A 44419-nucleotide genomic window follows, 5' to 3' on the forward strand; every position below is an offset into this window, starting at 1 on the left:
TCTCCACGAGACAGCCGACGAGAGCTACGGTTCGACACGACATCCTCCTGGTTGGGGTTGGGACACCAAGCCCGTTCACCCCACCAGGGGGATGTCCTGGGTCTTCAACCGCTCAGGGAGTTACTACCGGCGCGCGTCGAGCGCGCAGGGGGATGGACACCGGCGCGGCCGCCGACTCGAGCCGGGTCCGCGGCCGCGCCGGTGTCGCGTGCCGGGTCAGCGGCGCTGGTAGTCGCCGTCCCGCTTCTCGAAGAAGGCCCGCAGCGCCTCCTGGTGGTCCTCGGTGCGGAACATCTCCAGGAAGCGCTGGGTCTGCAACGCCTGTCCTTCGGCGAAGTCCAGCTCGAAGGCCTGCGTCACCGCGGACTTGGCGACCTCGACCGACAGCGGGGCCCGGGTGGCGATCCGCTGGGCCTTGGCCAGGGCGGCCGGCATCAGGTCGGTCGGCTCGTGCACCTCGGTGACCAGGCCCCAGTTCAGCGCCTGGTGCGCGGTGTAGCGCGCACCGGTCAGCAGGATCTCCTTGGCCGCACCGAGGCCCACCACCCGCGGCAGCCGCCAGAAGCTGACGATGAGCCCGACGTTGACGCCCGCAGCCACGAAGAACGCGTCGGTCGAGGCGATCCGGATGTCGCAGCACAGCGCGAACTCCAGCCCTCCGCCCACCGTGGCGCCGTTGATCGCGGCGATCACCGGCGCCCGGAAGTTCTGCACGCCGTTGAGCACCCGGCTGAACTCGGCCAGGTAGTCGGTGAGCTGCTCGTCGCTCATCGACTGGTCCTCGCGCAGCTGGGCGCCCGCCGTGAACGCGCGGCCCTCCCCAGTGATGACCAGGCAGCGGACCTGCTCGTCGGCGTCGAGGATGTCCAGCGCCCGCATGAACGACCGCCGGCTCTCCCAGCTGAACGTGTTGGCCGGCTCGCTGTCGAGCGTGAGCACGGCGATGTGCGGGGTCTCGTACCGCAGGTGCACTCCGGCGCCGAGATCAGGGATGGTGGCGGTCATGCGGCTTCCTCCGGGGGTGTGTTGAGGGCGACGGACGGGGAACGACGGCGGCGTCGGGACGGCGACTCGCCGGGCCTGCGGTCCAGCAGCCGTATCGCGATCACGGTCACCACGATGTTGATCAGGAGGATCACCACCGAGAGCGCACCGACGCGCTGGTAGAGCGACTCGCTGGCCAGGTTGTAGAGGACGGTGGCGACCGTCGGGTTGGCGCCGGTGTAGAGGAACACCGACATCTCCAGCTCGCGGAACAGCAGGACGAAGTTGAGCAGCCCCGCCGCCAGCAGGGAGGGTCGCAGCAGCGGCACCGTGATCCGGCGCCAGGTCCGCGCCCACGACGCACCGAGGCTCCGCGACGCCTCCTCGACCTCCGCGCCGATCTGCCCCATGCCGGCGTGCACGTAGGCGTAGGACAGGGGCAGGGCGCTGCCGGCGTAGGCGATGAGCAGGATGGTGAGCGTGCCGCCGAGGCCGAACGGCGTGCCGGCGTAGGCGATGATCAGCCCGATGCCGAGCACCGCACCGGGGAAGGCCAGCGGAGCCGCCATCACGGGCGCGATCAGGGCATTGCTGCGTGCCCGCGTGCGGTGCGCCAGCCACGCGGCGAGCAGCGCGACGGCGAGCGCGAGCACCGTGCCGGCCACGGCCAGCGCGAAGCTGTTGCGCATCGCCGCTGTGATGAGCGGGCGGCCGAACACCTGCTCGTAGTTCCCGGTGAGCGTGAAGTTGTCCCAGCCGAGCGGCCGGCCGAGGGCCTCCCGGAAGGACGTCACCAGGAGCACGCCGAACGGCAGGACGATGCTCAGCAGCACGACGGCCGAGCAGAAGGTCATCCCGAGCACCCGGCCGCCGGCGCGCAGGTGGGTGGCGTCCTGCCGGCCGGGCTTGCCGCCGATGACGGTGAACCGCTTGCCGCCGGTCAGCCAGCGCTGCACCACGAGCAGGACGGCGATGATCACCAGGATCGGCACCGAGATGACCGCCGCCGCCTCGATCCGGGGCGGGAACTGCATCAGGCTCAGCAACACCGTGGGGATGGTCTGGAACCCCACCGGCGCACCCAGGATGGCCACCGGGCCGAAGATGATCGCCGCGCTGACGAACACCAGGATCGAGCCGGCGATGAGCGCCGGCGCGATCACCGGGAAGGTGACCGTGCGCAGCACGCGCCAGCGGGAGGCGCCCAGGCTGGACGCCGCCTGCTCCAGAGCCGGGTCGATGCCCTCCAGCGCAGCCGACACCGGCAGGAAGACCAGCGGGTACAGGAACAGCGACAGGACGAAGATGATCCCCCACGGCGTGAAGATGTCGAAGGGGGCCTCCTCCAGACCGAAGAGGTTCACGAGTGCCGTGTTGAGCAGGCCGCTACGCGGCCCCAGCAGCAGGATCCAGCCCAGGGCCGCGATGAAGCTCGGCGCGGCGAAGGTGAGGACGGCGCTGCCGCGGAAGAAGCGCCGCAGCGGCATGTCCGTGCGCACGGTCAGCCAGGCCACCGGCAGGCCCAGCAGGAGGCTGCCCACGACCGTGCCGACGGCGATCCACAGCGAGTTGAGGATCGCCTCGACCAGATCGGGCTCCTGGCCGAGCAGGGCGTAGTTCGCGAGCGTGAACCCGCCGACTCCGGCGACGAAGCTCTGGCCGAAGACCTGGGCGATCGGGTAGCCGATCAGCGCGAGAACGGCCAGCGCCCAGACCACTCGCATGCTGCGGTCGAACCACGTCGCGCGCCGGCGGCCGCCGGCCGGACCGGCCGGCCGCTGCGCGGGCGCCCTCCCCGCGGCGTCGGTGTCCGACGCCGCGGGGACGGCGGGGCTGCTCACCGCCATGGCCGGCCCCCTGGCGCGGCGACCGGGCACCCGGCGACGGGGCGCGCGGCGACCGTCCGTGGCGGGGATCCCGGTGGGACGTCCGGGTGCACCGGAGTGGGCTGCCTCATCGGTCGAAGAGCTCCGCGAACCGGGCGGTGACGTCCTCCCCGCGGGTCGAGATCTCCTCGAGGCTGGTGGTCAGCAGGGTGGCGTCGGAGAGGTCGGCGGCCTCCGGAGGCTGCGGGCCGTCGACGAGGACGCTGCGCCCGCCCTGCTCGGCCAGCGCGGCCTGGAAGTCCTCGCAGAGGTGGTACTGGACGACCAGCTGGGCCGCGTTGGGATGTGGCGCGTCGGCGAGCATGGCCAGTTCGGAGGTGAACGTCGGGACGCCGTCCTCCATGTAGGCGATCTCCAGCGGCTCCCCCTCCTGAGCCGCACCGATGACGGCCGACTCGATCGCGGGGATGCCGATGTCGGCCTCGCCGGTCAGCACCAGCTGCGCCAGCGCCAGACTGCTGTCGGTGACCGCGACCTGGCGCTCGGCCAGCTGCTCGAGCCACTCCTCCCCGTACAGGTCGGTGAGCATGGTGTAGAAGGCGAGGGCGGTACCCGACGCGCCGGGGTCCGAGGTGACGATCGCGCCGGGGTACTCGGCGGCCAGCTGCTCCCAGGTGGTGGGCAGGTCGGCCGCGTCGGTGGTCGCCGAGTTGTACATGATCCCCAGCGGGACGAGGCTGTAGGGCACCTGCGGAGTGGCCGGGTCGTCCAGCCCCTCGATGATGTCGTCGGCGTTGGGCACCTCGGCGTCGACGATGACACCCTCCTCCGCCCACTGCTGCATCGTGGCCGGGTCGGTCAGGCTGACCACGTCGGCGTTCAGCGAACCGCTGGCGAGCTCGGCCGAGATCGAGTTCGCGATCGCGCCCGAGTCCTCGCGGGTGAAGGTGATGTCCAGGCCGAACTCCTCCTGCATCTTCTGCTGCAGCAGCTCCAGGCCCGCCCGCGTGTGGCCGCCGCCGTAGACGACGGCGCCGCCCTCCTCCTGGGCGGCCGCGACGAGCTCGTCGGAGATGCCCTCGCAGGTGGTGGACGCGTCCCCCTCCCCACCGGCGGCCGCGACGTCGGAGGAGCCGTTGCCACAGGCGCTGACGAGCACAGCGGCCGTCGGGGCGGCGAGACAGGTGAGCAGGCGGCGGGACGGACGCATGGTGAACACGGAGCCTCTTTCCGGGTGGTGGACGGGAGGGGGAACGGGGATGCGGCTGCGCCGGCCGGTCACGCGGCGGACCGGCCGGCGGGTGGTGGTGCGGACTGGGCGGCGCCGGTGACGGCGGCCGATGGGGCGGTGCTGTCCGGACGGTCGGCGACGATGGCCACCGCGGCCTCGGCGACGTCGAGCGCGACGGCGTCCCCCACGTCGAACCGGCCGACGCTCGGCCCGGTCGCCTTGACCGGCGCGGCCACCCCCGGCAGTGCGATGGCGTACTGGACGTGGTCGCCGAAGAACAGGGCCTCGAGGATGCGTCCGCCGTCCGACGCACCCGGGGCCGCCGGGCGCAGCCGCAGGTCCATCGGGCGGACGGACACCGCGACCTCCGCGCCCGGCTGCACGGACAGGTCGGCCGGGAGCGGCGCGGTCGCCGAGATCCCGGCAGGCAGCAGGAGGGGTACCGCGTCCCCCGTCGGGCCGCCGGACACCGTCGCGGGCAGCAGGTTGGTGGCCCCGAGTGCCCGCGCGACGAAGCCCGTCCGCGGCCGCCGGTAGACCTCCTCGGGCGTGCCCACCTGGACGATGCGACCGGCGTGCATGACCACCAGCCGGTCGGCCAGCGAGAGCGCCTCGGCCTGGTCGTGGGTGACGTAGACCATCGTCACGCCCAGGGAGCGGTGGATCCGCTTGATCTCCGAGCGCATCTCCTCGCGGAGCCGGGTGTCGAGGTTGGACAGCGGCTCGTCGAGCAGCAGCAGGGCCGGCTCGTTGACCAGCGCCCGGGCCAGCGCGACCCGCTGCTGCTGCCCGCCCGACAACTGGTGGGCGTAGCGGTCGGCCATGCCCTCGAGTTGCACCATGGTCAGCGCCTCGTCCACCCGGCGGCGCACCTCCGCGCGGCCCACCTTGGCCGTCGCCGGGCCGTACCCGACGTTCTCCCGCACGCTGAGGTGCGGCCACAGCGCATAGCTCTGGAAGACCACCGACATGCGCCGGCGCTCCGGGGGGACGAAGACGCGGGGGCCGACGAGGACCCGGTCCCCGAGCCGGATCTCCCCGCTGTCGGGCCGCTCGAAGCCCGCGATCATCCGCAGGCAGGTGGTCTTGCCGCAGCCGCTGGGGCCCAGCAGGACCACGGCCTCCCCGTCCTCGATGGAGAGGTCGACCCCGTCCACGACCGGTGCGGCGCCGAAGCTCTTGGTCAGTCCGGACAGCACGAGATGGGTCACGCCGAGACCTCCGTCGGCTCGAGGGGGGTGCGATCGGTCCCGGCCCGGCCGGGGACGTCCTCGGCCGGGGTGCCGACCAGCACTCCCGCGGCCATCAGCTCGTCGATCTCGGCGTGGGGCACACCGGTCTCGGCGAGCACCTCCCGGCTGTGCTGGCCCAGGAGGGGAGCCGGACGGCGGACGGCGGCCGGCGTGGCCGAGAGCTTCACGGGTGGGCCGATGTGGCGGACCCGGCCCATGCGGGGATGGTCGGTCTCCACGAGCATCTCGCGGGCCTGCACCTGCGGGTCGGCGTAGACCTGCTCGATGTCGTAGAGGGGGCCGCTGGGGACGCCGGCCGCGTGCAGGAGCTCGAGCCACTGGGCCGTGGGCCGGCGGCGCAGCCGGGTGGCCAGCTCCCCGGCGAGCTCGATCCGGTGGGTCATCCGGGCGCCGTTGTCGGCGAAGCGGGGGTCGGCCGCCAGACCGTCGTCCCCGAGCGCGGCGCACAGCCGCTCCCAGTTGCGCTGGTTGGCCGCTCCGATGGCGATCCACCCGTCGGCGGTCGGCAGGGCCTCGTACGGCGCCGACAGCCGGTGGGCCGACCCCATCGGCCGGGCGACCTCGCCGGTGGCGAAGAACATCGCCGTCTCCCAGACGGTGTAGGCGACGCCGGCCTCCAGCAGCGAGGTGTCGACGAACTGCCCCTCGCCGGTGCGCAGCCGGTGCACGTACGCCGACAGGACCCCGTAGGCGGCGAAGAGCCCGGCGTTGAGGTCGCAGACGGGCACACCCACCTTGGCCGGAGGCCGTCCCGGTTCCCCGGTCATGCTCATCAGGCCGCTCATCGCCTGGGCGACCAGGTCGTAGCCACCGCGCCCGGCATAGGGCCCGGTGGCCCCGAAGCCGGAGATCGAGCAGTAGACGAGTTCGGGGTTGAGCTTGCGGAGAGCCTGGTGGCCCAGCCCGAGGCGGTCGAGCATCCCCGGCCGGAAATTCTCCACCAGGACGTCGGCGTCCCGGGCCAGCCGCCGCACGACGTCGACGCCGCGAGGGTCCTTGAGGTCCACCGCGAGACCGCGCTTGTTCCGGTTCATGGCGTTGAAGGCCGGCGAGAGCTCCACGTCCGGGCCGCGGGACATCCGTCGGGTGTCGTCCCCGCCGTCCGGTCGCTCGACCTTGACGACGTCGGCCCCCATGTCGGCCAGGAGCATGGAGCAGTAGGCCCCCGCCATGACCTGGGTGAGGTCGAGGACCCGGACGCCCGTGAGGGCTCCCGGCGGACCTGGGATCGGCAACTGGCCTCCAACTGCTTGACGACCGTGTCACTGTGTGGCACGGTTTGCCATTGTGCGGCACGGCTGTGGCGAACGCCACAGTAGGAGCGACTGGAGGGTGGCGTCAACCACATGAGGAGCGTTTCCGTCGCCCTGGCGGTCCTGGAGGCGGTGGCCGAGCAGCAACCGGTCGGCGTCAGCGAGCTGTCGCGCGCCATGCAGCTGCCCAAGTCGACGACCCAGCGCATGCTGCTCACCCTCGGCCAGCTCGGCTGGATCCGGGCCGGGGCCGAGGAGCCGACCCGCTGGTCGCTGACCTCCAAGGCGCTGTCCATCGGCTCCCGCCACCGCGGCGACGAGGAGATCCGCCGGGTGGCCCTGCCCGCCATGCACACGCTGTCCGCGGCGACCGGGGAGACCGTGCACCTGTCGGTCCCGGAGGAGCGCCGGGTCGTCCTGATCGAGAAGATCGAGGGTGTCCACCCGGTGCGGACGCACACCACGATCGGCAACGGTGCGCCGCTGCACACCACCGCCTCGGGCAAGGCCATCCTGGCGGCGATGCCGGAGGCGCAGGCCCGCGCGCTGCTCGTGGCGGTGCCGCTCGAGGCGCTCACCGAGCACACCCAGACCGACGTCGCCGCGCTGCAGGAGGAGCTCGTCCGGGTGCGGCGGGACGGCTATGCGGTGACCGTGGGCACCAGGCACCCCGAGATCGCGGCCGTGGGCGCGGCCGTCCTGGGGACCTCCGGCCTCCCCGTCGCGTCGCTGAGCCTCTCCCTCCCGGCCCACCGGTTCCCGCAACCGCTGTGGTCGGAGTTCGGCGAGCAGGTCGCTCGGGCCGCCACCGAGTGCAGCCGCCAGCTCGGCTGGCGGCCGGCCTGAAGCTCAGCCGCTGCGGCCGCGCAGCCTGCTGCCGAGCCACACGAGCACGGCGGCCGCGGCCGCGGCGGCCACCGCGGCCGGGATGGGCGAGGGGCCGCCATCGGTGCCGAGCAGGTCGGTCAGCGCCCCGTCCGGGGGCTCGGACGGGGCGGCCGGGCTCGGAGCGGCCGGCACCGGGACGACGGTGACGTCGCCGGGCAGCCCCTCGCCCGCGACGACGAGCGCCGAGGAGTCCCCGGTGAAGCTCACCGCCTCCCCCTGCGGCGCGGTGGGCAGGGCGACGCGGCGCGGCTCGGCCGCGAGCGCCCCGACGACGTCGGAGCCCGACAGCGGCCAGACGTAGGCGTCGGTGTAGGTGCGCAGCGCGATCCACCGGCCGTCGGGCGAGACCGCGCCGCCGGTGACCATGAGCTGCCCGGCCCGGCCCACCGGGCCGCCCGGCGTCCCGGTCAGGGTGAAGTCCACGCCGGCGACCTCGGCGAGCCCCACCGTGCCGTTCTCGGCCAGCGCCGACACCGGCCGGTACACCGCGCTGGCCCCGAGGACCTCCTTGCTGACCAGGTACGGCGTGCCGTCCGGAGCCAGCAGCAGCGCCTCGACGTCCCGCGGCCCGTCGGGGAAGGTGAGCCGGTACACCGAGCTGCTGCCGTCGGGGCGCAGCGCGAGCAGGGCCACGGTCTCGCGGGTGCCCGTGTTGTCGCCGGTGTCGGCCAGCCAGACCGTCCCGTCGACGGCGAGCGCCATGTCCTCCGGGTCGTAGGGGTCGAGCGCCGCCGACTGCACGGTGACGACCGCGCAGGCCTGGTCCAGCACGTAGACGTCCAGGCGGTCGCCGCCGTCGTTGTGCACCAGCATCCGGTCGCCGACCTCCACCAGGCCGGAGACCTCCGGCAGCCGGGGGTCGGTGAGCTGGCAGCGCGCCACCGGCCCGGCAGGGTCGGCCGGTGCAGCGGAGGCGGCCGGCTGTGCGGACGCCGGCAGGGCGACGCCCAGGACGAGGGACAGCGCGAGGCCCGTCCCCGCCGCCAGGCGTCGCCCCCCGACGCCGCTATGCGGACGACCGGCCTGCTCGGACACCGGCCCAGCGTGACAGCACGACTGCGTCCAGTGCATGAACCACGCCCAGCAGCAGGATGCCGACGGCGGCCCCGACGACGGCGTCGGTGACCCAGTGGAAGTCCAGGGAGACCATCGCGACGCCGGTGACGACCGGCCCCGCCACGCTCAGCCACCAGAAGACCCGCTGCACCGGAGCGGGCAGGCCGTACTCGACCGCCTGCCAGCGGGCCACCCCCCACATGAGCACGGCGTTGGCGACGTGACCGGAGGGGAAGGACGCGCCGTCCGGGTGGAAGAAGAACGACCCCGGGAAGTTGGGCGCCGTGCGCCCCGTGCCGAACTTGATCGCGTAGACCGTCACCGTCAGGAGGGCCAGCGCGGTCAGCACCCGGACCAGGGGCAGCCAGGTACGTCGTCGCCAGGCCAGGTACCCCACCAGCGCGGCGAGGACGACGAGGATCGTCCCCCGCCCGCCGACCTGGGTCAGCACCCAGAAGAGCGGGTAGGCCGCCGACTCCTCCAGGCCCCAGTCGGTCGCGACCTCGGAGACCTGCAGGTCCAGGCGCTCGAGCCAGCCGCTGCCGAACAGGTCGGCCGTGACGAGCGACCCGATGACGAGGGCGGCGACGAGCAGCCACCACTGCGGGCGGCCGGTCGTGGACACCGGGGCAGGATGCGCGGCTGCGGCGCCCGGGGGCACGGACACCCCGGAACGCCGCCGCACCGCACCGCTGGTCACGCCGGCCACGGTACCGGGCCGTGACCGGATCGTGACCTCGCCCGCTCGGGCGGGGCGTGTCAGCCGACCGGCGCGGTGAACTCCTGCAGGACGGCGGCGAGCGCGCCGTCCACCCGGGCGCTCAGCCGGGTGCCGGTGGCCTCGTGGGTCTCGCCGAGCACCTCGCCGTCCCGGTGCACGCGGGCGACCAGGTCGCCGCGGTCGTAGGGCACCAGCACGTCGACCTCGACGTCGGGGTGCGGCAGCCGGGCCGCGACGATCTCGCGGAGCCGCTCGATGCCCTCCCCCGTGCGCGCCGAGACCCACACCGCCCCCGGCAGCGCCCGGCGCAGCGTGAGGACGTCGTCCTCGGTCATCGCGTCGACCTTGTTGACCACGATGAGCTCCGGTACCGCCCCCGCGTCGATCTCGCGGAGGACGACGTGGACGGCGTCGATCTGGCCCAGCGGGTCGGAGTCGGAGCCGTCGACGACGTGCAGCAGCAGGTCGGCGGCGGCCACCTCCTCCAGCGTCGAGCGGAAGGCGTCGACCAACTGGTGCGGGAGGTGCCGCACGAACCCGACGGTGTCGGTGAGCGTGTACTCGCGGCCGTCCGGGGACTGCGCCCGTCGCACGGTCGGATCCAGGGTGGCGAACAGTGCGTTCTCCACCAGCACGCCGGCACCGGTGAGCCGGTTGAGCAGGCTGGACTTCCCGGCGTTGGTGTATCCGGCGATCGCCACGCCGGGAACGGCGTTGCGGCCCCGGCTCGAGCGCTGGGTGGCCCGCGCGGTGGCCATGCCGGCGATCTCCCGCCGCAGCTTGCTCACCCGCGCCCGGATCCGCCGCCGGTCGGTCTCGATCTTCGTCTCGCCGGGCCCGCGCGTTCCGATCCCGCCACCCCCGGCCACCCGGCCACCGGCCTGCCGGGACAGCGACTCACCCCAGCCGCGCAGCCGCGGCAGCATGTACTGCATCTGGGCCAGCTCGACCTGCGCCTTGCCCTCCCGGCTGGAGGCGTGCTGGGCGAAGATGTCGAGGATCAGCGCGGTCCGGTCGACCACCTTGACCTTGAGGATCTTCTCCAACGCGTTCAGCTGGCCCGGGGTCAGCTCACCGTCGCAGATCACCGTGTCGGCGCCGGCCGCCGCGACGAGATCGCGGACCTCGGCGGCCTTGCCCGACCCGACGTAGGTGCCGGCGTCGGGCTTGTCGCGCCGCTGGCTGACCGCCTCCAGGACCTGCGAGCCCGCGGTCTCGGCCAGCGCGGCGAGCTCGGCGAGCGACCGGTCGGCGTCGGCCTGCGTCCCCTCGGTCCAGACGCCGACCAGCACCACGCGCTCCAGGCGCAGCCGTCGGTACTCGACCTCGGTGACGTCGGCGAGCTCGGTGGACAGGCCGGCCACCCGGCGCAGCGCGCCGCGGGCCTCGAGCTCGTAGGAGCCGGTCGTGTCGTCGGGCTCCGCCCATCCCTCGTCGGGGCGGGGCGCCCCCTCGGCGGGCGCCGGAGCGGCCCGGAGGGCTCGCTCCTCGGCGTCGGCCAGGACGGCGCGGTTCTGTGCTGTCGTCATCGTCTCCAGCGTGGCAGACCCCAGCAGCTGGGGCATCCGAGTTGTCATCGCCGGTTGCAACACCGCGCCGGCCGGGGACCATCCCGCCACGCGTGGCCGGGGCACAGCCGGGTAGGGCCCGGACGACGACCGACTCCGAGGAGGCTCCAGATGACCGAGTCCGGCAGCAGCAGCGCGCGCGCCGACGACGAGCTCGACGACCCGGGCCGCGACCCCGTGGGTCTGCACCCCCCGCGGGACATCCTCGACGCCCCGGGCGGGATGACGGAGAACCCGGGATACACGCCGCACCGCCCCTCCGAGGCCGAGCGGCAGGCCGGCAGCAAGCCGGACGAGCCGCCGACCGGGACCGGCGAGGGTGGGCCGTGATCAGTCGGCGGCCCTCCTGCAGTAGAAGGACCCCGTCCTCCCCACCCTTCGCAAGCTCAGGGCGGGACCCGGGACGGGGCCAACGGCAGGGGGCAGGAGGGTCCTTTTTCAGCCGGCGAGCGGATCCTCGAGGCTCCCGATCCACTCCCGGGTGAGTTCGCCGGCGGCCACCACCACTGCGGGACCGCTGAGCACCGTCGTCCGCTCGTCGACCGTCACGGTCAGCCGGCCGCCGGGAACGTCGACGGTGACCGTGCCGGCGGTCGTGGCGGCGGCCTCCAGGGCCGCCCAGGCCGCGGCGCACGCACCGGTGCCGCACGAGCGGGTCTCCCCCACCCCCCGTTCGAACACCCGCAGCCGGATGTGCGCGCCAGGTTCCACGACGTTGACGAACTCCACGTTGACGCCGTCCGGGAAGAGGCCGGGGTCGACCGCCGGCACGTGACCGAGGTCGAGGGTGTCGACGTCGACGTCGGTGAGCACGGCCAGGTGCGGGTTGCCCATCGACACCGCGCGGCCGGGGAACGAGGTGCCGCCCAGCTCGGCGGCGCCGGTGCCGAACGGCCGCGCCGGGCCCATGTGGACCCAGTAGCCGCCGTCGGCCGCGGCACCGACCCGTCGGGGTCCGCCGCGGGTGCCGACCCAGATGCCGTCCGCGCAGGCCGACCGCTCCACCAGACCCTCGGTGACCAGGACGTGCAGGAACAGCCGGATGCCGTTGCCGCACATCTCGGCGGTCGAACCGTCGGCGTTGCGGTGGTCCATGAACCACTCGCACTGCGCCAGCGCCTCGCCGAGCACCGCGGAGGCGTCGGGCACGTGCGCACTGCGGACGACGCGCAGCACGCCGTCCCCACCGAGACCGGCGCGCCGCTCGCACAGCCGCCGCACCATGGCTGCGTCCAGCCGCTCCTCCGGCCAGCCGGTGCCGTCGGGGTCGGGCAGGACGACGAAGTCGTTCTCCGTGCCGTGCCCGACCAGGACCCGCTGCGCGCTCACCGGTCCAGGGTACGAGCGGTGATCACCCCGAGCGCCGCGTCCACCAGGTCCGGCCGGGCGGCGTCGAGCCAGCCGGTCGCCGCGTCGCGGCGGAACCAGGAGCGCTGTCGGCGCACGAACCGCCGGGTGGCGCTGATCGTGCGCTCGCGTGCCTCGGCCGGGGTGAGCGCACCGTCGAGCTGGGCCAGGATCTGCGCGTAGCCCAGCGCCCGCGAGGCGGTGGGGCCCTCCCGCAGACCGTCGGCGGCCAGCGCCTCCACCTCGGCGACGAAGCCGGCCGCCCACATCCGGTCCACCCGGGCGGCGACCCGCTCGTCGAGTTCGGCCGGCTCCCGGTCCAGGCCGACCACCACGGCCGGGTAGTGCGGCCGCGGCTCGGGCAGCGTCGCCCGGAACGGCCCGCCGGTGAGTTCGACGACCTCGAGCGCGCGCACGATCCGCCGCCCGTTCGACGGCAGGACGGCGGCCGCCGCAGCGGGATCGAGAGCCGCCAGCCGGGCGTGCAGTTCCGCTGGGCCGGAGTCGGCGAGCTCGGCCTCCAGCCGGGCCCGCACCGCGGGGTCGGTGCCGGGGAAGTCCAGCTCGTCGAGGACGGCGCGCACGTAGAGCCCGGAGCCGCCGACCAGCAGCGGCACCACGCCCGCCGCGCGCAGCCGGTCCACCTCGGCGCGGGCCAGCCGTCGGTACTCGGCCACCGACGCCGCCTCGCGCACGTGCCAGACGCCGAGCAGGTGGTGCGGCACGCCGTCCCGCTCCGCGGCGTCGGGCTTGGCGGTGCCGATGTCCATGCCGCGGTAGAGCTGCATCGAGTCGGCGCTGACCACCTCGCCGCCGAGCCGCTGCGCGAGGGCGACCCCGAGCGCGGTCTTGCCGGTGGCGGTGGGGCCCACCAGCGCGACCACCGGCGGGAGGTCGCTCACCGGGCGCGCCAGTCGGCGACCAGGTAGCCGACGCCGAAGGGCGCCTCGTGCGCGTGCAGCCGGCCCTCCACCTCCCGGCCGGCCAGGGCGGCGCCGACGGCCCGCCAGGTGGGCACGCCGGCGGCGAGCAGCCGCACCCCCTCGGCCGGGTCGAGGGCCGCCAGGGCCGCCGCGTCGCCGGCGGCCAAGGCGGCCGCGACCGCGTCGTCGAAGGGGGCGGCGGCCTCGTCGAGGGAGCCCGGCGCCTTGAGCGAGCGCCGCGCCGAGCCGTCCCCCATCGCCAGGACCCCCACCGGCCCGGGCATGCCCGTCAGGGCGGCGGCGAGGTCGTCCGGACCGACCCCGAGGCGGACGCCGGCGTACCCGGCCTCGTCCAGCAGCCAGGCGCCGAGCGTGTGGGCCAGCGGGGTACGGCGCCCGCCCGGCCGGACCCTCTCCGCGAACGGGACCTCCAGGTCGACGCCGAAGCCGCCCAGGTCCCCGCCGTCGCCGTTCCCGAACCGCCCGCAGGCCCCGTCGCCGCCGACGACCACCACGACCTCCGCACCGGCGGCGAGCATCGCATCCACCGCGCTCGCGCAGTCGACCCGCAGCGCGGCGGTGTCGGCCGCCGCCCGGCCGGCCACCGCCGGTAGGAGCAGCGGCGGGCACGGGCAGAAGGCGACGGCCAGGGGAGCCTCCGGTCCGCCCGCGCGATGTGAGCTCACCGCAGCAGTGTCCCGGATGCGTCGTGGGACACTCCGGAGCGTGTCGAGCACGGAGAACGCCGGAAACCCCTCGCAGCAGCTGCCCCAGCCGGAGACGGCCGGATCCGAGGCGGTCGCCCCCGAGGCGGGGACGGCGGCGGCGCCCACGCCCGGCGACGCCGCTCTCGCCGACCCGACCGCGGGGGCCGCCGGCCCGACCGCGGAGACCGCCGAGCACACCCCGGAGGCCGCCGAGCACACTCCGGAGGGGACCGCACCCGAGGGCACCACGCCTGAGGTCACCGCACCGCAGTCGCCCACCGCCCCGGCGGCCGACCCCACGCACTGGGGCCGGGTGGACGAGGACGGCACCGTCTACGTCCGCACCGCCGACGGCGAGCGCGCCGTCGGCTCCTGGCAGGCCGGCGACCCGGCCGCAGGGCTGGCCCACTACGCCCGCCGCTACGACGACCTGGCCACGGAGGTGTCGCTGCTCGAGGCGCGGCTGAAGGCACACACCGGAAACCCCGGTGAGATCAAGGCCAAGGCGCAGTCACTGGCCGAGTCGATCCCCACCGCGACCGCCGTCGGCGACCTCGACGGGCTGGCCGCCCGCGCCCGCGCCATGGTCGGGACCGCCGACTCCGCGGCCGCCGAGTCGCGGGCGGAGAAGGCCGCCGCGCGGGCCGCGCAGGTCGCCCGCAAGGAGGCGCTGGCCGCCGAGGCCGAGCAGATCGCCGCCGAGTCCACCTCGTGGAAGGCCGCCGGCGACCGGCTCAAGGCCATCGTCGAGGAGTGGAAGACCATCCGCGGCATCGACCGCAAGACCGACGAGGCGCTGTGGACGCGCTTCGCTGCCGCCCGCGACGCCTTCGGCCGCCGGCGGGGCGCGCACTTCGCCGCGCTCGACGCCCAGCGCAGCGAGGCCCGCGCGGCCAAGCAGGAGCTCATCGCCGAGGCGCAGCAGCTCTCGACGTCCACCGACTGGGGCCCCACCAGCGCCGCGATGCGCGCGCTGATGGACCGCTGGAAGGCCGTCCCCCGCACCGGCCGCGACGGGGACGACGACCTGTGGAAGCAGTTCCGCGCCGCCCAGGACGTCTTCTTCACCGCCCGCGGTGAGTCGGACAAGGCCCGCAACGCCGAGCAGCTGGCCAACCAGCAGGCCAAGGAGGAGATCCTCACCGAGGCCGAGAAGCTCGACCCCTCCACCGACCTGCGCGGGGCGCAGAACGCGCTGCGCAAGCTGCAGGAGCGCTACGACGCGATCGGCCACGTGCCGCGTGGCGCGATGCGGCAACTGGAGGACCGGATGCAGGCCGTCGAGCAGCGTATCCGCGGCGCCGCCGACACCACCCGCGCGCGGGTGGCTCCGGAGAATCCGATGGTCACCTCGATGCGGCAGGCGGTCACCAAGGCCGAGGAGCAGCTGGTCAAGGCCGAGGCGGCCGGCGACGCCCGGCGGACCGACGAGGCCCGGGCCAACCTGGCCACCCGGCGGGAATGGCTGGCCGAGGCGGAGAAGTCGGCCTCCCGCCGCTGAGAAAGGACCCCCTCCTCCCCGCCCCTCGTAGAGGACCCCCTGCCCCCGCCGTAAAGGACCCCGTCCTCCCCATCCTTCGCAAGCTCAGGGCGGTACCCGGGACGGGTCGCGTCGGGACGCTGCAGGGGGCCGGGGGGCCTCAGGCCGGGGCGCCGATCCGCGGCATCCCGAGCAGCACGCCGGGCGTGGTCGGGCGGCTACCTGCCTCGGCGGCGTCTCCCGCGCGGGTCCGCCGGTGCGACAGCAGCGGCCCGTCGGCGACCAGGTGGTGCGGCGCCGCCTGGGTCACCACGGTCTCGACGACATCGCCCGGACGGACGCCGTCCGCGGCCGTGAAGTGCACGAGCCGGCCGTCGCGGGCGCGGCCGGAGAGTCGGCCGGTGCGGGCGTCCTTGCTGCCCTCCCCCGCGGCCACCAGCAGCTCGACGGTCCGCCCCACCTGGGCGCGGTTCTCCGCCCAGCTGATCTCCTCCTGCAGGGCGACCAACCGCTCGTAGCGCTCCTGGACGACGGCCTTGGGCAGCTGGCCGTCCATCTCGGCGGCCGGCGTCCCGGGCCGCTTGGAGTACTGGAAGGTGAAGGCGCCGGCGAACCGGGCGGCGCGCACCACGTCGAGGGTCTGCTCGAAGTCGGCCTCGGTCTCGCCGGGGAACCCCACGATGATGTCGGTGGTGATCGCCGCGTCGGGCATCGCCGCCCGCACCCGGTCGAGGATGCCGAGGAAGCGCTCCCGGCGGTAGGCACGGCGCATGCGGCGCAGGACGTCGTCCGATCCCGACTGCAGCGGCATGTGCAGCGAGTGGCAGACCGCCGGCGTCTCGGCCATCGCGGCGATGACGTCGTCGGTGAACTCCCGCGGGTGCGGGCTGGTGAATCGGATCCGCTCCAGGCCCCCGATGCGGCCGACTGCGCGCAGCAGGTCGGCGAAGGCGCCCCGGTCGCCGAACTCGGCGCCGTAGCTGTTCACGTTCTGGCCGAGCAGGGTCACCTCGAGCACGCCCTGGTCGACCAGCGCCTGCACCTCGGCGAGGATCTCGCCCGGACGACGGTCCTTCTCCGTGCCGCGCAGCGACGGGACGATGCAGAACGTGCAGGTGTTGTTGCACCCGACGCTGATCGACACCCAGCCGGAGTATGCGGAGTCCCGCTTGGCCGGCAGCGTCGACGGGAAGACCTCGAGAGCCTCCTTGATCTCCACCTGCGCCTCGGCGTTGTGCCGCGCCCGCTCCAGCAGCGCCGGCAGGGAACCGACGTTGTGCGTGCCGAAGACGACGTCGACCCACGGAGCGCGGCGGACGATCTCGCCGCGGTCCTTCTGCGCCAGGCATCCGCCGACGGCGATCTGCATTCCCGGGTGCGCGTCCTTGACCGGGCGCAGGTGGCCGAGGTTGCCGTAGAGCCGGTTGTCGGCGTTCTCCCGCACCGCGCAGGTGTTGAGGACGACGACGTCGGCGTCGTCCCCCTCCGCCGCGGCGGTGTAGCCGGCCGCCTCCAGGAGCCCGGAGAGGCGCTCGGAGTCGTGCACGTTCATCTGGCAGCCGAAGGTGCGGACCCGGTAGGTCCGGGGCGGGGTGGCGGCGCTGAGGTCGGTCGTCATGACGGATCGAGAGTACGGCGAAACCAGCGGGTGTCCCCGCCGCGGCTTCGTTACGCCTTCGTGATCGCCAGGGGCGGATACCGTCGCCCACCGCCTCTAGGGTTCCCCGGGTGACCAGCCGTTCCGCCGGAGAGCCTCTCGTCCGTCTGTCCGGTGTCAACAAGTGGTTCGGTGAGCTGCACGTGCTGCAGGACATCGACCTGTCCATCGACCGCGGCGAGGTGGTCGTGGTCATCGGGCCGTCCGGCTCCGGGAAGTCGACGCTGTGCCGCACGATCAACCGCCTGGAGCCGATCCAGCAGGGTGAGATCGCCATCGACGGCGAGCGGCTGCCCGAGGAGGGCAAGCAGCTGGCCCGGCTGCGCGCCGACGTCGGCATGGTGTTCCAGAGCTTCAACCTCTTCGCGCACAAGACCGTTCTGGAGAACGTGACCCTGGGCCCGGTCAAGGTCCGCCGGCAGTCGAAGGGTGAGGCCGAGCGGCGCGCCCGCGAGCTGCTCGACCGGGTCGGCGTGGGCGCGCAGGCCGAGAAGGTGCCCGCGCAGCTGTCCGGCGGTCAGCAGCAGCGGGTGGCGATCGCCCGCGCGCTGGCGATGGACCCGAAGGTGATGCTCTTCGACGAGCCGACCTCGGCGCTGGACCCCGAGATGATCAACGAGGTCCTCGACGTGATGACCACGCTCGCCCGCGACGGCATGACGATGGTCGTCGTCACCCACGAGATGGGCTTCGCCCGCCGGGCTGCCAACCGGGTCGTGTTCATGGACGCCGGCCGGATCGTCGAATCCGCCGACCCGGAAACCTTCTTCACCCGCCCGGCGTCCGATCGGGCCAAGGACTTCCTGTCCAAGATCCTCACCCACTGACCGCGTTCCCCGATCGAGAGGACCCACACATGAGGACCCGCCGCACCACCCTGGCCGCCACGGTCGCCATCGCCTCCCTCGCCCTCGCTGCCTGTGGCGGTGACGAGGCCGACGAAACGGCCGCCGGGCCGCCGGTCGCCGAGGCCCCCGAGTTTGAGCCCGGGACGACGATGGCCGAGCTGGCCGAGGCCGGCACCATCACCGTCGGCACCAAGTTCGACCAGCCGGGCTTCGGACTGGAGAACCTCGAGGGCGAGGTCGAGGGCTTCGACGTCGAAGTCGCGAAGATTATCGCCGCCGAGCTCGGCATCGCGCCCGAGGACATCGACTTCGTCGAGACGCCCTCGGCCGTGCGCGAGGAGGTCATCGAGGGCGGCGAGGTCGACATGGTCGTCGCCACGTACACGATCAACGACGAGCGCCGCGAGCGGGTCTCTTTCGCCGGGCCGTACTACGTGGCCGGCCAACAGATCATGGTCAGGTCGGACAACACGACGATCACCGGACCGGAGTCGTTCATGGAGAACCCCGACGCCACCGTCTGCACGGTGACCGGCTCGACTCCGTCGGAGAACATCCGCCCGTACCTGGCCAGCGAGCAGGAGCAGCTGGTGCTCTTCGACGAGTATTCGCAGTGCGTCGACGCCCTGAGCAATGGCACGGTCGACGCGGTGACCACCGACAACGTCATCCTGCTGGGCTACGTCGCCGAGTCCGATGGCGCGTTCAAGTTGGTCGGCGAGCAGTTCACCGAGGAGCCCTACGGCATCGGCATCGAGCGCGGCGACGTCGCGTTCTGCGAATTCATCAACGAAACCCTCGCGGAGAACGAGGAGGCCTACGTCGAGGCCTGGGAGTCCACCGCCGGCCAGGTCGAGGGCGCCGAGACCCCCGAGCTGCCCGAGCCCGCTCCCTGCTCCTGATCGATCAAGGGACTGCGGCCGGCCGCGCATCCGCCGGCCGCAGTCCCTCGTCCTGTCCCACCCACGGACCGTGAGGGAGCGCGCGTGGATGCGGTCACCGAGAACCTCGACGACTACGTCAGCGGCTTCCTGACGTCGCTGAGCATCATCCTGTGGTCGCTGGTCGGCTCCCTCGTGCTCGGCATGCTGATCGCCGCGTGCCGCGTCTCCCCCGTCCCGCCGCTGCAGCGCTTTGGCGCCTTCTGGGTGACTACCTTCCGCAACACGCCGCTGTCGGTCGTCCTGTTCTTCTGCGCGTTCGGGCTACCCGAGCTCGGCGTTATCCGCAGCTTCTTCTTCTTCGGCGTGCTGGGCCTGGTCCTCTACACCTCGGCGTTCGTCTGCGAGGCCGTCCGCTCGGGCATCAACTCGGTCTCCGCCGGCCAGGCCGAGGCAGCGCGCTCGATCGGCCTGAACTTCACCCAAAGCCTGCGCTTCGTCGTGCTGCCCCAGGCCCTGCGCACCGTCGTCCCGCCGCTGGGCAGCGTCATCATCGCCATGTTCAAGAACTCCGCGGTGGTCGGCGCATTCGGTGTCGGGGGCGACCTCTGGAGCACCGGGCTAACGCTGACCAGCGCGCGGGGCTACGAGACCTTGCCGGTGTTCATCGGTGTCGCCCTCGGGTTCCTCCTCATCACGCTGCCCGCCGGGGCGCTGTTGCATGTCATCGAGCGGAAGGTGGCGATCGCCCGATGAGCCAGCAGTCCGTCCTCTACGACGCCCAGGGTCCGCGCGCTCAGCGCCGTACGCGTATCGGCACCGTCGTAGCCCTGCTGGTCCTGGCCGTGCTGGCCTTCGTCGTCGTCCGCCGCCTGGTCGAGCAGGGCGAGTTCACGATGGAGAAGTGGGGTCCGCTCATCAATCCCGGAAACGAGGCCTTCGACGCCGTCTGGCGGCTGCTGCTCGAGGGCGTGGTCAACACGCTCAAGGCCGCGGCAATCGCCATGACGCTGTCGATCGTGCTCGGCACGCTGATCGCCGTGGCCCGGCTGTCCCTCGGTCGCACCGGGCGCATCCCGCTGATTGGGCTCGTCGAGGTCTTCCGCGGGCTGCCAGTGGTCGTGCTGGTCTACTTCGGCGTGCGGGTGCTGCCTGACGTCGGCGTTCCCCTGGACGAGCTGCCGGGCGGCGCAGTGCTGTGGGGCCTGGTCATCGGCCTGACCGCCTACAACATGGTGATCTTCGCCGAGGTCGTGCGGGCCGGGGTGGAGTCGCTTCCCCGTGGGCAGCGGGAGGCGGCTCTGGCGACCGGGCTCACCAACGGCCAGGCGATGCGCCTGGTGCTGCTGCCGCAGGCGTTCCGCGTCATGCTGCCGGCAATCATCAGTCAGCTCGTGGTCGTGCTCAAGGACACCTCGCTGGTGACCTTCGTGGCCAACTTCGACGAGCTGCTCAGCCAGGGCGAGAGCATCCGCCGCAACCTGGACAACCCGATCCAGACGTTCATCGTCATCGCGCTGATGTACATCGCGATCAACTACGCGCTCGGCCGGCTGGCGCAGTACCTCGAGCGCCGGCAATCGCGGACAGCAGGTGAGGCGGGCACGGCCGCCGACGAGGACAGTCGGGTGCCAGTGGGCGGCGGGGCCTGAGAGGCGGAACTGGTCGGTCACGCCCGAGCGCGGACCTGCCGATACCACTGGCGTGGACACCGCTCTCCGCCCCGCCGTGCCCCCGGTCCCGGCCTGGTGCGCCGCACGGAAGCGCCGATGGACGTCGCCCAGGAGTTCGTGGCCCGGCTGCGCGCCTCGGCGCCCGAGTTCGCGACCGCCGCGGGTGCGCAGACCGCCGTCGTGCGGGAGGTCGTCCCGCCCGCTCGGCACCGACGCTCGCGGTGTCGGGTGGTGCTGCGCTCTGCCGACGGCGAGGAGACCGACCTGACCTTCCTCGGGCCGGTGAGCCGTCCGGTCGCCGCGCATCAGCAGGCCTTCGAGGTGCAGATCCGGGCGTGGCTCACCTCCGGTCTCGGCACCGGGGGTAGCTGGCTCGTGGCCGACGACGAGGCGCCGGACGGCATCGCCGTCGACGTCCCCGCGTGGTCGGCGGAGCGTTCGCCGGCTGACGTCCCGGCGCCGCGCTCTGCCGGTTGACGGCCTGCCCTCCCACTCCGCCGGCTGACTTGCCGGCCGGCCGCTTGCCCTCGGGGCGTCCCGGGGCTGATCCGCCTTCCCGACCAGGAGCCAGCGAGGTCGGCCTCGCCGGCGGGAAGCGGAGCGGCAGCCGGGACTCCGACCCGACCTGAAAGAGGACCCCCGGCCCCCCGCCACTCGTAGAAGGACTCTCCCCGAGCCCTCCGTCGAAGGGCCTCCTCCTCCCCACCCCTCGTACAAGGACCCCGTCCTCCCCATCCTTCGCAAGCTCAGCAGAAGGACCCTCCTGCCCCCCGCCACTCGCGAGCTCGCGGCAGGACCCTGCAGGAGGGCCACCGGGACGGGGCCGGCGGTGCCCTGGAGGAGGTCGACGCCAGGAGAGAGCCGGACCGGGAGGGGCCGCCCGGCACCGGCCGGCACGCGCGATCGGTGGCCGGACTGGTCGGGACCGGGTGTGCAGCGGGCCGGTCGGTAGGAAGGGACCGCCACGGCGAGCGTGACCGGTCAGGACAGCCAGGCGTCGAGCCCCTGCTCGCCGTGCGCGCCCGGCTCCTCGGCGTCCTCCCCGGACCGGTCCTCGTCGAGGGCCTCCCGGACCACCCACGCGGCCAGCCCGGCCCCGTAGCCCTTGCGGGCCAGCATGCCCACCAGCCGCCGCTCGGCGGTGGCCCGGTCGAACCGGCGCAGGCCGGACAGGCGGCGCTGCACCAGGCGGCGGGCTGCCTCCCACTCGTCCTGGTCGTCGACGAGGGCGACCGCCTCCTCGGCGACCTCTCCGTCGACGCCCTTGGCGCGCAGTTCGGCCTTGAGCGCCCGCCGTGCCAGGCCGCGGCCCGCCTGCCGGGAGGTCACCCAGGCCCGGGCGAAGGCGGCGTCGTCGATGAGCCCGACCTCGCCGAAGCGATCGAGGACCCGTTCGGCGGCCTCCTCGGGGATTCCCCGTTTGGCGAGCAGGTCGGCCAACTGCTGGCGGGTCTTCGGCGCGCCGGTCAGCGCCCGCAGGCAGATGGATCGGGCGACCTGCTCCGGGTCCCCCGGGTCGTCCTCGGGGTGCGGGCCGCCGGCGGGCAGAGCGGCGCCCGGACCGTCCGGGTCAGGGGACGTTCCGGATCGCCGTCCGCGCCGGCGTCCGGGCGCGGGATGCTCCCGGACCTCGGGCCAGGTGCTCACCGTCAGAAGTCGACCGTGTCGGCCGGGGCGGGCGCGTCGACCTGCGGCCCGATGCCGAGCTTCTCCTTGACCTTCTTCTCGATCTCGTCGGCGAGGTCGGGGTTGTCCCGCAGGAAGGTGCGGACGTTCTCCTTGCCCTGGCCGAGCTGGTCGCCCTCGTACGTGTACCAGGCGCCGGACTTGCGGATGAAGCCCTGTTCGACGCCGGCGTCGATCAGGCCGCCCTCACGGCTGAAGCCGACACCCCACAGCAGGTCGAGTTCGGCCTGCTTGAACGGGGCGGCGACCTTGTTCTTGACGACCTTCACGCGGACCCGGCTGCCGACGGCCTCCGTGCCCTGCTTGAGGGTCTCGATGCGACGCACGTCGAGCCGGACCGACGAGTAGAACTTCAGCGCGCGGCCACCGGTGGTCACCTCCGGGGAGCCGTAGACGACGCCGACCTTCTCGCGCAGCTGGTTGATGAAGATCGCGGTCGTGCCGGAGTTGTTCAGCGCGCCGGTGATCTTGCGCAGCGCCTGGCTCATCAGGCGGGCCTGCAGGCCGACGTGGCTGTCGCCCATCTCGCCCTCGATCTCGGCACGGGGCACGAGCGCGGCGACCGAGTCGATGACGATGATGTCGAGCGCGCCGGAGCGGATGAGCATGTCGGCGATCTCCAGCGCCTGCTCACCGGTGTCGGGCTGGCTGACCAGCAGCGCGTCGGTGTCGACGCCGATCGCCCGGGCGTACTCGGGGTCGAGCGCGTGCTCGGCGTCGATGAACGCCGCGATGCCGCCGGCGGCCTGGGCGTTGGCCACCGCGTGCAGGGCGACCGTCGTCTTGCCGGAGGCCTCGGGGCCGTACACCTCGATGACGCGGCCGCGCGGCAGGCCGCCGATGCCGAGGGCGATGTCGAGGGCGATGGAGCCGGTCGGGATGACCTTGATGGCCTGCGCGGCGTTGTCGCCCAGCCGCATCACCGAGCCCTTGCCGAACTGCTTGTCGATCTGGGCGAGGGCCATGTCGAGGGCCTTGTCGCGGTCGAGCGTTGCCATGGTGCTCACCTTCGGGAAGTCGCGGTGCAGTGTGTGGTCGAGCGGGTCGGTGCCGACGCTAGAGCGGGGGGCTGACACTTCCGGGGGACCCAGCCGACCTGTGGAGGGACGCCCGGCCTGTGGACTGCGGCACCCAATCTAGCCCGAACGTGTGTTCGACTTCCAGCATGACACGCCCATCCGCAGTCGATCGCACGCCGGGACATCCGGCGCACTCGTGTCCCGGGACGAGTGCAGCGGGCCGGTCCACCGGGTCAGTGGCGGAGGTCGACCGTGGGCAGCGGGCCGAGGACGGCGAGACAGTCGAGGTAGGGCGTCACGTCCCCGGTCGACACCACGACCGCAACTGGCCGGCCGACCGCCGGGTGACGAGGGCCCGGGCGAGGTCGAAGTCGGGCGCGTGCAGCACCAGCCCGGCGGTGTCCGGGTCCCCGTGGGTCCAGGTGTCGCCGGCCAGTGCCACCGGAGGGAGGCCGGCGTCGGCGACCCGGCCGTCCAGCCGGCGGGCGAACCGCTCGCGCAGCACCGCCCAGGCAGGCGCGTCGCGGGCACCGGGGACGTCGAGCGCTCCTCGCAGGTCCTGCTCGTGGATGACCACGTCACCGAGCGGTCGGGTACCGTGCCCGGCCATCCAGGCCCGCATCGGGCCGGTCATCTCCGCCCACTCGGAGAGCAGCGTCGCCAGGTCCCTGTCGCGGCGGGTGTCGACCTGCGACTGCGTCCAGGTGGCGTTGTGGTCGTCGGGTTCGTCGCCGGCGAGCACGTCGGCGTCCAGGCCCACGACGTGGGCGAGCAGGTCGCGGACCGTCCAGGCCGGACAGGCCGGTACCCGGCGCTCGGCGTCGGCCACTGGCAGTCCCTGGACCAGCGCGGTCACCCGCTGCTGGGCGCGCACCCGCTCCTCGATCTCGTCCACGGAGTCCACGCGCCCCCCTCACCGGCCACCGGTTCCCCGTGTCCGGCGGCGCAGCCGGCCAATCCCATGCCCGACTGCCCGGTCAGCGGTCCTTGCGCGGGACGTCGAACTCCTCGCAGATCGCCAGCCACACCCGGCGGACCGGCAGGCCGGCCTCGATCGCCTCGACGGCGTTGCGCCCACCCAGGGAGGCGAAGACGTGGTCGCGGGCCACGCTCTCGGCGCGCATGGAGCCGAACTGCTCACCGAGCCGGGACCAGAATTCCTGCAGGCGCACGCCACCGACGCTAGCGCGCATGCACGAGGAGCAGGTGCGCCCCGGGGGCTCCTACCCTGGAGGCGTGATCCCCGGCACCGGCTCCAGCACCCTGGACCTCGTCCTCGAGATCGGGATCGCGCTGGCCCTGCTGGTCCTGCTCATCCTGCTCTACCGCAACTACCGCGGTCGCTGAGCCCCCGGCGCCGGCACGGCCTCCCCGGTGCGCGCCCAGACGACCACCAGCGGGACCACGAGCACGGCCGACACCAGCGCCACCAGGCCGTAACCGCCCACGGCGAGCAACGGCCCGCCGACGACGCCCGCCACGGCGGCGCCCAGCCCCATGAGCAGGTCGGCGCCGCCCTGCGCGGCCGGCCGCCGCTCCTGCCCCACGGACTCGGTGACGAGGGTGGAGCCGGCGATCAGCCCGCAGGACCACCCGAGCCCGAGCAGCAACAACCCCGCCCCCAGCTGGACCGCCGCCCCCGGCGGCGCCGTCCCCGCCAACACGGCCGCCGCCAACAGCAGGGCCGCGGCCACGGCCACCGTCGTCCGGCGGCCGGCCCGGTCGGCCAGCTGTCCGACGAGTGGGGAGAACAGGTACATGCCGGCGACGTGCACGCTGATCACCAGGCCGATGACCCGAAGCGTCGTCCCGTCGCCGTGGCCCATGTGCACCGGGGTCATCACCATCACGCCGACCATCACCGCGTGGGAGACCACGACCGCGGTGAGCCCGAGCCGGCCCCGCGGATCGGCCCAGACGGCGCCGACGGCGGCCGAGGTGGCCCGGCGGGGACGGCCGGCGTCCGCGCCGGCGCCGCGGAGCTGCCGCGCCAGCAGCAGCGGGTCCGGCCGCAGCAGGACGAGCAGACCCAGGGCCACCACGGCGAAGACCGCCACGGAGATGGCGAAGGCGCCGGCCAGGGGTGCCAGTCCGAGGGCGGCGCCGAGCGCCTGGCCAGGTTCCGCCAGGTTGGGGCCGAGGACCGACCCGACCGTCGCTGCCCAGACCACCAGGGACAGCGCCCGCCCGCGGTGCTCCGGAGCGGCCAGGTCGGCTGCTGCGTACCTGGCCTGGAGGCCGCACGCGGTGGCCGCCCCGAAGGCGAACAGGCCCACGAGCAGCAGCGGCAGGGAGCCGACCACCGCGGCGACGACGGTGAGCAGCGCCCCGAGGACGGCGACCGCATACCCGGCCGCCAGCCCGGCCCGGCGACCGGCGCGGTCGCTGATCCGCGCCAGCGGCACGGCGAGGACCGCGGCGCCGAGCACGCCGGCCGTCTGACCGAGCCCGGCCGCGGCGTCGGAGCCGGCCACGTCGCGGGCGAGCAGGCCGCCGACGGTGATGCCGACGGTCACCCCGAGGCCGCTGAGCGCCACTACCCCGCCGAGCACGCCCAGGGTCCGGCGCTGCACCAGCGCCGGGTCGACGGTCCGCGTCTGCACGGTCACGGCCGGGAGGGCCTACAGGCCCATGGAGCGGCCGACGATCTCCCGCATGATCTCGTTGGTGCCGCCGTAGATGGGCTGGATGCGCGCGTCCCGCCAGGCCTTGGAGACCGGGTACTCGTCCATGTAGCCGTAGCCGCCGTGCAGTTGCAGGCAGCGGTCGGCCACCGTGTTCTGCAGCTCCGTCGTCCAGTACTTGGCCATCGCCGCGTCGACCGGGGTGAGCTCCCCGTCGTTGAGCTGCCGGATGCACTCGTCGACGAACGTGCGGGCGATGGTGACCTCGGTCTGCAGCTCGGCGAGGACGAAGCGGGTGTTCTGGAAGCTGCCGACCGGCCGGCCGAAGGCGGTGCGGCCGGTGACGTACTCGACGGTCTGGGCCAGGACGGTCTCGGCCGCGGCCACCGCGCCGACGGCGATGGACAGCCGCTCCTGCGGCAGGTTCTCCATCAGATGCGCGAAACCGCGGTTCTCCGTGCCCAACAGGTTCTCCGCCGGCACGCGCACGCCGTCGAAGAACAGCTCCGCGGTGTCCTGCGCCTTCAGGCCGACCTTCGCCAGGTTCCGGCCGCGGGTGAAGCCCGGCATGTCCCGCTCCACGACCAGGAGGCTCAGGCCCCGGGAGCCGGGGGCGTCGGGATCGGTACGGGCCACGACGATGACCAGGTCGGCGTTGATCCCGTTGGTGATGAAGGTCTTCGAGCCGGTGAGCACCCATCCGTCGCCGTCACGGCGGGCCGTCGTCCGGATGCCCTGCAGGTCGCTGCCGGCCGACGGCTCGGTCATGGCGATGGCGGTGATCACCTCACCGCTGCAGAAGCCGGGCAGCCAACGCTGCTTCTGCTCGTCGGTGCCGAGGTCGCGCAGGTAGGGCCCGGCGACGTCGTTGTGCAGGCTGAAGCCGACGCCGGTCGCGCCGATCCGCATGAGCTCCTCGTCGAGGACCGCCTGGTAGCGGAAGTCGCGGACGCCCCCGCCGCCGTAGCGCTCCTCCATGTCGGTGCCGAGCAGTCCCTGCGCGCCGGCCGAGGTCCAGACCTCCCGCGGCACGATGCCGTCCCGCTCCCACTGGTCGTGGAAAGGGACGACGTTCTTCTCGGCCCAGGCCCGGACCGTCTCCCGGAAATCCTCGTGCTCGGCCTCGTACAGGAAACGGCGCATGCCCGCCAGTGTGCCGCACACCACGTCGGACCCCGACCGCCCCGTGCAGGCCACCGGAGTGTCGTCCCCCTGTGGACACTGGGAGCCGTGCCCGCCCTCGACCGGTTCTCCCAGCCCACCCGGGCCTGGTTCACCGGCGCCTTCGCCGAGCCGACCGCCGCCCAGGAGGGGGCGTGGCAGGCGATCAGCAGCGGAGGGCACGCCCTCGTCGTGGCCCCCACCGGCTCGGGCAAGACCCTCGCGGCCTTCCTCTGGTCGCTGGACCGGCTGGCCAGCGCGCCCGCGCCGGTCGACGAGCGGGCTCGCTGCCGGGTCCTCTACGTCTCCCCCCTCAAGGCGCTGGCGGTCGACGTCGAGCGCAACCTGCGGGCGCCGCTGGCCGGGATCGGCCAGGCCGCGGCCCGGCTGGGCCTCGCGCGCCCGGAGATCCAGGTGGGCATCCGGTCCGGGGACACCCCGGCCGACGAGCGGCGGGCCTTCGCCCGGCGGCCTCCCGACATCCTCATCACCACGCCGGAGTCGCTCTTCCTGCTGCTCACCAGCTCGGCCCGGGAGGCGTTGCGCGGCGTCGAGACGGTGATCGTCGACGAGGTGCACGCGGTGGCCGACACCAAACGCGGCGCGCACCTGGCCGTCTCCCTCGACCGGCTCGACGAGCTACTTGAGCGCCCGGCGCAGCGGATCGGTCTGTCGGCGACGGTGCGCCCGATCGAGGAGATGGCGACCTTCCTCGCCGGCGGCCGTCCGGTGGAGGTGGTCGTGCCCGGTTCGGCCAAGGACTGGGACCTCTCGGTCGTCGTCCCGGTCGAGGACATGAGCTCCCTGGGCCAGCCCACCGGTGAGCTCGACGGCTCGGCGGCGGGCAACCAGCCGCGGACGTCGATCTGGCCGGCGGTCGAGGAGCGGGTGCTCGACCTCGTCCAGGCCCACCGCAGCACCATCGTCTTCGCCAACTCCCGGCGGCTGGCCGAGCGGCTGACCAGCCGACTCAACGAGCTGGCCTACGAGCGGACGACCGGGGAGCCCGTTCCGCCGGCGGCCAACGCCGCTGCGCTGATGTGCGCCCAGGCCGGGTCGGGCGGCGGGGTGCCCGGCGGCGGGCAGCCTGTGGCGGCGGCCCACCACGGCTCGGTCTCCCGCGAGCAGCGGGCGGCCGTCGAGGAGGCGCTGAAGTCCGGCCGGTTGCCGGCGGTGGTCGCCACCTCGAGCCTGGAGCTCGGCATCGACATGGGCGCGGTCGACCTCGTCGTGCAGGTGGAGGCGCCGCCCACGGTCGCCTCCGGACTGCAGCGGGTGGGCCGGGCCGGGCACCAGGTGGGCGCGGTCAGCCGGGGCGTGCTGTTCCCCAAGTACCGCGGCGACCTGGTGCAGTGCGCGCTGGTCGCGGAACGGATGAAGGCCGGCGCGATCGAGTCGATCCGCTACCTGCGCAACCCGCTCGACGTCCTCGCCCAGCAGGTGATCGCGATCGTCTCCGAGCGGCCGCGCACAGTCGACGAGGTCGCCGCGCTGGTCCGCCGGTCGGCGCCGTTCGCCTCGCTGCCCGACTCCGCCCTGCACGCGGTGCTCGACATGCTCGCCGGCCGCTACCCCTCCGACGCGTTCGCCGAGCTGCGGCCGCGACTCACGTGGGACCGGGTCACCGACACCCTCACCGCCCGCGGCGGCGCCCAGCGGCTGGCGGTCACCAGCGGCGGCACCATTCCCGACCGGGGCCTGTTCGGCGTCTTCCTCGTCGGCGGCGAGGGGACCGGGGGACGCCGGGTCGGCGAGCTCGACGAGGAGATGGTCTACGAGTCGCGGGTGGGCGACGTCTTCCTCCTCGGCTCCTCCTCCTGGCGGATCGAGGAGATCACCCACGACCGGGTGCTGGTCAGCCCCGCTCCGGGCCAGCCCGGGAAGATGCCGTTCTGGCACGGCGACGCCCCCGGCCGCCCCTTGGAGCTCGGCCGCGCGCTGGGCGCCTTCCTCCGCGAGGTGGGGACGGCGACGCCCGAGGCCGGGCTCGACCGCGCCCGCGCCGCCGGCCTGGACGAGTGGGGCGCGGCCAACCTGCTGGCCTACCTCGCCGAGCAGAAGCAGGCCACCGGCCACCTGCCCGACGACCGCACGCTCCTGGTGGAGCGCTTCCGCGACGAGCTCGGCGACTGGCGGCTGGTCGTCCACTCCCCCTTCGGCGCCCAGGTCAACGCCCCGTGGGCACTGGTGCTCGCCGCCCGGCTGCGGGAACGCTACGGCGTCGACGTCGCCTCGATGCACTCCGACGACGGCATCGTGCTGCGCCTGCCCGACACCACCGGCGAGCCGCCCGAGGCCGACCTCGCCGTCCTCGACCCGGACGACGTCGAGCGCGAGGTGACCGCCGAGGTCGGCAGCTCGGCGCTGTTCGCCAGCCGGTTCCGCGAGTGCGCGGCGCGGGCGCTGCTGCTGCCCCGCCGCGACCCGCGCCGACGCACCCCGCTGTGGCAGCAGCGCCAGCGCGCCGCCCAGTTGCTCTCCGTGGCCAGCGAGTTCTCCAGCTTCCCGATCACCCTCGAGGCCGCCCGCGAGGTGCTGCAGGACGTCTACGACGTGCCCGGCCTGGTCGAGCTGATGCGCGACGTCCGCTCCCGCCGGGTGCGGGTGGTGGACGTGCAGACGCAGGCGGCGTCGCCGTTCGCCCAGTCGCTGCTGTTCGGCTACGTCGGCCAGTTCCTCTACGAGGGCGACGCCCCGCTGGCCGAGCGCCGCGCCCAGGCGCTCGCCCTCGACACCGGCCTGCTCGCCGAGCTGCTCGGCCGCTCCGAGCTGCGCGAGCTGCTCGACGCCGAGGCGCTCGCCGAGGTGGAGGCGGAGCTGCAGCGGTTGCCGGCCGAGCGCCATCCCCGCGACCCGGACGGCGCCGCGGACCTGCTGCGCATCGTCGGCGACCTCACCCTCGCCGAGGCGGCCGCCCGCGGCGTGAGCCGAGCGTGGCTGGACGAGCTGGTGGCCGCCCGCCGTGCGCTGGCCGTGCGCATCGCCGGCGAGGAGCGGCACGTCGCGATCGAGGACGCCGGGCGGCTGCGCGACGCCCTCGGCACCGCGCTCCCGGTCGGGGTGCCCGAGGTGTTCACCGAGCCGGTGCCCGATCCGCTCGGTGACCTGGTCGGCCGCTACGCCCGCACCCACGGCCCCTTCCAACCCGGCGAGGTGGCGCAGCGGCTGGGGCTGGGCGTCGCCGTGGTGGCCGCGACCGTGCAGCGTCTGGTCGGGACGGGCCGCCTGGTGACCGGCGAGTTCCGTCCCGGCGGCACCGGGCAGGAGTGGTGCGACGCCGACGTGCTCCGGTCGGTTCGCCGGCGCAGCCTGGCCCGGCTGCGACAGGAGGTCGAGCCGGTGCCGATCGGTACCCTCGCGCGGTTCACACCGTCCTGGCAGTCCGTAGGCAGCCGGATGCGAGGGCCGGACGGCGTCCTGGCCGTCGTCGAGCAGCTGGCCGGAGCGCTGGTGCCCGCCAGCGCGCTGGAGTCGCTGGTCCTGCCGGCGCGGGTCCGCGACTACTCCCCCGCGATGCTCGACGAGCTGACCAGCGCCGGCGAGGTGCTGTGGGACGGAGCCGGCGGGCTGCCCGGCGGCGACGGGTGGGTCAGCCTGGTGCCGGCCGACCTCGCCCCGCTGCTGCTGCCCGAGCCACTGGAGCTGCCGGAGGCCGGGGCGACGGTGCTCGAACACCTGGCCGGTGGGCAGGCGCTGTTCTTCCGCGGCCTGTCGGACGCGGCCGGTTCGACCGACGACGCCGCCCTCGCCGACCTCGTATGGGACCTCGTCTGGGCCGGGGCGCTCACCAACGACACCCTGGCGCCGCTGCGCGCCCGGCTCGCCGGCGGCGGCACGCACAAGCGCCGGCCCTCCCCGCCCCGGGCCCGGCTCGACCGGGGCCGCTACGGCCGCACCCGGCTGGGCCGGCCGGCCATGCCGAGCCGCAGCGGGCCGCCCACGATGGCCGGCCGGTGGTCACGGCTGCCCGACCGTGAGGCCGATCCCACCAGGCGGACGACGGCCCGCGCCGAGGCGCTGCTGGAGCGGCACGGCGTCCTCACCCGAGGTGCGGTGATGGCCGAGCAGGTTCCCGGCGGGTTCTCCGCTGTCTACCCCGTGTTGCGGGCATTCGAGGAGAACGGCCGGGCCCGCCGCGGCTACTTCGTGGAGACCCTCGGCGCCGCGCAGTTCGGCACGCCGGGGTCGGTCGACCGGCTGCGCAGCTCAGCCTCGCCCGACCGGGTGCCCGGCGGCGCGGTGGTGCTGGCCGCCACCGACCCGGCCAACGTCTACGGCGCGGCGCTGCCCTGGCCGGAGCGTCCGGGCGGCGACCCGAGCGCGGACACGACCGAGGCGGTCGACGTCGGCGAGGGCGCGGGCGGCGGACGACGGGCCGCCGGGCACCGGGCCGGGCGCAAGGCCGGTGCCCTGGTCGTGCTCGTGGACGGGGAGCTGGTGCTCTACGTCGAGCGCGGCGGCAAGACGCTGCTGTCCTGGACCGAGGACGAGACCGCACTCAAGGAGGCCGCGACGGCGCTGTCCGGCGCGGTGGCCGCGGGTGCGCTGGGCCGGATGGTGGTGCAGAAGGCCGACGGGACCTCCGTGCACGAGTCGACCCCGCTCTCGGCCGCACTCCAGGCGGCCGGTTTCGCCGCCACCCCCCGCGGCCTGCGCCTGCGGAGCTGAGCGCCACTCCGCGGTGGCCTGGTCGCGCGGGGAGTGTGGTCAGCGGTCGACCACGGACGACGCCGGCCACGGTGCCGGGCTCGGCTGGAGCGACCGCCTGGCGACCTCGTGCGGGTCATCCCCGAGCGGAGCGGCCACGCCTCCCTCGGCGCCGGCCCCCGTCCTCCTTCCTGTCGGTCTCGCAGCAGCTCAGCGGCCGGCGCGCCGTCCATGGACACTGGCACCGTGCCCGAGGGAGACACCGTCTGGCTGGCCGCGAAGCGGTTGGACACCGCGCTCGCCGGCGCCACGCTGCGCCGGGGGGAGCTGCGGGTGCCGCAGCTGGCCGCCACCGACCTCGCCGGCCGCACGGTCACCGAGGTCGTCCCCCGCGGCAAGCACGTGCTCATCCGCTTCGCCGACGGGTGGACCCTGCGGACCCACTTCCGGATGGACGGCAGCTGGCACATCTACCGGCCGGGTACCCGATGGCGGGGCGGCCCGGCCTTCGCCGTGCGCGCGGTCCTGGCCACCGACGCGTGGGAGTGCGTCGGCTACCGGCTGCACGACATCGCGATGGTGCGCACCGAACAGGAGGACCAGCTCGTCGGCCACCTCGGCCCCGACGTCCTCGGCGCCGACTGGGACCTCGAGGAGGCGCTGCGCCGGCTGCGAGCCTCCCCCGACGAGCAGGTCGGCGTGGCGATCCTGGACCAGCGCAACCTGGCGGGCATCGGCAACCTCTACAAGGTCGAGTCGCTGTTCCTCTGTGGCGTCCACCCGTGGGCACGGGTGGGCGACGTCGCCGACCTCGCCGGGTTGGTCGAGCGGGCGCGCACCCTCATGCTGGCCAACCGCGACCATCCGGAGCAGAGCACGACCGGGGACCTGCGCCGTGGCCACCACCACTGGGTCTACGGCCGCGAGGACCGCCCCTGCCGGCGCTGCGGCACGTCCGTCCTGCGCGGCGACCAGGGCCCGGATCTGCAGGAGCGGGTCAGCTACTGGTGTCCGCGCTGCCAGGCCGCCCGCTCCCCCATCGACCCGGCCGCCCGCACCGGCGAGCCCGGTCACCCGCCCCCGCTCACGAGCACCCACTGAAGCCGCGGGCCCGGTTCCGCACGGGAACCGGCCTCGCGTGTGTGGCCACCCTTCAGGGGCCCGCGCCGAGCTGCGGGGCGCGGGGGAAGCAGTCCTTCTACTGCTGGTCGGGGCGGTCGGCCGGCTGGGCCGCCGCCTGACCGGTGGACGTCGGCACCGACGGCGTCCCCTCCTCCAGCGCCGGAGAGGCGGCCTGGCCGGTCACCGCCGACTGACCCATCGACGCGCGGATCTGGTCGAGCCGGGAGGCGCCGGCGACGTCCAGCGTCGCCCTCTGTACCTCGAGCATCCGGCCCTCGACCGACGTCTGCGCCAGCTCGGCCTGTCCGAGGGCGTTGGCGTAACGGGCCTCCACCTTGTCCCGCACCTCCGCCAGGCTCGGCGTGTTGCCCGGCGCAGACAGCTCGTTGACCTGCTTGAGCGACGCCGCCACGTGCTCCTGCATCTTGGCCTGCTCGAGCTGGCTCATCAGCTTGGTCCGCTCGGCGAGCGTCGTCTGCAGCCGCATCCGGCTCTGCTCGACCGCACCGCGCGCCTGCTCGGCTGCCTGCAGCGCCTCGTCGTGGCTGCGCTTGAGATCCTCCATCGCCTGTTCGGCGGCGACCAGCTGGGTGGCGAACGCCTGCGCGGCGTTCTCGTACTCCGCCGCTTTGGGCGCATCCCCGCCGGCGCGCGCCTGGTCGGCCAGCACCAGCGCCTGCCGCGCGGAGGCCTGCAGCTTCTCCACCTCGCCGAGCTGCCGGTTGAGCCGCATCTCCAGCTGTCGCTGATTGCCGAGCACCGCCGCCGCCTGGTTGGCCAGGGCCTGGTGCCGCTGCTGCTCCGCCTCGATCGCCTGCTGGATCTGGATCTTCGGATCGGCCTTCTCGTCGATCTTCGCGTTGGCGGAGGCCGTGAGGTACCTCCACAGCTTCACGAACGGGTTCGGCATCGGTCGGTCCTCCTGCGCAGGTCGCGGTCGTCCGCGGGTGGTACCCGCCCGGCGCACCGCAGCGATCGTCGTCACCCGTGATCGTCCCAGGTGCGGCCGCGCGCGAGCCAGCGAGGACGTGTGGGACCGGTCCACTCGTTAGGGTCGCAGCGTGGCCAGCGTCCGCCCGGTGCTCAGTGTCCTCGGCGAGCTCGTCGTCGACTTGCTGCCCGATGTCGCCGCCGGTGCCGGCCCTTCCGGCACGACGCCGCACTACGTCGCCCGGCCCGGTGGTAACGCCCTCAACGTCGCCGTCGCGGCGGGCCGCCTCGGCGTCCCGGTGCGGCTGCTCGCGCGGCTGGGCACCGGGCCGCTGGCCCCGGGGCTGCGGCGGCACGTGGAGCTGGCCGGCGTCGACCTCGCCGGGCTGGTGCCGGCCACCGAGCCGGTCAGCCTCGCCGTGGTGGGGCTGGGCCCCGACGGCTCGCCGGACTACGGCTTCCACGTCCAGGGCGCGGCCGACTGGCAGTGGACCGACGAGGAACTGGCCGCCGTCCTGCCGGCGGGGACGGCGATCCTGCACGTCGGCTCCATCTCCAGCTGGACGCCGCCCGGCTGCGAGGCGATCGCCCGGCTGGTCGAGGCGGTGGCGGCCGAGGGCAGCGCGCTGGTCAGCGTCGACCCCAACATCCGGCCGATGCTCGCCGGCGGCCGCGTGGGGACGGCGCTGGGCAACTCGCCGGCCGAGGTGCGCGCGCGTCTGGACCGGCTGCTGTCCCGGGCCGACGTGGTCAAGGTCAGCGCCGAGGACCTCGCCTGGCTCGAGCCCGAGGCGCAGGGCGACCTCGACGGGGCGGCGCTGCGCTGGGCCGACCGCGGCGTCGCCCTGGTGCTGCTCACCGACGGTGGGGCGCCGCTGCGCATCGCCCGGCCCGGCCGGAACCTGCTGCGCCGCGAACCGCCCCGGGTGGACGTCGTCGACACCGTGGGCGCCGGTGACTCGCTCGCCGCGGGGCTGTTCGCCGGACTGCTCGACGCCGGGGTCACCACGCGCCCGGCGCTGGAGCAGCTACCCGACGAGGAGCTGCTGCCGATCGTCGACGACGCTGCCCTCGTCGCCGCCCTGAACTGCACCCGCGAGGGCGCCGACCCGCCGACCCGCGACGAGCTGGCCGCGGCCCGCCGGTGAGCCATCCCGTGCCGCCGCCCGACGAGGTCGCGCTGGTGGGCTTCGCCGAGCTGTCGGCTCCCGTCGTCCGCGCCCGCCTGCTCGCCGCGCACGACCGGTTCTGGGACGTCGACACCCGGCCGCTGCACCACCCGGTGTGGTTCGACCAGTTCGGCGGGTTCGGCACGCTGGCCCGCAGCGCCGGCGGCGAGGACGTCGGCTACCTGCTCGGCGTGGTCACCGCCGACCGGCTGGCGTACCTGCACCTGCTCGCCGTGCGGGACGACCGGCGCCGCACCGGCCTGGGTCGTCGGCTGGTGCGGCGGTTCGACGAGCTGGCCATGGACACCGGGGCACGCGTCGTCCAGGCGGTCGCCCGGCCCGGGAACACCGCCGCGGTCGCGTTCCACACCGCACTCGGTGCCAGCGCACACCTGGCGCAGGACCGCGCGGGGCCGGGCGAGGACCGCCTGGTCCTCACCCGCTTCCTGACCCGCTAGCCACCCACCAACCAGACGGCCGTGTCCGGGGGCACTTCGCCGGCCATCGCCTCGCTGGTCAGCGCCGGCTCACCCTGGCCGGCCAGCGGCACCGGCCGGGCGCTCAGGTTCACGACACACCGGAAGCGCGGCCCGCGGTCGAACGCCAGCACGTCGTCTCCGAGATCCTGCCAGGTCAGCGGCTCGTCGTCGGCCAGGCCGGGCAGGCTGCGGCGCAGCCGCAGCGCGCTCCGGTACAGCGACAGGGTCGACGCCGGGTCGTTCCGCTGCGCGGCGACGGTCAGCTCCCGCCACTCCTCCGGCTGGGGCAGCCACGGTCGGACGCCGTCCGTGGTGAAGCCGAACGGCGGCCGGTTCCCCGACCACGGCAGCGGCACCCGGCAGCCGTCGCGGCCGCGCGCCGTGCGCCCGGAGCGCTCCCACGTGGGGTCCTGGAGGACCTCCTCGGGTAGGTCCTCCACCTCGGGAAGGCCGAGCTCCTCGCCCTGGTACAGGTAGGCCCCGCCCGGCAGGGCGAGCGTCAGCAGGATGGCAGCCCGGGCCCGCCGGAGCCCGAGTGCGCGATCGACCGGGGACGCCGGATCGAAGCCCATGGGTGCCGCGCCGCTGCGCGCCCGGCCGAACCGGGTGACGTGCCGGGTCTCGTCGTGACTGGAGAGCACCCAGGTGACAGGCGCGCCGACCGGTGCCAGGGCGGCCAGGGTCCCGTCGACGGCGGCCCGGATGGTGGTCGCGTCCCAGGGGGCCCTGAGGTAGTCGAAGTTGAAGGTCGTGTGCAGCTCGTCCGGTCGCACGTAGCGGGCCAGCCGCTCGGGCCCGTTCACCACCGCCTCGGAGACGAGCAGCCGGTCGCCGTCGTACCCCTCGGCGATCTTCCGCCAGTGCCGGAAGACCTCGTGCACCTCGTCACGGTCCCAGTGCGGGTTGTCCACCCAGCGACTCGATTCGAACAGGGCCCCGGGTCCGTGACCTGCGTCGGGGAGGCCGGGGGCCTTGGCCATGGCGGGCGCCGCGTCGACCCGGATGCCGTCGACCCCGCGGTCGAGCCAGAAGCGGACGATTCCGTCGAACTCCTCCCACACCGCCGGCTCGGCCCAGTCCAGGTCCGGCTGCTCCGGGGCGAAGAGGTGCAGGTACCACTGGCCCATCCGCCCGTCGGGCTCCCGCACGCGCGTCCAGGCCGGCCCGCCGAACGCACTGACCCAGTCGTTGGGTGGCGCCTGCCCGCCGTCCCGGCCGTCCCGGAAGAAGTAGCGGGTGCGCTCGGGTGCGCTCGGTCCGCCGGCGACGGCTGCGCGGAACCACGGGTGTTCGGCGGAGGTGTGGTTGGCGACGAGGTCGACGACCAGCCGCAGGCCCACGCCGTGGGCCTCGGCCAGCAGCGCATCGACCTCGCCCAGGGTGCCCAGCCGCGGGTCGATGTCGCGGTGGTCGCTGACGTCGTAGCCGCCGTCGGCCATCGGCGATGGGTACCACGGGGTCACCCAGATGGCGTCGACGCCCAGGTCGGCCAGGTACGGGAGCCGGCTGCGCAGCCCGTTGACGTCACCGGTGCCGTCGCCGTCCGAGTCCGCGAAGCTGCGCAGGTAGACCTCGTAGACGACCGCCGTCCGCCACCACGGACGGCGGTCGTCCGGAGTGTGCACTGTCCGGGCTCCCTCCAGGGCGTCCCCGAGTTCGGCCCCGTCCCGGGCCCCGCCGGCCCCGTCCCGGGCCCCGCCCTGAGAACTGAGCCTGCGGAAGAGTCGGGAGGACGGGGTCCTGCTACGAAGGGTGGGGAGGACGGCGGTCCCCCTCCAGGGTCCCCGGACCTCTCCTCGTGTGCCCTGAGCTTCTTGCGAAGGGCTCGGTAAGAGGGTCCTTCTACGAGGGACGGGGGCAGGGGGGTCTCAGGCGGCGCCGGCCCGGTGCGCGCCGGTGCCGCTGTCGTCGCTGATCGTGTGGCCCTGGCTCTGCGCCTCCTGGACCTGCTCGACCCGGTCCTCGTTGGCCAGCTGGGTGAGCCGGGCGCCGGCCTCGGCGTCACGGGTCAGGTTCTCGCCGGACTGCGGGTCGAAGACGTGGACCTTTCGGCTGTCCAGCCAGAACTCCGCCTCACGGCCCTCGCGGATCCGGCTGGTCGCGTCGATGGAGACGATGGCCTGGGTGCGCAGAGCCTCGGAGTCCAGCTCGCGGGACAGGTCGCGCAGCTGGTCGCGGATGGCGTCCGGAGCGTCGTAGGGGATGTAGGCGTACTGCGAGTCGCCCAGCCACTCGGTGACGTCGACGCGGGCCCGGAAGACCGACCCGAGCGGGCGCTTGGCCTCGTCGACGAGGGAGGCGTCCTCGAAGTACTCCGGCCGGATGCCGACCAGCAGCAGGTCGCGACCCTGCACCGCGGCGGCCCGGCGTTCGTCGAGCTCGATCGGCCCGAACGGCGTCTGCAGCCGGTTGCCCTCCAGGGTGGCGGGCAGGAAGTTCATCGGCGGAGAGCCGATGAAGCCGGCGACGAACAGGTTGACCGGCTGCTCGTAGAGCTCCCGCGGGGAGGCGACCTGCTGGATCTTGCCCTTGCGCAGCACGCAGACCCGGTCCCCGAGGGTCATGGCCTCGGTCTGGTCGTGGGTGACGTACACGGTCGTGATCCCCAGCCGACGCTGCAGCCGGGAGATCTCGGTGCGCATCTGGCCACGCAGCTTGGCGTCGAGGTTCGACAACGGCTCGTCGAAGAGGAACGCCTCCGCCTGACGCACGATCGCCCGGCCCATCGCCACCCGCTGCCGCTGGCCACCGGAGAGGTTGGCCGGCTTGCGGTCCAGGTGCTCGTTCAGCTCGAGGACATCGGCGGCCTCGGTGACCCGGCGCCGCACCTCGTCGTCAGGCGTCTTGGACAGCCGCAGAGGAAAGGCGATGTTCTCGTACACGCTCATGTGCGGGTAAAGGGCGTAGTTCTGGAACACCATCGACAGGTTGCGGTCGCGCGGCGCGAGGTCGTTCACGCGCTTGCCGCCGATGACCATGTCGCCGCTGGTGATGTCCTCCAGCCCGACGATCATCCGCAGCAGGGTCGACTTCCCGCAGCCGGACGGGCCGACGAGGATCATGAACTCGCCGTCGGCGATGTCCAGGCTCACGTCGTTCACTGCGGGGAAGCCGTCGCCGTACTGCTTGACGATGTTCCTCATCTCGATGGAGGCCATCAGATCTCGTCCCCTCGGTGGGTAGGTGGGGTGCGCAGCATCGTCGGGTCAGCCCTTGACCGCGCCGTTGGTGAGACCGGCGACGATGCGCCGCTGGAAGAGCAGGACCAGGATCACGACCGGAATCGTGACGACCACGGCCGCCGCGGCCGTGACCGTCGTCGGGTCCTCGAACTGCGAGGCGCCGGAGAACAGGCCCAGCGCCGCCGGGACCGGGCGAGCCGCGTCCGTCGAGGTCAGGGAGATGCCGTAGATGAAGTCGTTCCAGGCGATGAAGAAGGCGATGATCGCCGTGGTGAACACGCCCGGCGCGGCCAGCGGGACGATGACCTTCCGGAACGCCTGCCAGGTCGTCGCGCCGTCGACCTGCGCCGCCTGCTCCATCTCCCAGGGGATCTCCCGGAAGAATGCCGACATCGTCCAGATGGAGATCGGCAGGGTCAGCGACAGGTACGGGATGATCAGGCCGGGCCAGGTGTCGTAGAGCCCGATCTGCCGCCACACGTTGAACAGCGGCGTCACGATCGAGATCACCGGGAAGATCGCCACGGCCAGCGCGGTCGACAGGATGAGCGTCTTGCCCGGGAAGTCCAGCCGCGCGATGGCGTAGGCCGCGAACATGGAGAGCACGGACGCGATCGCCGTGGCGATCAGGACGATGCCGAAGGAGTTGCGCAGCGCCGGCAGGAAGAGGTCGCTCGCGGTGCCGGTGAAGATGTCGGCGTAGTTCGACCAGGTCGGCTGCGTGGGCAGGAACTGGCCGGTGGCGATGTCCGTCGGCGCCTTGAACGACAGCGACACGATCCAGGCGATGGGAAAGAGGCAGTAGACGAGGATCAGGATCCCGCCGACCATCCACCACGTCTTCTCTCGCCGCGACATCAGCGGTCCCCCCTGGCCTGCGCCAGATCGACTTTGAAGCCCTTGATGAAGCCGAGAGCGATGATCACCACGGCGAGGAACAGCAGCACCGACACCGCCGACCCCAGGCCGATCTCCAGCCGGGCGATCGTCTGGCGGTAAGCGAGGAACGACACGGACTCGGTCCCGTTGGCGCCGGCGGTCATGATGAAGATCGAGTCGAAGATGCGGAACGCGTCGAGCGTCCGGAACAGGAGCGCCACCATGATCGCTGCCTTCATGTTCGGGATCGTCACCTTCCACATCCGCTGCCACCAGGTGGCGCCGTCGACCTTGGCGGCCTCCTGCAGCACGTCGGGCACCTGAGCCAGACCGGCCAGGAGCAGCAGGGAGATGAACGGTGTGGTCTTCCAGATCTCGGCCAGGCAGATGACCAGCAGCGCCGACCAGGTGCCGCCGAACCAGTCGGTGTCGGTGCCGACGCCGGGCAGCCAGGCGAACCAGCTGTTGACGAACCCGGTGTTGATGTCGAACGCGAACTGCCAGGCGAGCGCCGACACCACGGTGATGACGGCGTACGGGATGAGGATCGCCGCCCGGACGACCGGCCGGATCGACCGGAGCGCCTTGGCCATCACCAGGGCCAGGGCGAATCCGAGGATGAGCTCCACGAAGACGGTGACCACGGTGATGAAGAGGGTGACGCCGAGGGCCTGCCACCACAGCGGGTCGGTGAGGATGACCCCGTAGTTGGAGAGCCCGATGAAGTCCCGGTTGGCCGGATCGGTGAGCCGGTAGGAGAACAGCGATTCGTACACCGCCTGGAGGATCGGATAGGCGGTCACCGCCAGCATCACGAAGAAGGCGGGGCCGGCGAGCAGCCAGCCGAGCCGCCGTTCGGCGCGTGAGCGGTCGCTGATCGTCCCGTGCGGCGCGGAGACCGGCTGGGTCTTCTCCCGTGGGGGGAGGGTCGTCGTGGTCACAGCAGCTGCTCCCCTGCGAGGACGGCTCGGATCAGTTCCGCGGCCTGCTCACCGGTGACCCCGGGGGTCACCGAGCTCGGCGGGTGGTAGGTGCGCTGGATGCTCCCGGAGATCTCGTTGTAGTAGACCGTCTGCGGCCGTGGTGCCGCCATCTCCAGGGACTCCCGGATGACGGGGGCCTGCGGGAACACCTCCAGCACCGCCGGGTCGTCGTAGACCGGGATGGAGGACGCCGGGTTGCCGTTGGTGATGAAGTAGTAGGCCTGGTTCTCGTCCGAGACGATGCACTCGGCGGCCTCGAAGGCCAGCTCCGGAGCGGGGCTGAAGGCGCCGATGCCGAGGTTGATCCCGCCGTAGGGTGGCGCTGCCGGCTCGTCCGGGTTCACCCGCGGGTAGATGGTCCAGCCGTAGTCCTCCGGCACCGAGGGGTCGAGGGTCCCGGCCTCGACGGCGGACAGTGCCCGCGGCCACACGAACGGCCAGTTCACCATGAACCCGCCGTCGTCGCTCTCGAACCCGACCACGCTGGCGTCCTCACCGGCGGTCGAGAACGCCGGGCCGGCGACGCCGCTCTCGGCGACGAGCTGGATGACCTCGGCTGCGCTCACCGCCGCCTCGGACGCCAGACCCAGCTCGATGTTCTCGGGGTCCTCGGCCTTGTCCGTGATGATGGAGCCACCCGCCGACTCGATCAGGGCGTTGACCCAGACCGTCAGCGCCTCCGCGCGGATCCCCTGCGCGCCGAGCAGCGTGTCGGTCGCCGCCGAGGCCTCCACCAGCTGCTCCCAGGTGACCGGCTGGCTGAAGTCCAGACCGGCCTCCTCCGCGACGGACTGCCGGTACCACAGGAGCTGGGTGTTGGCCCAGAACGGGACCGCCACGACCTCGCCGTCCCAGGTCGAGCCCTCGACGGCGCTCTCCACGACGTCCTCGGTGACCCGCTCGGCGACGTCCTCGGGCACCGGGGCGAGGAACCCGGCCTCGGCGAACTCCGGGATGTAGGGCGGGTCGAGGCTCATCAGGTCGATCGACTCGTCGTTCGCGGCGAGGCGGCGGATGAGCTGCTCGCGCTGCTGGGAGGACTCGCGAGGCAGCTGGGCGACCTCGATCGAGTAGGCCCCGTCGGCCGCCTCGGTGCACCGCTGGGCGATCTCGGCCTGGCCGCCGGAGTCGGGGTTGATGTACCAGGTGAGGACGCTCGGGTCGCCCGGGCCACCGCCGCACGCGGTGAGTGTCGAGGCCAGGACCGCCGCCGCGGCGGCACCGCCCAGCGACCGTCTCCGTCCCGGGACACCAGCTCGGCCGAGCGGTCCGCCTCTGCCACTTCTCGACACCGTCATCCGCCTCCGTTGGCGAGTAGCTGATCCCGGTCACCGCGGTTTTCGTACCGTGGCCCAGGTCACCAAGGGTGTCAACTCGAGCGAGACCGGTCCGTGACCGACGCCTGCACGGCCCCCTTGCAGGGTCCCGCCGCGGGCCTGTGAGCGGTAGGGGGCAAGGGTCTCCTTCCTCAGTCCCGGCCGCCCACGATCACCGACGGCGTGGTCAGCTCCTTGGGCGTCCGGGGCAGCACCGTGTCGAAGTAGGAGCGTGCGGCCCGCGTCGTCCCGACGTCGTGACCGGCCCTCTCGGACAGGAACCAGCGGTGCTCGAGGATTTCGTGGAAGACCTCGGCCGGCGCCAGCCGGCCGACGAGGTCCGGCGGGATCGCCTCGACGACGGGGTGGTAGGCCTCGGCCAGCCACCGGTAGCCGGCCACGGTCTCGGGGACGGGGGTGCCGATCTTCTGCTCGACGGTGGCCCGGTAGGCGCGCAGGTCGTTGAGCAGCCGACGCGCCTGGCGCTCCTGCACCTCCAGGCCGGTCAGCCGGAACAGCTCCCGGCGGTTCTGCCCCGGTTCGGCGACCCGGGTCTCGACGCGCAGCCGGGCGCCGCCCTGCGGGTCGGTCACCAGCTCGATCTCGCCGACGTCGAACCCCAGGTCGTTGAGCCGCTGCAGCCGCTCGGCCACTCGCTGGCGCTGCTCGTCCAGCGCGAAGACCTCCTCGCGGGTCACCTCGTGCCACAGCGCCGCGTAGCGCACCGGTAGGCTGTCGGCGACCTCGATCGGGTCGACGTCCACCGGCAGCAGCTCGCCGAACTGCAGGTCGAGCAGCTCGGCCCCCACCCGCTCCCGGGCGAGGTCGACGTCGTAGTGGCGCTGGCCCGGGCTGAGCTCCAGGTGCCGCTCGGAGGTCTCGGCGTCGACGAGGTAGGCGGTGAACGCGCCGGCGTCGAGCCGGAACAGGGTGTTCGACAGCGAGCAGTCGCCCCAGAAGACGCCGGCCAGGTGCAACCGCACCAGCAGCACCACCATGGTGTCGAGCAGCTGGTCGGCGGAGTGGTCGCCATAGGGGCGGGAGAACAGGTACCGGTAGGACATCGAGTACTCGAGGTACCGGGTGACCAGGACGGCGTCCTGGCCCCCGGGGCGGTCGACGCAGATGCCGAGGACCGACACCGACGGCAGCCCCTCCTCCTCGAACTGACCGAGCAGCGCGTACTCGTGCCGGGCCAGCGGCTCGGAGATCTCCTTGAGCGCGTAGACGTGGCCGTCCTGCGCGGTGAAGCGGACGACGTGCCGGGAGATGCCGCGCTGGGGGACCTCGAGCAGGAGCTCGGGGTCCCACTGCTCGAGCGGAAGGTGCCACGGCAGGCTCAGCAGGCCCGCGCCGTCGGTGGCCGGTGGCCGGAAGAGGTACCGCACGACGAGCTCCGTTGGTCGCAAGAGCAGCCGACGCCCCGGCGGGGCGGTGTCGGGTCGTCACCCTCCCACGCCGGACCGGTCCGGCGCGCGGCCGGGCGGGATGCGACAGCGGAGGCCCGCGGAGCCGGTCGGCCGGTCGGGTCAGCTGGCCGCGAGGAGACCGGCGAGCCGGGCGGCGCCGGCCCGGCGGATCCGCGGCTCCCCGGGCTGGAGCACCAGGCCGAGCAGCCAGCGCGCCGCGAGCTCGGCGGCGTCGGGCTCGACCCGTAGCGCCCTGGCCAGCCGGCTCACGTGCTCCGCCCAGCGCTCGGGGGCCGCCGCCAGCAGCCCGGTCAGCACGTCCGGCTCGTCCCGCGCCAGCCGGCGCAGCACCGGGTGGCCGGCGACCTCGTCGGCCAGCACCCGGAGGGCCGCGTCCGGGGGCAGCTCACCGGCCAGCGCGGAGAGCCGGTCCAGCTCGGCGGCGAGCAGCGCGCGGGCCACCTCCTCCTTGGTCCGGAAGTGGTTGTAGAGAGTCGCCTTGGCCACCCCGGCCGCGGCCGCCACCGACTGCATGGTGCTGCCGCGCAGCCCGTACCCGGCGAACGTCCGCGCGGCGCCGTCGAGCAGGCCGGCGCGGGTGCGTCCCATGGCGTTGCCACCGCGGGTGTGCGCCCCGCGCACGTGGGTGGGGGCGCGCGGCGCCCATCCCGGCGCAGCGGAGTCTCCAGGGATCGGTCCGACCGTCGCCATGGTTCCTGTCTGGCACCGCGGGCGCGGGTGGTCAAGTGGCAGGCTCCCGGCCCTCTCGCAGGCTCGGGCACGCCCTGGAGCGGGCCATTCGAGCGCTCGGAGTGCCCAGGAGGGGGCGGCGGTCGGGGCCGGCCGCGGCTCAGGCGGCCAGCGACACCGCGCCGGTCGGCTGTCCGGCGGCGCGGACCGGCGCGCCGACCAGCGCCAGCGCAGGCTCGGCGGCCGGCTGTTCGCCGGATCCGGCCACTGCGGCCTTCTCCCCCTCGGCGGGCGCGCCGGCGGTGTCGGCGGCGGGGACGAGCGGGCGGAGCCGGCCGTCGGCACCACGCAGGCCGAGGCTCACCTCGGCGAGCAGGTCGGCGAGTTCGACGTCGAGGGCGCCGCAGATCGAGGCCAGCAGCTCGGAGGACGCCTCCTTCTGCCCCCGCTCGACCTCGGAGAGGTAGCCCAGGCTCACCCGGGCGGCTCCGGAGACGTCGCGCAGCGTCCGCCGCTGGCGCAGCCGGTGGCCGCGCAGGGTCGTCCCGAGCTGGGTGCGCAGCAGCGTCATCGCCGTCTCCTGTCCTGCCTCTGCGAGAAGCGGCGGCACCCACGGAGGGTGCCGTGCGCTCACGGTACGCGGCGGCACTGACGGCCACCGCGCCATGCCGGGCGCGTCCGCTGTGGGCGTAACGCCCTCGGCTGTGGGCCCCTTCCCCGGCCCTCCAGGGCGGACCCGAGCCTGCGAGGGCAGTGAGGAGGGGGTCCCTTCTCAGGCGGCCGCGTCGGTGCGCGGCCCGCCCGCCGGCCCGCCCGCCGGCCCGGCC

General features: G+C 73.7%; 39 protein-coding genes. 12 read left to right on the forward strand and 27 right to left on the reverse strand.

All coding sequences use genetic code 11. The annotated features are described in order from the left end of the window. Positions 1–216: 216 nt before the first annotated feature. The 5 genes from E4P41_RS08650 to E4P41_RS08670 all read right to left on the reverse strand — a co-directional run bounded on the left by E4P41_RS08650 (position 217) and on the right by E4P41_RS08670 (position 6529). Positions 217–1005 carry an enoyl-CoA hydratase/isomerase family protein gene (locus tag E4P41_RS08650; RefSeq protein WP_135140589.1) on the reverse strand — a complete coding sequence of 263 codons (789 nt, stop codon included), beginning with the start codon at positions 1003–1005 and terminating at the stop codon, positions 217–219. Continuing rightward, entirely contained in the window at positions 1002–2831 is a 1830-nt protein-coding gene (locus E4P41_RS08655; RefSeq protein ID WP_135140591.1) for an iron ABC transporter permease, read from the reverse strand. The genes E4P41_RS08650 and E4P41_RS08655 overlap by 4 nt, the downstream gene beginning before the upstream one ends. A gap of 106 nt (positions 2832–2937) precedes the next feature. Then, the gene (locus E4P41_RS08660) at positions 2938–4020 is read right to left on the reverse strand and encodes an extracellular solute-binding protein (RefSeq protein ID WP_245177205.1); all 1083 of its coding nucleotides are present in this window, start codon (positions 4018–4020) and stop codon (positions 2938–2940) included. A gap of 68 nt (positions 4021–4088) precedes the next feature. Then, on the reverse strand, positions 4089–5252 hold the full coding sequence (locus tag E4P41_RS08665) for an ABC transporter ATP-binding protein (protein ID WP_135140595.1): 1164 nt from the start codon (positions 5250–5252) through the stop codon (positions 4089–4091). Beyond that, on the reverse strand, positions 5249–6529 hold the full coding sequence (locus tag E4P41_RS08670; protein WP_245177202.1) for a CoA transferase: 1281 nt from the start codon (positions 6527–6529) through the stop codon (positions 5249–5251). Before E4P41_RS08670 ends, E4P41_RS08665 begins: the two co-directional genes overlap by 4 nt. Positions 6530–6640: 111 nt before the next feature. On the opposite strand from E4P41_RS08670, the gene E4P41_RS08675 reads away from it, so the two are divergent. Beyond that, on the forward strand, positions 6641–7393 hold the full coding sequence (locus tag E4P41_RS08675; RefSeq protein WP_135140597.1) for an IclR family transcriptional regulator: 753 nt from the start codon (positions 6641–6643) through the stop codon (positions 7391–7393). 3 nt (positions 7394–7396) lie between these two features. On the opposite strand, the gene E4P41_RS08680 is transcribed toward E4P41_RS08675, so the two are convergent. The 3 genes from E4P41_RS08680 to hflX all read right to left on the reverse strand — a co-directional run bounded on the left by E4P41_RS08680 (position 7397) and on the right by hflX (position 10741). Continuing rightward, positions 7397–8470 carry a hypothetical protein gene (locus E4P41_RS08680; protein WP_135140598.1) on the reverse strand — a complete coding sequence of 358 codons (1074 nt, stop codon included), beginning with the start codon at positions 8468–8470 and terminating at the stop codon, positions 7397–7399. Further along, on the reverse strand, positions 8442–9116 hold the full coding sequence (locus E4P41_RS08685) for a phosphatase PAP2 family protein (RefSeq protein WP_245177203.1): 675 nt from the start codon (positions 9114–9116) through the stop codon (positions 8442–8444). The genes E4P41_RS08680 and E4P41_RS08685 overlap by 29 nt, the downstream gene beginning before the upstream one ends. Positions 9117–9250: 134 nt before the next feature. After that, positions 9251–10741, reverse strand: coding sequence for a GTPase HflX (gene hflX, locus E4P41_RS08690; protein WP_135140600.1), 1491 nt, complete (start codon positions 10739–10741; stop codon positions 9251–9253). A gap of 150 nt (positions 10742–10891) precedes the next feature. Here hflX and E4P41_RS08695 point away from each other — a divergent pair, with 150 nt between their 5' ends. Beyond that, entirely contained in the window at positions 10892–11110 is a 219-nt protein-coding gene (locus E4P41_RS08695) for a hypothetical protein (RefSeq protein ID WP_135140602.1), read from the forward strand. Between the two features lie 108 nt (positions 11111–11218). On the opposite strand, the gene dapF is transcribed toward E4P41_RS08695, so the two are convergent. Genes dapF through E4P41_RS08710 form a run of 3 tightly spaced genes read right to left on the reverse strand, consistent with a single transcriptional unit; the run spans position 11219 to position 13736 of the window. Continuing rightward, a complete protein-coding gene (dapF, locus tag E4P41_RS08700; RefSeq protein ID WP_135140604.1) occupies positions 11219–12109 on the reverse strand; it encodes a diaminopimelate epimerase in 891 nt (296 codons plus the stop codon). Further along, on the reverse strand, positions 12106–13029 hold the full coding sequence (gene miaA, locus E4P41_RS08705; protein ID WP_135140606.1) for a tRNA (adenosine(37)-N6)-dimethylallyltransferase MiaA: 924 nt from the start codon (positions 13027–13029) through the stop codon (positions 12106–12108). Before miaA ends, dapF begins: the two co-directional genes overlap by 4 nt. Next, positions 13026–13736 (reverse strand): hypothetical protein, encoded by a 711-nt coding sequence (locus E4P41_RS08710; protein WP_135140608.1) that lies wholly within the window; start codon positions 13734–13736, stop codon positions 13026–13028. The genes miaA and E4P41_RS08710 overlap by 4 nt, the downstream gene beginning before the upstream one ends. Positions 13737–13776: 40 nt before the next feature. On the opposite strand from E4P41_RS08710, the gene E4P41_RS08715 reads away from it, so the two are divergent. After that, on the forward strand, positions 13777–15258 hold the full coding sequence (locus E4P41_RS08715; RefSeq protein ID WP_135140610.1) for a DUF349 domain-containing protein: 1482 nt from the start codon (positions 13777–13779) through the stop codon (positions 15256–15258). 139 nt (positions 15259–15397) lie between these two features. On the opposite strand, the gene miaB is transcribed toward E4P41_RS08715, so the two are convergent. Next, complete coding sequence (miaB, locus tag E4P41_RS08720; protein WP_135140612.1) at positions 15398–16855, reverse strand: tRNA (N6-isopentenyl adenosine(37)-C2)-methylthiotransferase MiaB; 1458 nt, start codon at positions 16853–16855, stop codon at positions 15398–15400. 110 nt (positions 16856–16965) lie between these two features. On the opposite strand from miaB, the gene E4P41_RS08725 reads away from it, so the two are divergent. The 5 genes from E4P41_RS08725 to E4P41_RS08745 all read left to right on the forward strand — a co-directional run bounded on the left by E4P41_RS08725 (position 16966) and on the right by E4P41_RS08745 (position 20773). Next, entirely contained in the window at positions 16966–17721 is a 756-nt protein-coding gene (locus tag E4P41_RS08725) for an amino acid ABC transporter ATP-binding protein (RefSeq protein WP_135140614.1), read from the forward strand. Between the two features lie 29 nt (positions 17722–17750). After that, complete coding sequence (locus E4P41_RS08730; RefSeq protein ID WP_135140616.1) at positions 17751–18644, forward strand: glutamate ABC transporter substrate-binding protein; 894 nt, start codon at positions 17751–17753, stop codon at positions 18642–18644. Positions 18645–18728: 84 nt separating this feature from the next. Continuing rightward, positions 18729–19379: an amino acid ABC transporter permease gene (locus E4P41_RS08735; protein WP_135140618.1), complete on the forward strand. Its 651-nt coding sequence runs from the start codon at positions 18729–18731 to the stop codon at positions 19377–19379. After that, positions 19376–20275, forward strand: a complete 900-nt coding sequence (locus E4P41_RS08740; protein ID WP_135140620.1) for an amino acid ABC transporter permease — start codon at positions 19376–19378, stop codon at positions 20273–20275. Before E4P41_RS08735 ends, E4P41_RS08740 begins: the two co-directional genes overlap by 4 nt. 117 nt (positions 20276–20392) lie before the next feature. Continuing rightward, on the forward strand, positions 20393–20773 hold the full coding sequence (locus E4P41_RS08745) for a hypothetical protein (protein WP_135140622.1): 381 nt from the start codon (positions 20393–20395) through the stop codon (positions 20771–20773). 504 nt (positions 20774–21277) lie between these two features. Here E4P41_RS08745 and E4P41_RS08750 read toward each other — a convergent pair. From E4P41_RS08750 to E4P41_RS08775, 6 genes are all read right to left on the reverse strand, one after another. After that, positions 21278–21943 (reverse strand): regulatory protein RecX, encoded by a 666-nt coding sequence (locus E4P41_RS08750; protein WP_135140624.1) that lies wholly within the window; start codon positions 21941–21943, stop codon positions 21278–21280. A 2-nt stretch (positions 21944–21945) separates the two neighbouring features. Next, positions 21946–22980: a recombinase RecA gene (gene recA, locus E4P41_RS08755; RefSeq protein WP_135140626.1), complete on the reverse strand. Its 1035-nt coding sequence runs from the start codon at positions 22978–22980 to the stop codon at positions 21946–21948. Positions 22981–23296: 316 nt separating this feature from the next. After that, the gene (locus E4P41_RS08760; protein WP_209307609.1) at positions 23297–23905 is read right to left on the reverse strand and encodes a maleylpyruvate isomerase family mycothiol-dependent enzyme; all 609 of its coding nucleotides are present in this window, start codon (positions 23903–23905) and stop codon (positions 23297–23299) included. Positions 23906–23978: 73 nt separating this feature from the next. Continuing rightward, positions 23979–24173, reverse strand: a complete 195-nt coding sequence (locus E4P41_RS08765) for a DUF3046 domain-containing protein (RefSeq protein WP_209307610.1) — start codon at positions 24171–24173, stop codon at positions 23979–23981. 159 nt (positions 24174–24332) lie between these two features. Next, positions 24333–25610: an MFS transporter gene (locus E4P41_RS08770; RefSeq protein ID WP_135140630.1), complete on the reverse strand. Its 1278-nt coding sequence runs from the start codon at positions 25608–25610 to the stop codon at positions 24333–24335. Between the two features lie 12 nt (positions 25611–25622). After that, complete coding sequence (locus E4P41_RS08775) at positions 25623–26768, reverse strand: acyl-CoA dehydrogenase family protein (protein WP_135140632.1); 1146 nt, start codon at positions 26766–26768, stop codon at positions 25623–25625. A gap of 87 nt (positions 26769–26855) precedes the next feature. On the opposite strand from E4P41_RS08775, the gene E4P41_RS08780 reads away from it, so the two are divergent. After that, on the forward strand, positions 26856–31454 hold the full coding sequence (locus tag E4P41_RS08780; RefSeq protein ID WP_135140634.1) for an ATP-dependent helicase: 4599 nt from the start codon (positions 26856–26858) through the stop codon (positions 31452–31454). 225 nt (positions 31455–31679) lie between these two features. Continuing rightward, entirely contained in the window at positions 31680–32534 is an 855-nt protein-coding gene (locus E4P41_RS08785) for a DNA-formamidopyrimidine glycosylase family protein (RefSeq protein ID WP_135140636.1), read from the forward strand. 97 nt (positions 32535–32631) lie between these two features. On the opposite strand, the gene E4P41_RS08790 is transcribed toward E4P41_RS08785, so the two are convergent. Then, on the reverse strand, positions 32632–33465 hold the full coding sequence (locus tag E4P41_RS08790; RefSeq protein ID WP_135140638.1) for a PspA/IM30 family protein: 834 nt from the start codon (positions 33463–33465) through the stop codon (positions 32632–32634). Between the two features lie 151 nt (positions 33466–33616). Here E4P41_RS08790 and E4P41_RS08795 point away from each other — a divergent pair, with 151 nt between their 5' ends. Both E4P41_RS08795 and E4P41_RS08800 read left to right on the forward strand, forming a co-directional pair. After that, entirely contained in the window at positions 33617–34633 is a 1017-nt protein-coding gene (locus E4P41_RS08795; RefSeq protein ID WP_135140640.1) for a carbohydrate kinase, read from the forward strand. An 8-nt stretch (positions 34634–34641) separates the two neighbouring features. Next, positions 34642–35112: a GNAT family N-acetyltransferase gene (locus E4P41_RS08800; RefSeq protein ID WP_167760989.1), complete on the forward strand. Its 471-nt coding sequence runs from the start codon at positions 34642–34644 to the stop codon at positions 35110–35112. Here the strand turns inward: E4P41_RS08800 and E4P41_RS08805 are convergent. The 8 genes from E4P41_RS08805 to E4P41_RS08840 all read right to left on the reverse strand — a co-directional run bounded on the left by E4P41_RS08805 (position 35109) and on the right by E4P41_RS08840 (position 44163). Next, a complete protein-coding gene (locus E4P41_RS08805) occupies positions 35109–36758 on the reverse strand; it encodes an alpha-amylase family glycosyl hydrolase (RefSeq protein WP_209307611.1) in 1650 nt (549 codons plus the stop codon). The genes E4P41_RS08800 and E4P41_RS08805 overlap by 4 nt on opposite strands. 243 nt (positions 36759–37001) lie before the next feature. Further along, complete coding sequence (gene ugpC, locus E4P41_RS08810; protein WP_135140646.1) at positions 37002–38291, reverse strand: sn-glycerol-3-phosphate ABC transporter ATP-binding protein UgpC; 1290 nt, start codon at positions 38289–38291, stop codon at positions 37002–37004. Between the two features lie 48 nt (positions 38292–38339). Then, complete coding sequence (locus E4P41_RS08815) at positions 38340–39173, reverse strand: carbohydrate ABC transporter permease (RefSeq protein WP_135140648.1); 834 nt, start codon at positions 39171–39173, stop codon at positions 38340–38342. Then, entirely contained in the window at positions 39173–40135 is a 963-nt protein-coding gene (locus tag E4P41_RS08820; protein ID WP_135140650.1) for a sugar ABC transporter permease, read from the reverse strand. Before E4P41_RS08820 ends, E4P41_RS08815 begins: the two co-directional genes overlap by 1 nt. Continuing rightward, positions 40132–41475, reverse strand: coding sequence for an extracellular solute-binding protein (locus E4P41_RS08825; protein ID WP_135140652.1), 1344 nt, complete (start codon positions 41473–41475; stop codon positions 40132–40134). The genes E4P41_RS08820 and E4P41_RS08825 overlap by 4 nt, the downstream gene beginning before the upstream one ends. 170 nt (positions 41476–41645) lie before the next feature. After that, positions 41646–42881, reverse strand: coding sequence for a DUF4032 domain-containing protein (locus tag E4P41_RS08830; protein WP_135140654.1), 1236 nt, complete (start codon positions 42879–42881; stop codon positions 41646–41648). A 141-nt stretch (positions 42882–43022) separates the two neighbouring features. Next, complete coding sequence (locus E4P41_RS08835) at positions 43023–43511, reverse strand: TetR family transcriptional regulator (protein ID WP_245177204.1); 489 nt, start codon at positions 43509–43511, stop codon at positions 43023–43025. A 241-nt stretch (positions 43512–43752) separates the two neighbouring features. Beyond that, on the reverse strand, positions 43753–44163 hold the full coding sequence (locus E4P41_RS08840; protein WP_135140658.1) for a helix-turn-helix domain-containing protein: 411 nt from the start codon (positions 44161–44163) through the stop codon (positions 43753–43755). Positions 44164–44419 lie beyond the last annotated feature (256 nt).

The organism is Geodermatophilus sp. DF01-2 (assembly GCF_004571065.1).
Lineage (GTDB): Bacteria > Actinomycetota > Actinomycetes > Mycobacteriales > Geodermatophilaceae > Geodermatophilus.

What these genes read in the sequence shown, in the direction of transcription:
- E4P41_RS08695 (WP_135140602.1), top strand. Translation starts at nt 10,892, where the DNA reads ATGACCGAGTCCGGCAGCAGCAGCGCGCGCGCCGACGACGAGCTCGAC.
- E4P41_RS08655 (WP_135140591.1), bottom strand. Translation starts at nt 2,831, where the DNA reads ATGGCGGTGAGCAGCCCCGCCGTCCCCGCGGCGTCGGACACCGACGCC.
- E4P41_RS08660 (WP_245177205.1), bottom strand. Translation starts at nt 4,020, where the DNA reads ATGCGTCCGTCCCGCCGCCTGCTCACCTGTCTCGCCGCCCCGACGGCC.
- E4P41_RS08745 (WP_135140622.1), top strand. Translation starts at nt 20,393, where the DNA reads ATGGACGTCGCCCAGGAGTTCGTGGCCCGGCTGCGCGCCTCGGCGCCC.
- E4P41_RS08740 (WP_135140620.1), top strand. Translation starts at nt 19,376, where the DNA reads ATGAGCCAGCAGTCCGTCCTCTACGACGCCCAGGGTCCGCGCGCTCAG.
- recA (WP_135140626.1), bottom strand. Translation starts at nt 22,980, where the DNA reads ATGGCAACGCTCGACCGCGACAAGGCCCTCGACATGGCCCTCGCCCAG.
- E4P41_RS08840 (WP_135140658.1), bottom strand. Translation starts at nt 44,163, where the DNA reads ATGACGCTGCTGCGCACCCAGCTCGGGACGACCCTGCGCGGCCACCGG.
- miaB (WP_135140612.1), bottom strand. Translation starts at nt 16,855, where the DNA reads ATGACGACCGACCTCAGCGCCGCCACCCCGCCCCGGACCTACCGGGTC.
- E4P41_RS08825 (WP_135140652.1), bottom strand. Translation starts at nt 41,475, where the DNA reads ATGACGGTGTCGAGAAGTGGCAGAGGCGGACCGCTCGGCCGAGCTGGT.
- E4P41_RS08815 (WP_135140648.1), bottom strand. Translation starts at nt 39,173, where the DNA reads ATGTCGCGGCGAGAGAAGACGTGGTGGATGGTCGGCGGGATCCTGATC.
- E4P41_RS08790 (WP_135140638.1), bottom strand. Translation starts at nt 33,465, where the DNA reads ATGCCGAACCCGTTCGTGAAGCTGTGGAGGTACCTCACGGCCTCCGCC.
- E4P41_RS08775 (WP_135140632.1), bottom strand. Translation starts at nt 26,768, where the DNA reads ATGCGCCGTTTCCTGTACGAGGCCGAGCACGAGGATTTCCGGGAGACG.
- E4P41_RS08650 (WP_135140589.1), bottom strand. Translation starts at nt 1,005, where the DNA reads ATGACCGCCACCATCCCTGATCTCGGCGCCGGAGTGCACCTGCGGTAC.
- ugpC (WP_135140646.1), bottom strand. Translation starts at nt 38,291, where the DNA reads ATGGCCTCCATCGAGATGAGGAACATCGTCAAGCAGTACGGCGACGGC.
- E4P41_RS08835 (WP_245177204.1), bottom strand. Translation starts at nt 43,511, where the DNA reads ATGGGACGCACCCGCGCCGGCCTGCTCGACGGCGCCGCGCGGACGTTC.
- E4P41_RS08730 (WP_135140616.1), top strand. Translation starts at nt 17,751, where the DNA reads ATGAGGACCCGCCGCACCACCCTGGCCGCCACGGTCGCCATCGCCTCC.
- E4P41_RS08675 (WP_135140597.1), top strand. Translation starts at nt 6,641, where the DNA reads ATGAGGAGCGTTTCCGTCGCCCTGGCGGTCCTGGAGGCGGTGGCCGAG.
- hflX (WP_135140600.1), bottom strand. Translation starts at nt 10,741, where the DNA reads ATGACGACAGCACAGAACCGCGCCGTCCTGGCCGACGCCGAGGAGCGA.